Source organism: Virgibacillus proomii, assembly GCF_900162615.1.
Taxonomy (GTDB): domain Bacteria; phylum Bacillota; class Bacilli; order Bacillales; family Amphibacillaceae; genus Virgibacillus; species Virgibacillus proomii.
In genome coordinates this window covers 115,344-161,829 of sequence record NZ_FUFN01000007.1, presented here as the reverse complement: position 1 = coordinate 161,829, position 46,486 = coordinate 115,344, and the positions used below count along the sequence as shown (strand labels likewise).

Genomic DNA, 46,486 nt, shown 5'->3' with positions numbered 1-46,486 from the left:
GGTTCAAGGGCCTTTAGGTCATACCCTTGTGGTACTAACATTCCGTGTAAAAAGCATTCCACGGAATGAAGTTTCACTTTATCCCGCATGTAAGGTGCCGTAAGACTCCCACTTCAAAATCTTGAGTTGATACAAAAGGATTTAAGTGGGAGAAAACGGCACCTAAATGCCCGATTCGTTTAACTAACATTTATTGGGAAAAGCATTCCAAGAAATGAAGTTTCACTTTATCGTATAAGAAAAACGATCATTTTCGCCATAAAGACTTGGCGACAAGCTAATGTAATAGCAAGATAAACGGATGTGTAAAATCTAGATAGGTTTTACGTCAAGAGGTTTGTCGCTAGTTTGCTAAAGAAAATAATTAGGGAGTGAGATGGTGATTACATTTGATCATGTAACAAAAATTTATGAAGGGATACAGCAGCAAGTAACAGCATTAGATGATGTAAACTTGCATATTGACAAAGGAGAGATCTATGGCGTTATCGGATTTAGTGGTGCGGGGAAAAGCTCACTGATTCGCTGTGTTAATTTACTAGAACGACCGACATCCGGAAAGGTGGTAGTGGACGGCAAGAACATATTACATCTTTCTTCTAAGAAATTAAGAGAGGCAAAACGAAAAATTGGTATGATTTTTCAGCATTTTAATTTATTGAACTCCAAAAATGTTTATACAAATGTGGCAATGCCTTTATTATTAGCCAATGTTCCCAAGGAGGAAGTAAAAAAACGGGTTACCGAGCTGTTAGCATTTGTTGGCTTAGCGGATAAGGCAAAAACTTACCCAAATCAGTTATCGGGTGGCCAAAAGCAGCGTGTAGGGATTGCACGAGCATTAGCAACCAAACCAAAAATACTTTTATGTGATGAAGCAACCTCTGCATTGGATCCAGAAACGACACAGTCCATTTTAAAATTATTAAAAAAAGTCAATGAAGAGTATCATGTCACTATTTTGATGATTACTCATGAGATGGGCGTTATTCGTGAAATATGTGATAAGGTAGCGGTCTTGGATAAGGGAAGAGTGATTGAAACAGGCAGTGTATTTGACGTTTTTTCACAGCCAAAAACAGCTATTACACGTAATTTTGTCCGTTCTGTCATGCATGACAATATACCGGAGTCGATCTTTCAATTAATTAGACAACAAGGTGATGGCAGTCAACTATACCGAATCAGTTTTGTCGGAAAATCAGCAGGTGAACCACTATTATCACAAATTGCTAAACAATATACCGTCGATGTCAATGTTCTATTTGGCAGTATTACAGAGCTTCAGGGGATTCCTTTTGGCAACTTGATTGTTCAGTTTTCGGGAGAGGAAAAAGAAATAAATCGTGCCATCATGCATATTCATCAGCAGAAAGTGACGATAAAGGAAGTGTTAGTAGATGTTAGTTGACGAGCAAGAAATTATCCAAGCATTATGGGAAACAATTGTCATGGTAGGTGTATCTTTAATCTTTTCTTTTATTATCGGTCTCGTTTTAGGAATTTTATTAGTTGTGACACGAAAAGGGCATTTATGGGAGAATAAATTTATTTTTACGGCTTTAAACACAGTCATAAATATTTTCCGTTCCATACCATTTATTATTCTAATGGTAGCAGTCATCCCTCTTACAAGATTAATTGTAGGAACATCGATTGGAACAGCAGCTGCTATTGTACCAATGGTTTTATTTGCTGGACCATATATAGCCCGTTTAATCGAGAATTCATTATTAGAGGTGGACCCTGGAGTGATGGAAGCAGCACAAGCAATGGGAGCAACGCCATGGCAAATTATGATGCGTTTTTTAATTCCGGAAGCACTTAGTTCATTACTATTAGGGATAACTATTGCAACAATTGGTTTAGTTGGCGCTTCGGCAATGGCGGGTGCTGTTGGCGGTGGCGGACTTGGCGATTTAGCAATTACTTATGGATATCAACGCTTTGATACGGTTGTTATGGTAATTACAGTTGGTATTCTGATCATTATGGTACAAAGTTTGCAATCAATTGGCAATTTCATTGCTAAAAAAGTTAGAAGAAGATAAAAAGAGGAGCGAAACAACATGAAAAAAATCGTATTCATCTTTTCATTATTATTAGCTGCAGTTTTGATTACTGCTTGTTCTAAAAGTGAAGCAACTTCTACAGTCAAGGTGGGAATCAGTGGCTCAGATACGACGATTTGGGATTATGTAGCAAAAAAAGCGAAAAAGGAAGGAATTAATGTAGAAATCGTTCGTTTTTCAGATTATGTACAGCCAAATTTAGCATTAGCTGAAGGTGAAATTGATGCCAATTCGTTTCAAACGATATCTTACTTTGAAAATTTCATTAAAGAACACGATTTAGACTTAGCGCCAATTGCAACAACAGTTATTGCACCAATGGGGTTATATTCCGAAAAGCATGACAGTCCTGAGGATATTCCTGACGGCGGAACAATCGCCTTAGCGAAGGAAACGACGAATATGGGAAGAGGATTGTTACTTCTTGAGGATGCTGGGCTGATTAAATTGGAAAAAGGTTTTGATGGTAACGGCTCATTAGACAAAATTGCAGAAAACCCAAAAAATCTTACGTTTGAATTATTGGTAGCGGGGCAAACACCAAGAGTTCTTCCAGATGTCGATGCATCGATTATTAATAATGGGATAGCTGTTGATGCTGGCTTAAGTCCTTTAGAAGATTCAATTTATCATGAAGATGAGACGGCAACACCTTATGTAAACATCATAGCCGTTCAAGCTAAAGATAAAGATGATAAGTTGTTAAATAAACTGGTAAAAATTTATCAATCAGAGGATGTAGCTAATTTCATTAAAAAAGAACGTAAAGGAAATACAATTCCAACGTTTTTACCGTTAAGTGAGATTGGATATAAATAAAAATTAAATGAGGTGAAGCAGATGACTGTAGTGGTAAAAAAGATAGAGAAACTAAAACAGCAAATAGCAGAAGATATAGATGCTAATCAAGACAGATATATAGAAATAAGCCATACAATCCATGAAAATCCAGAGATCGGTAATCAGGAGGTATATGCAGCTAAAACATTAACGGATCTTTTGGTAGAGAAAGGCTTCGAAATTGAATTGGATATCGCCGGACATCCAACGGCATTTATTGCCAAGCGGAAAGGAAAAAAGGACGGGTTAAAACTTGCTTTTTTAGCAGAATATGATGCTCTTCCAGAAATTGGGCATGCCTGTGGACATAATTTAATTGGAACAATAAGTATTGCAGCAGCAATTTCTTTAAGTAAGGTAATCGATGAAATCGGTGGAGAAGTAGTCGTATTCGGTACCCCAGCTGAAGAAGGCGGACCAAATGGAAGTGCAAAAGGAAGCTTTGTAAAGGCTGGATTAGTTGATCGTATTGATGCAGCTATCATGGTTCATCCCGGAGCAGATACAACATTGACTGGCCCTTCTTTAGCAGTAGATCCACTTGATTTTGAGTTTTTTGGTAAAGCAGCGCATGCATCAGCTCATCCAGAACAAGGAATTAATGCGCTGGATGGTGTAATCCAGCTTTTTAACGGAATCAACGCATTACGTCAACATGTTCCGAAAGATGTGCGGATTCATGGTATTATTACCGATGGTGGCGATGCACCGAATGTTGTACCAGATTATGCGAAAGCGAGATTTTTTATTCGTGCTGCCACAAGAAGTACATTAAATCAAATCACAGAACGAATCAAAGCGATTGCCCAAGGTGCTGCTTTAGCAACGGGAGCGGAAGTGAAAATTACTGCATTTCAAAATGAAGTCGATAATTTTATTGTGAATCAAAACTTTGATGATCTCTTTAAACAGGAAGTAGAAACTTTGGGAGAGAAAGTACTTTCAGTAGAAAAAACAGCAATCGGATCAACAGATGCGGGGAACATTAGCCAAGTTGTTCCGACTATTCACCCTCATATAAAAATTGGTCCAAGTGATTTAATAGGTCATACGGTCGCCTTTCGTGAAGCAGCTAAGTCAAAACAAGCTGATCAGGCTTTACTCATAGCAGCAAAGGCCGCTGCTTTTACTGCATTAAAACTTATTACGGATGAGGAAGCGTATAAACGTGTTCGACGTGAGTTTCAGGAAAGGACAATTGCAAATTAGCGTATGCTAATAACTTGATAACTTACTAGAAATGTCACAATGATATATAGCTTTCTTTGTTATCAGTAATTTCTTAGAAACTCAATTTCTTGCCCTTGTATAACCTCTCCATGATGTAGTGTGGAGAGGTTGGTTATTTTATCATCCGAACTGAATCGAAGTGGAAAACAATTGAAACCACTTCTTTTGCTAATCGTATATAATGATAAGTAACCATTAAAGGGGGAATATTCGTGAAGCCGATAACAAAAAAGCGTACGAAGGCGTTGCTGCTTGATCTAACAATATCAAGTTTTGTAACACTTGGAGTTGAGCATTTTTTACGGAAAAAAGTCAAAAATGAAGCAGTTCATGTTTTCCTAACCCCAACAGTAGTCATGTGGGCTCTGGAATTTGTGCAATTACGGAAAAATGGTCAAACGATAGGTTATAAAAAAATGGGGCTCGTGCTTGAAAATGAAACTGGTTCAGCATTAACACCAGTTCAAATTTTAAAACGTATCGGATATAGAGATACATGGAGTACGATTGATTACTTAAAAAATCGAAAAGCATTTGAAAGTGAAGATGGGGCAATCCTCCCGCATGATCGATTTGCGAAAACAGTAGTAAAAGAACAGTAAAGTGAATATAAGTACGTGTTCAACAAGGAGGATAAAAAGGACAAAGGTCGGATAATTTCAAAACATCCTTGTTGAACGTCAACACTAGCATGTCCTAGCTAGTCGAAGTTGAGGACGACGTAGTTTCGGATAGCTTACTTGTACAGGAAGTGCTTACTTCTACGTTACCCACAGGACGTGGGCACTTTTAGTAGAGGAACTTTGATTAGATACATGAACGCGAGCATTGCTCCTTTGAGAATCATCTCTACTCACTTTTCCAATAGTACAGAAACAAGACAATAAAGAAAACGTGGCTAGTGGCAAGCAGAGTGTAGAGGATGGCCAAGTTGCACTTATACATAGTACTTTAAAATTTTTAACTATGTTGAATGAATTTTCGTTATAATTTTATATGTTCTAAAGTACAAAAGAATTCGAAGTGTCCTTATTGCTGGACTTTAATAAACAATCTTATAAGTTTTAAGTTTAGGCAATTTTATTGCATGTTATAGTTAGACAAGGAATATAATATAACCTGAGGACATAACATAATGAAATAAGTTTTCTCTCTTGCAACTGAATGGGGATATTTCAGTAAGAGAGAGCGAATATTTCAGCGATAATATGGTATTGTAAATAGTGGCGATTAGAAGGAAAAATAAAACTTTTTCTAAAAAATATTTACAATTGACAAGCATATTGAAACCATGGTATATTATATCTTGTCGTCACGGAGGTATACCCAAGTCTGGCTGAAGGGATCGGTCTTGAAAACCGACAGGGGTGTAACAGCCCGCGGGGGTTCGAATCCCTCTACCTCCTCCATTTTATATTAGCGCATAAAATTTTGGAGATGAAAAAATCGTTACATCGTAGCGATTTTTTTTACTCGTTAAGGGCTTAAAAATGCTGTTTTATGGATGGCAATATGTTGTTTATTGGGACAAAGATCATAGTCACTTGACATTTTAGCGATTTGCGCATATAGTACATAATTAATAAAAATATTAAAAGCAATGACTAGGCTAGTAATACCATGTACGAACGAAAGAGAGTGGGATTCATCGGCTGAAAGGTCCCAACCGTAACCGGCAGGTATGAACCTACCTATGAGCTGTTAGTAAAAACTGGCCGCAGGTAATTCTGTGTTATCAATAAAAGCTGGGTATAGTATAACTATGCCAATATAGGTGGTACCGCGGAAAACTCTTTTCGTCCTTATATTTAGGGATAGAAAGGGTTTTTTTATTTGTGGCAACTTATATATGCTTCTACATGGCGAGGGATATCCTTTTAGCTTTGGTCTAGCCTAACTTAAGCGATCAAGCTATCCGTCTAAATTGGGTTATGCCGTCCGCCGGATTTATCTCATATCAAAAATCAAAAGCAAATTTTTGATATAGGAAAAACGTCCTTAAAATCCCCAAATTCGTTTGGGTGACAGGACAGAGTATGCTTCGATAGCAATACACCGCGGTTTTTCAAGGACAAGAAAGTCTACGACAGCGATGCATCGCGATTTTTCAAGGAGAAAAGCACTTCTTGAATGAAGCTTCACTTTATCCTGTATGTAAGGTGCTGTAAGACTATCCTTTAAGATTATAGAGGAATACAGAGAAGTCTGAATTGGATAACGGCATCTAAATGCCCGATTGGTTCAAGGGCCTTTAGGTCATACCTTTAAGGTACTAACATTCCGTGTAAAAAGCGTTCCACGGAATGAAGTTTCTCTTTATCTTGTTAGAAGCTCGCCAGTTTGTCGTTGCTAACCAGCGTTTACGCTTTGTTCGTCTTATGAAGAAGTGTTGAAGGAGGAGTAAAATATGAATAAATATATTGCATTTATTGGTGCTGGATCGATTGCTGAGGCAATTATTGCCGGTTTAGTTCGATCCGGAATTATCGATAAAAGCCAACTAACGGTAACAAATCGCAATAATTATGAGAGACTCCAACAATTGAAGGAACGTTATCAGATAAACATTATATATGATAAGGAAGAATTAATTAAACATTCCGATATTATTTTTTTAGCTGTTAAACCGAATGATATGGAACAGGCAATCCAGCCTATCAAAAAATACTTGAGGAGCGAGCAATTAATTATTTCTGTGACAGCAGGTGTGTCAACGACTGCGATTCAAGAATTTGCCGGTTTAACTATCCCTATTATTCGAGCAATGCCAAACACGTCAGCTTCCATCGGCTATTCTGCAACAGCTTTATGCACAGGTACTTATGCAAAAGAAGAACATCTAAAAGTAGGTGAACAATTATTTAACACGATCGGGACGACGGTAGTAGTTGATGAAGCCGAAATGCATTTGGTTACGGGGCTTTCTGGCAGTGGTCCAGCATATATTTATTATGTAGTGGAAGCAATGGAAAAAGCTGCTGTAGAGGCTGGAATGGATGAAAAGACAGCGAAGCAATTAATTAACCAAACAGTACTCGGAGCTGGAGAGATGCTGAATCAATCGGAAGAAACAGCTGCGGAATTACGCAAAAAGATTACGAGCCCAGCCGGAACCACAGAGGCAGGAGTTCATATTTTAGAGCAAAATAATTTTCAAAACATGGTAGTAGATTGTATATATGCAGCTAGAGACCGATCCATAGAATTGGGAAAGTGATTTTTACCGCATAAGAAGTAATAAACAGCTGTGGTAAGGAAAAATGGCGGTTCCATAGAGATTTTTATCCTCCATCTAAGGTGCCTAGGGCTTCTACTTCAAGAATGCAAAGAGGTCTAAGTGTAGGTAACGGCACCTAAATGCCCGATTGGTTCGGGGTGATAGGATAAGAGAGACTGCTTAAGTAGGCATCGCACCTTGAAAAAGCATTCTTCTTTTTCAAGGACTAAAGAAAACTTCGAAGCTATACATGGAGGTTTTTCAGGGCACGTGTGTTTTAGCCTTTTTAATTAGTGAAAAATGAAAGAAAAGCTCTACTGCATGAAGATTCATTTTATAAGTATTTTGAAAGAATTCATATAGTTTTCTATAAGTTTTTAGAATGACAAAGAAGCTCCTTAAAAAATGGCGACGTTATTATCCGTTGCCGTTTTTTAAGGAGCAAATTTTATAACTGAGCAGGAACTAGTGTTATACAAGCGATTATGAAGCTGCTCTAGAATCCTACTAGATCATCAGTTGGAAACTGGGTAATTGTTTCGTTTTCTTTAAATAATCATATAGATATTTCCACTGTCCCTACCTCCATTATCGGATGTTGCGATAATGATTTGATTGAATCATAATTATACCCGTTCTTGCGCTTTCCATTTTCGTGACTGTTCGATAAAATGTCCAATTCGCTCGAGAATCGGCTCAATCGATTTTTCCTGATTTATAACATCATAGTCAGAAATATTTATTCTAAGGATGGGGCAAGCATTAAAGTTATTGATCCATTCTTCATAACGGTTATACAATTCTTTCCAATAAGAAATGGGTGTATTTTTCTCCATTTCACGACCGCGTTTATGAATACGTTCAATGATCTCATCAAATGAACCTTCTAAATATATAAGTAAATCCGGATGAGGGAAATATGGCGTCATAACCATAGCTTCAAATAGGTTTGTATATGTTTCATAATCTGTTTTGGACATCGTTCCATTATCATAATGCATTTTTGCAAAAATGCCTGTATCCTCGTATATGGAGCGGTCTTGAATAAACCCGCCACCGTATTCAAAAATTTTCTTTTGTTCTTTAAACCGTTCTGCTAAAAAATAAATTTGCAGATGAAAGCTCCAACGTTCAAAATCCGCATAAAACTTCTCCAAATAAGGATTTGTATCTACTTTTTCGAACGACGTTTTAAATTTAAGGGCATTTGCTAATGCATGTGTCATTGTCGATTTACCAACACCGACGGTACCAGCAATTGTAATAATGCTGTCATGTGGGATATTGTATTTTTCTCTTGCCTTCATCATGATGTCTTTCCCTCTCTTAACTATTTTCTTATGTTTGTTGAAATTTATAAGGCAGCTGTTTCGAAATTTGCTCTATGATCTGATCCAAATGTTCCTGATAATAAACAAAGTCAACCTTATCACCATCAATTCGGATCACTGGAATCGAAGGATATTCCTTCTCAAAATGATCCATAAACATTTCATAGTCCTGTATAAGCTGTGCTAAATAGGAAGCTTGAATGTTTTGTTCCAATTTCCTTCCGCGAAGCTCTATCCGTTTTAAAATAGTTTCCAGGCTCGCATGCAAATAAACGATTATATTTGGTGTAGGCATGTCCTTCGTTAAAATATTAAATATTTGTTCATATTTAAGAAATTTATCTTTAGGCAACGTCCGCTTTGCAAAAATCATATTTTTGAATATATGATAATCTGCAACGACTGGCTTGTATTTGCTTAAATAATCTCTTTCGATGTCTTCTAACTGCTTATAGCGATTGCATAAGAAAAACATCTCTGTTTGAAAGCTCCACTCCTCGATATTTTCATAAAACTTTCCTAAAAAAGGATTTTCCTCTACAATTTCCTTTAATAGATGAAACTGAAAATGTGCAGCTAATTTTTCAGCAAGGGAGGTTTTACCAATACCGATAGGCCCTTCAACTGCAATAAAAGGAATTTGTGACATTGCTTATTCCTCCAATCCATAACGAAACAGATGTATAATATTTTATCATACAAGCAAAGCGGAAACCATGTTAAATTTATCTAGTACTTTTCAAGTATGGCGGAATTTTGTATAATAGATAATGCTTGATAAATAGCTGAAATAGTTTTAAGGAAAAGATGAGAATTCCTATAACTAATCCTGATTAAATGCCCCCGTAGCTCAGGGGATAGAGCATCGGTTTCCTAAACCGTGTGTCGCAGGTTCGAATCCTGCCGGGGGCGTATTTTGGTTGTTTTAGGTTGTTGGCAAAGATTCGTGAAGAACTTAAAAACGTTGATATATCAAGGTTTATGAGGTTTTTGGAGACTAAGGTGTTTATCGCTAGAAAACGTCATTTTTTATTTTATTTTACACATTTTTTACACATACATTCTTTTGAAAGTTTCGGCGCTCATATTTTCATCTCGTTCTTCCATTTCTTTTATTACATGAGAATATGTGTTTAATGTTGTTTCTATATCTTTATGACCTAACCGTTTGGATACATAATAAAAAGATACTCCTTGGTAAAGTAAAACAGATGCATGGGTGTGTCTCATGCTGTGTATAGTAACTTGTTTTATTTTTAATTTGCCTAACATTTCTTTTAACTGTTTATTAACAGCACTATTACTAATAACATGATACTTGGATGACGGACTATAAAATACTAATTTCTTTATGTTTTCTGGTCTTTTTTCAAAAAGGTCTTTGAATAACTCCATTGTTTGTTTATCCATTTTTATAACACGCTGTTCTCCTGTTTTCGTTTCTCCCCATCCTTTATGCATTTTATTTGTATATCCCCAAGTTTTATTTATATTGATAGTGTTATTGGTAAAATCAAAGTCTTTTCGAGTTAAACCGACCATTTCTCCAAATCTCATGCCCGATGTAAGAGCTAGTATTATTAAGTAATCCGTTAAAGCTTTCTTTTTCTTTTCCGAAATAGCATTTAAAAGCTTCTGGCTCTCGTCATAATTTAAATACTTTTCATCATTGCTTTTACCCTGCTTTCCAGTAACTACTGCACCTCTTGTAAAATTAACATGTATAATACCCTCGTCAATCGCATTTAAAACGCAAGATCGTATATGTGTGTTTAGTTTTCTTGTGGTTTCTTTTGCGTGATTTTTTGCGTACTCGTTTAAAAAAGATTGGTAAGATTGCTTTGTTATATCCTGTATAGCGGTATCGTTAAAGTATTCGTTAATAGTGTGTAATGAGTTGTTATAACGCGCCAATGTGTTTTCTTTAATGTCTGTTTTATATGTTTTTATCCATGCTTCGAAGTATTCATTAAAAGGAACTTTCTGCGTTATTGGACTAAAACCCTTATTCATTTTCGACTCGATATCGGCGGCTGCCGCCTGCGCTTCTCTTTTAGTTTTAAAACCTCCTTTTCTTATCGGTTTAGACTTTCCGTTGACCATACGACTAATAGTGTACTGCCATGTCTTACCCCTTTTTGTAAAGCTAGCCATGTTATTATCACTCCTTATAAAAATAGGGCAGTAGCTAACTGCCCAATAATTAATTTCTTAGCGCTAAAAAATTAATCTAAATTAACTATATACAAAACCACCTTTCCGTGTATTTTTATATTGTGGTAACTGTCAAAAGGTACGTTGTTATCACTATAGCTAACATCGGTTGAATGTGGCTTGAATACCAGTCGGTCATCAAATTTATAAAATCGCTTTACGGAGTATTCATAGTGATTACTGTAAACAACTATGTCACCATTTTGTAAGTTGCTTATATCTATTTTTTTAACTGCTATTAACGAGTGGTTAGGTATTATCTTATTCATGCTTTCGCCGTTGACTCTCATTATATATATGTCATCACTACCTGCCCATTTACCCATTATTGCGTCTGGGATAGATATTGTTTCTATATTATCTTCAGTCACAGGATCGACCACCTCGGGAAGGCCTGCCGCAACACTTACTGGGAGGAAAGGGTATTTAGTTGTTGTGAATACAGGATTTTTCCCCTTTTCTTCTATTAAATCAGATTTTTTAACACCAAAATAATCAGCTATTTTTTGTATGTTTCCTATTCTAGGATATTTATATCCTTTCACCCAATTAGAAACAGATGTTTCGCTAGTGTTTAGGTAGTTAGCTAAGTCCTTCTGATCAACTTTTCTAGCCTCTAACAATTGTTGTAAATTTTTAGCAAATATCTCCTTTTGGCTACTCATGTTTTCACCCCCCTATGTTAAATGAATACACATTAAGTGTAAACTATTAGTTTATTTTTGTCTACACTTTTTAATAAAAAAATAAACTTTTAGTGTTGACAATCAACTTTAAGTTTAGTATATTATAGACAAGCCCACAGGGAAGGAGGTGGAAGCATGCAACTTTCTTTGAAAGCGTTAAGAGTAAATGCGGGCTTAACGCAACAAGATGTAGCAGACCGTTTGGGTGTTAGGCGTGAAACTATAATTAATTGGGAAAACGAAAAAACTAAACCTAAAGAATTAGTAATTTACGCTCTAGCTTATTTGTACGAAACTGATATTGATTATATCAAGATTCCGTCTTAATTTTTAACTTTTAATCAACTTTAAGTTTATTTTAGGGGTGTAATTATGCAACAACTTAATGTCTCTCTTAATATTCCGATACCGGCCGATAAAATTCTAATTGACAAGGTGGAGCTAGAACGATTGCAAGACGAATCATTAGAGGGTGTTTATTGGACTATGAAAGACCTAGAAAAGCGAATCAACCGAAAGCAACTGTGGATTAAGGATAATATTTTATATCCACCTAAATTCAAAAAACAACTAGAAGAATTTGTTTACTATCCAGAATCTCAAGGTCAAACGTGGTTGTTTCATGCTAGGAAGATGGCGAAATTCTTAGATCGTAACTTTAGCGAAATTGTGAAGGAGGAAGCGAATTGAATCTATCACTAGCAGTAAAAGAAATGTTTGAAGGAAATGAAGTTGAAGTGTACTGGAATGAAAACAACGAACCCATTATGACAATTGATGGTTTATCAAAAGCATTGGATTACTCCGACAGAAGTGGAATTCAAAAGATCGTAAATAGAAATCCTTACTTGAAAGATATTGAGTTTTCAACTGAGGACAAAATGTCCCTAGTTGAAGGTGGAAGAAAAGTAACAAGGGAGGTTCGTATTTTCAACGAAGATGGCATTTACGAAGTAACTCTATTATCCAAGAAACCTAAAGCAAGAAAATTTCGTGCATTTGTCCGTGAGTTGTTGAAGTCTCTACGTAAAGGAGAACTCCAACTAGCTAAGCCACAAACCGAACAGGACAAACTGCAAATACAGAAACAACGTGCAGAAGCAATGTTACTGAACGCAAAAACTCGTCAAGCAAAATTAATCCTAGAAATGCAAAAGGATAAAGTATTATCTCCAATCGCTGTTGAGTTACTCGGTATTAATGCTATAGAGCATATCACAGGAAAAGAAGCTAAGACAAAGCCGCAAATAGAAAAGACGTACACAGCTACTGAAATTGCAAAACAGTTAGGCATAACAGCTAATAAGGTTGGTAGGATTGCAAAAGCAAACGGGCTAAAGAGAGATGAATATGGTATTTGGGCATTGGATAAAGCAAAGCACAGTGATAAGCAAGTTCCATCATTCCGTTATTACGAAAATGCGATTCATAAAATTAAGGAGTTGTTGTAAATGGCAGTATTACAAAGTGCAGAAGCATTTAAAAAGAGTTATGCAAAGATGAGGGAAATAGTTCGGGAGACAGTGGGAGTTAGGTTTAACATCGAATATTATCATTTTGATGACGATTCAGAGCCTGTAATAAGTATTGATGCAGAAGCTGAAAGATTGGTATTGGATTACGTACCGGAACACGGTTTAGTGATATCGATTCTAACAAAAGAATCCATTATTAGTTTTTCGGAAAAGAACTATATCACTAACTTAAGTTCTGATAACAGCGTTGTATTTGCTTCGAAGCATAATGATGAAACGCATTGTATTATTCAATTTATCTAGTCTATTAATCTATTACTTACTAAGGAGGAAATAATGATGAAAAAAACTATAGAAATGCAAACTCCCCTACAAGTAGAAACAATACCAGTAATTTATGTTCTATCTCGTAGAGGAGACGGTACCAACGACAATCCCGTTAGACATGTACATCAATATTGGTCTGAAGAAGGTAATCTGTTAGCTGAAAAAGATGAAATAGAAAGATTTAAGTTAAACACAAATGTCAAGTGAGTAATTCGTTAGTTTCTTCGGCAACGTGTTCAGCAACAATAAGATGACATAAAGAGACAATAAATTTCTTAATATCTGAAACGTCATAATCAGGATGTTTTTTAGTAAAGTGTGTTTCATCGTTACCTAACCACGATGTGGCTTTAGCTAAGTTTTGAATCATTGGGTATTCAATTCTTTTAATAGATTTCCCTAGAAGTTCTTCTCTTATATTATCCTCTTCTTCAGGATAACGGTCTATTAAATATTGTTTGACAAGAAATTCTAGCGATTTCCTATAGGACATGCCTGTAATGTGGTTCAGATTATGAGACTCAGCTTCTAAAGCTTGTATGTAAATCTCATAAAAATCAGGATAAATATCCTTTATGTCTGCTGGTAAATTATTCGACGCTGCTTTATGAGGAAAAACTTCTATAATTTCAGTCTTTAAAGGTTTCCCGAAATGATCAAATTTTTGCCTATCAGTAACTATATTATATTTGGCAAAGAATGTTTCTTTACAAACCACACATTCTAAAATAATTGAAACCAATCGGTCATCGGAGTTAGAACTTGCTGCAACCAAGGAATGAGAACCTGATTGTTCGCAGTATGGGCATACATTAGGTGTATCTATTTCAAAAGAAGAATTAACATTATCTGATCTTCTGACAATAAATTCAGTTTTTTTCACAATAACACCTCCCTTCACAACCATTCTATCAGATGGGAGAAATAAAAGGAGGTTGAAAAATGTATGAAATCTTAATAGCTCTACTACTAGCTAACTTTATTTTATTGGTATATAGGACATTTATTAATAGGAGGGATTACTAAATGGACAACCAATCAAACCATAAAGCTCATGTCTTACAAAGCTTAACAGGCTCACTAGTAATTACATTAGTTATAGCATTAATTATTTATTTATAGGAGGTGAACAATTTGCTTAATAAAGGACTATTTTCAAGTGATACCGATTCATGGGAAACTCCTCTATGCTTTTATGAGCAATTAAATAAAGAGTTTAATTTTGAATTAGACGTTTGCGCCACAAAAGATAATACCAAGTGTGATAAATATTTTACACCGGAAATAGATGGACTTAAACAACAATGGCGTGGGGTGTGTTGGATGAACCCTCCATATGGCAGGCAGATAAACAAGTGGGTTAAGAAAGCTTACGAGTCTTCATTAAATGGAGCCACAGTTGTTTGTTTATTACCAGCTAGAACTGATACAAGGTGGTGGCATGATTACTGTATGAAAGGTGAGATAAGGCTTGTTAAAGGACGTTTAAAGTTTGGTGATTCTAAAAATTCCGCGCCTTTTCCTAGTGCTGTGGTTATATTCGGAGAAGGAGTAGAAAAGAACAAGGTAATTGCTATTTAAAAAATAGGAGGGGTAAGGATGGATTTCGAAAAGTATTTTCTTGCGGAAGATATTGCTGACGCAAAACAAGAATATGTAGCTCTAACCGAGATGCTCCATAGAGTTGATAACGGATTGTGGAGGGGTGATTTAAAATGGATGGAAGAAAATTTATGTGGCGCTTTAAAACGAGTCCGAAACATGATTGATCTAAGTAAAGAAAAACAAGGCAAAGAGCAGTTAATCAGATTAGCAGATGAGCTGTCAGAACTAGGTATAGATCCACTTAAAGTATTAGGTGATAAAAATGCAAATAGACAAAACTGATCTATTTTACCAGATATGTTTTATAGCAACTCTAGTATTTTTGCATATTGCATTAAGGATTAGTAGTTAGGAGGTTAGACCATGATCGAACACCCAGATATAACGCATATAAGGCGCACAGGCTACCCTAAATATAATGAGCGTACTGGATTATATGGCGTGGATACTCTAGGGAACGAAGTCTATACAGGTGACGAAATACTCGTATTAGACGATACTTATTTTCTCACTGATGAATTAGTGCCGCAAACAGAAGAAGTATTAAAGCTATTTGGTGCTACTTACCATATAGCAGAATAGGGAGGAATCAGAATGAATAGACAAGAGCAAGTTAATAAACTAGTAGATTATTTGGAAAATGTAAGAACCGTCCTTAATAGCTTTGAAAAATATAGCATTTTGTCAATCAGCGTAGATGAAGAAGAAGCGAAAGTTCACATTAGTTCAATGTCATTCTTTAGTTTTTGGAACGGGGAAGAATTAACTATTAGTGATATTAATTCGCAAAGTTCTGTTGATGATGACCCAATAACAAAAAACATTTCTTTTTATCGAGGTGAGGTTAAGTTTTCCGCCTTATTCTCAAAGTTCGAATTTCAAAAATGGCAAGAAAAAATGAACTCACCGCAATGAGTTCAAACAAATAAATAACCATAAAACGTGCTCTTATTATAGCTTAATTAGCTTATAAGAGCAAGGGGAGGATTAAAAATGGATGTACGTAGCTTGATTGAAGCACTGCTTCAATATGATTTAGATGACGATGTAGACGTGAGGATAAAAACTGATAACGGTTCAGATATGGCTTTTATTGAAGATGTAGGATATGTAGGATGCAAAGGCGGAACTGTGTATATAGAGATAGATTTGAAAGGATATGATTTGTGATGGCACTTAAACCATTTAATGAGTTATTTAATTTGGATTTATCACATGAGGTAACCAAACGCCCGGTAAAAAAAGGCTCTAACTTAATGTTGGATTATCTCGAATGGGCTAATTGTATTAAATTACTCTATGAAAATGGCGCTGAATCAGTGCGCTATGGAATGAAAAAGAATGAAAATAACTATCCATGCTTTTACAACCATAATGGCGAATCTCCTTTTGTGAGTGTATGGGTGGAAATAGATGGAGAAAAATACGAGGAAGATTATCCAGTAATAAACGGTATTTATGTAGTCCAAAACCCTAATCAATTAGATATTAATAAAGCAAAACAACGTGGGTTTGTTAAAGCAGTTGCAATTAATACGGGATTAGGATTAAGTCTTTGGATTAAAGAAGAAGAAGTTATCAATAACAATAAGGAAATCCAAAAAGAAATGCAAAAATCCGAAACAACATCGCTTAATGATCAGATAACCAAAAAGTTTGCTCTGGCTCTGCAAAAAGTTGGTGATAAAGACACTCTATACACCATTTTGCAGAGTAGCAGAGAAGAAATGCGCAAACTGTATAAATCAAACGATCACGCCAATAAAAAGATCATGATTGGTCAACTGGATGTGATTTTAAATGATAACAACAACCAATGACCGCAACCGATATATAGGCGGTTCAGAAGCTAATATGATCTATATGAATTATCAATCCGAATCATTTATAAAGTGGTGGTCTGAAAAGCTTACAGAACTGCCAAGCAAGTCTTTCACCAATAAGAGCATGGAAGTTGGTACGATCTTAGAGCATGATGTTGTCGATTTATACGAGCGTATACACAACGTTAAAGGTGAGAGAGATAAACAAAAGGTTAAGGGTATCGCTAGAGCGAATACGGATTACATTTTAGAGGATAAGGTATCAGACGTAAAAGTCACAAAGAAGGCATTTGAATGGTTTTTAACGGAAAAGGTACCAATACATTACAAAAGGCAATTAATCCATTACATGTACGTGTTTGGGCTGAATAGAGCGTCAATAATTGCCTATCAAACTGACGATAATCTACTAAATAATCCTTTTATTAAATTAGATAGATATAAGCTTTATGAAATACCAGTAAAGATTACTAAAAAAGAAATAGAGTTGCACAAGAAAAAAATTGAATACTTGGAATTTTGCAAAGAAATGAATGTGTTTCCCGAGGTGACGAACAATGGCTAACCCAGCACCTAAACCTAACCATAAACGTAGAGTACCAAAGCAAAAAAACCGCACTAGGATAACAAATAAGGTACGTAGAGAGGTTTTAAGGCGGTCTGAAGGTAAATGTGAACGCTGTGGTAGAACAAGCGCCTACGCCTTTGAAATGGCTCATTTACAACAGGCTAGCAAGGGTGGACTCGGAAACGACCCAGCTAATATAGTCCTTTTATGCGGTCCATCTGTAAACACCGGTACATGCCATAACTTTGCCGATTACACGGCAGAGGGAAGGGCATGGAGAATGAAGAAACGAGAAGAGTTGGAACGATATTATGGCAAATGAAGGTAGAAAAAATAGATTAAAACAAATATATGACGAAATAGACAAGCTCAATCCTGAGCATTTAGCCGACTTAAATAAAATGATACGCCTATACTCTCAAGCTCAAATGATTATCGGTTATTTAGATGCTGATGCTTTATACAAATACGGTGCTGTCTATGCCGAGCGAAAGAGATTGCAAGGCGAAATAAAGCAAGGCTATAAAGGCACTGGTGTTGAAAAAGAAGCACAGGCAGACATAGATACCTATGACCTGCGCATGAAAGAAGCACAGGCAAAGGCTGAATCACGTAAATGGCAGAATCTGTTTAAGTCTACAGATAACTTAATCATTGCTTTACGGCGTGATGAACGGACTGCCATTGAAGAATATAAAAAGGTCAATGACCTATACGAAAGGTGATTATAAATGGAAAAAGTTGATATAGAAAACGCCAGTATAAATGTATTAATAACATCGAATGACAAAGTACATCTAGCTGCTATAGATAAACAAGCATTTGAAACTATAGATTTTTTGATTAAACGGTCACTAGTCTACATTATTCCGACAGGTAAAACACAGGCGGAATTACTGGAGTTTGTGAACTACAAACATGTATAACACATCAAGAGTAATACTACCTAAATGGCTTTGGGATAACGCAAAAGATAATAATGAGTTTAAAGCCAATCTAGCATATTATATGCAGCGTTATCCCGGCTATAGGGTGGTTAAGGTAGGTAAGTATTATGCAAGATGTGAGATTAATAGATAAGAGGGTGACGGCTAATGGAAGGAATAAAAAGAAGTTATTACGCTATCATTCCCGCAACGATTAGATATGACAAAAATATAACTGCTAATGCTAAGTTGCTTTATGGAGAAATAACAGCACTGTGCAATGAAAAAGGCTTTTGCTGGGCTAGGGATTCATACTTTACTGAATTATATGGGGTTAGTAGAAGCACTATCCAAAGATGGTTCAATCAATTGGAAAAAAACGGTTATATAAGACGTGAAGTTAAATACCATGAGGGTACACGCAATATTGAGCATAGGTATACCTATTTATGCGACAACCCTATACCCAAAAATGAGACAACCCCTATACCCAAAAATGAGACAGATAATAATACAGTTAATAATAATACAGTTAATAATACAAAAGAATATATACGTGATCTATTCGATCACTATTTATCTAAAAATATTATTCAACATCAAAAAATAACTAGCTCAATGAGATCAGCAATAAATGCTCGATTAAAAGATTACACGTACGAACAACTGATTCAAGTCATAGACAACTATGCGGTAGTTTATTCAAGCGATAAATACTGGTTCACACAAAAGTACTCGTTAGCCGACCTTATGAGAGATAAAGACGTGAGGAAATTTATCGATGATGCAGAGCCATTAAAGAATTTTGCAAAAAGGGGTGTAAATAATGACGGCGGGTTTTACCAACATAGGGCAAGCAATACAAGAGGTAATGGCAAGAGCACAAGCTATGAGCAAGCAAAACAAGAACTTGCAGCAGCAGAACAAGCCTTTAGGGGTGGAATGTAAAGATTGTAATGATACAGGAATGCTTATTGAAAAAGTGGAGGAAGAAATAAAAGTCAAAGGTCAAGAACCAATTAAAGTGTTAAAGGATGTAGGCCGCCCTTGTCATTGCTTAAAACAAAAGAGCTTAAAGAATCGCTTTAAAAATGCATTGATACCGGAAGAATTTAAAAATGCTCGTTTTGATAATTACAAAACGGAAAATGAAACGCAACGCACTTTATTTAACGCCACTAAAGATTATTTAAAAGATTTTCCTAACATCATGGAGAATAAACCGAAACAAAATAGTTTAGGGTTTATAGCCACTTTTGGCGAAACCCGTATCAGGAATTTAAGTGGCGAAGAACGGTACAAAGTAAAGGCGGAACACAATAGCTTTGGTTTAGGAAAGACACACCTGCAAATGGCTGCTGCTAAATGGATATTAAACAATATACGCATTCATGATGAAATAGCTCCAGGACAGAAATCAAGGTTTGACAGAGGATGCAGAGTATTATGTGTTTCTGACATTAGATTTATGGGTGAGTTAATTAACGCCAAAATGAATAGTGATGGCGGGCAAACCTTAAATAAATTGCTAGAAAGCGCAATACAGGCTGATGTTCTTGTATGGGATGACATCGGAAAAGTGAAATATTCAGAAACGAAAGAAGGGCTTTACTATGAAATTATCAACGAAAGATACCGTCAACAAAAACCAATTATTTTTAGCTCCAATGAAGATATTGGCACGTTATCAGAAAAGATAGGTTATGCAGCATCTAGCAGGTTGGAAGAAATGTGTGGAGATAGATTATATCGAGTTGAAGGAAAAGATTACAGGTTAAGGAGAGAAGCCCAATGACTGAATACAAAGAATGCAAAACATGCGGCAGACAATTAAAAGATATCCGCAGTATTAAACGAGGATATGGTCCCGTCTGTTATGAAAAGCATTTAAAGGCTTTAGCTGATGAAGAATTTAGAAAGAATCAAATAAATATTTACGATGTCATGGAGGGTGAGCGATGAGCGATATTAAAATTAGATACATTATGAAACACAAACCTTCCGGGAATGTCCACGTTGTATATTATTCCCTTAGCCAAATAGAGCAAAGACCACTAAAAGATTTATCAATCGTCTTTTCGGACGAACATGAAATGTTATCTAGAGATATATACACAGGCTTAAAAGATAAAAACGGTAAGGAGATATATGAGGGGGATAAATACCATATGGGTGACCCTAACATCACTTATACGGTTGTGTGGCATGATGCGGGTTTCGTAGGCAAACAAAATGGCGCCAGTAGCTATGCAGGACTGACGCATTGGCAAGAACGAATAGAAGTAGTAGGAAACATTTATGAAGGTGATAACTAATGTGTAAAACATGTAAAGGTACTGGCGGGATAGTAATAGATCATGGTTATTACGTAGAGTATAGACCTTGTCGAGATATTCATTGCGATTTTAAACGTGATGACAGTGATTTAGAGAGGTTACGGGCATGGTTGGATAGCTTGGAGGGTAAAGCATCATGAAAACAATAAATAAGTCGCACGTGCCTTTAATCGAACCTACAGGCGACTATGTATTTATATTTGAAGATTTGGAATTGGCATTTAAAAAAGAACAATTAAAGCAAATAACATACCACTGGAACAACGGCAGAGAAGTTGAGGAAATAGCAAGACTAACGCAAAAGCATCCGCAGGAAGTTCTTCTAGCTTTAATAGATTTAGCAAGGAAACGACGGATTAAACGCCCATTTGCATTTAGGAGGTTGAAACATGGAAAAGCATGAGATACTGCAACGGCTAAACGAAATACAGGAGCAATATGAATCAGCAAATCAAAGAGACCGACATGAACTGGATAGAGAACGTAGAAAATTAGGAAAGAAATTATACGGAAATTCAGAAAGAAAAGCCGAACAAGAGGTTAAAAGAATGCTCAGTAAGAAAATGGATATGACATATTCGGATGTGGAGAGATTACAGCAGTTAGGTGTACCTAAAACCCATATAACGAGAGCGCTAAATATAAATACTCACGTAATGAGATTAGTTGATTTATCCAGCGCAGAAAGGTTTTATAAAACGCAATTTGAAGCTAGGTATTTGAAAAAGGGGTAAGTCATTATGGATATATTAAACACTGCAATAACCATAAGAGACAGTATAAGAGATATACCTAAGACATATAAAGCTAACGTCTCCCGCATTAAAGAGTTGGAAGACGAACAATTAGACTTATTACACCAAATAGAGTTAACCAAATTTAATGCTAGAGACGGTTATAAGATCGCTAAGCGCATCCAAGAGATACGCCAAGAAAGGCGCAGATTAAAGAACGAAAATAGCCAATTAAAGCATCTGGAATCCATTGTATCTAAATGGCAGGATAAGCTGCCTAAATTGGACGAATCAATCGGAAATATCAGAAAAGAAAAAGGAAATATAACTACTCGTAAATATCATTGCAGAGTTAGAAAAGACTTAGAGCCTAAGATAAATAAAATAAGGGGATAAAGTTATGACAGATAAAGAATGGTTGGAAGAGATAGTAGATGTAGCAGAAGCTTATCTCTTAAGAAATGGTAAAGAAATAATGGAATTAACTAATGAAAAAGCTGAATTACAGTATCAAAACCAACGCTATAAACAAGCAATAGAAAAAGCTATGAAAGCGTTAGATTGGGGAGACCCTTCTAATGCAATTGAAAAAGCTAAACTAATATTGGCAGTTGCGTCGAAAGGTGAATCAGATGCCACTAGAGCATTAGAGGTAAAGCAAGAAAATCCAGGGCAAGGGTGGTTTTGAGGTGATAGAAATGCAAAGAATACTAGACGCTTGTTGCGGTAGTAGAATGTTTTGGTTTGATAAGCAAAATAAAGATGTGCTTTACATGGACAACAGGGAATTAAGCGACACATTATGCGATGGTCGAAAATTGGAAGTTAGACCGGATTTAATTGCTGACTTTAGGAATATGCCATTTGAAGATGAAACATTTTATTTAGTGGTTTTCGACCCTCCGCATTTATTAAGAATAGGTGATAGCTCTTGGATGGCCAAGAAATACGGAAAACTTTCAGAAGATTGGCCAAACGATATAAAAAAAGGTTTTGATGAATGTATGAGAGTTTTAAAGCCTAACGGAACATTAATATTTAAGTGGAATGAAGATCAGATCAAGCTAGGTGAGATATTAAATGTAATTAAGGTCAAGCCGTTATTTGGAAACCGCAGGAGCAAAACACACTGGCTTGTATTTATGAAATAGGTGAGCATATGAAATCTATCGAATTATTCGCAGGTATTGGTGGAATCAGTCTTGCTGCTGAATGGGCAGGAATTGAAACAGTAGCCTTTTGTGAAAGAGAACCATTTTGCCAAAAGGTATTAAAAAAACATTGGCCTAATGTACCAATTTTTGAAGATGTACGGACTTTAAATAAACAAACATTACAAGATAGGGGGATTGATGTTGGAACAGTTGACGTTATTTCAGGAGGATTCCCTTGCCAACCTTACAGTATTGCCGGGAAGCGAAAAGGCACGGAAGATGACCGCGACCTCTGGCCAGAAATGTTTAGGATCATTGAAGAAATCAAGCCCTGTTGGGTTGTTGGTGAAAATGTTGCTAACTTCGCACGAATGGAACTCGACAGAACGCTTTCTGACTTGGAAAGCATCGGTTACGAAACACAAGCATTTATTATACCAGCTTGTGCCGTCGGTGCCATCCACAGGAGAGATAGGACGTTCATTGTTGCCAACGCCGATAGCAAGTTGCGGTCGTCATCTAAGATTCAAGCAATCGACAATCCAAAAAAGTAAAAGAGAAAAATTCGAGGAATGGAAACAATTTTTCTTTATCAATCGTGGAGCTAATAACGTTGAATTTCGGAAAGAGGACGAATCCAAGCTTTGTAGAAATGATGATGGGGTTCCCAGAGAATTGGACGCAAGTAGATTAAATGCTTTAGGTAACGCAGTAGTACCGCAACAAATATATCCAATATTTAAAGCCATTTTAGATATAGAGCAAGGAGTGATCACTTGAAACTCTATCTAAAACACACAGAACACATAAACAATGATGGTGAGATATTAATAACAGTACAAACATATTATAGCCAACCAAGTGGTTGTTATTGCTTGGTATGGGTGTAGGAAGTGTTAACGTTGAAACAACTAACTATATACGATTACGAGAAAAAATATCAACCTCGGTTTCAAGCATATTTAGGTTATGTTGGTAAAAATAACGCTAATGAAGTGAAAATGCTAGATTTTATAAACTGGATAAGCAAACACGTGCTGATATTCAAAAATCTAAAGGGAATGCATGATGACGAGCGACTAAACGATAAAACTCATAAAGAATTTACTGAATACTTGAAAGGTGTGGCTAAAAATGAATCTACAAAAAACATGCATTGCTTGTGACGATCCCTTTTATTGGGATGATGTAATCGTAATCGTTGGAGATGAATTATATCACAAAGATTGTGTACAACTTTATCCAACTGGCTATGTCGCTTTTTTAGATGGTGATTGCTTAGGGATAACAGAAAACGATGAAGGGCAGGACGCATACGAAGTTTTAGAAAAAAGCGAATACTTGGAGGGCTAAACAATGAATTTAAATGAACTAACAACAAATATTGAACAGTGGGCAGTAAACAAAGGATTGGACGAGGCACAACCGGAAAAGCAAATGTTAAAACTAGTAGAGGAAGTTGGGGAACTAGCAGAAGGATTAGCAAAAGGAAACTTAGATCAAGTAATCGATTCTGTAGGTGATGTATACGTTGTTTTAACTATCTTATCCATGCAAATGGACTTAGATATAAAAGATTGTATCGCTGCAGCTTATGCAGAAATAAGCGACCGTAAAGGCGAAATGGTTAACGGCATATTCATTAAAGAAGAAGACCTATAACAAGAAAATCTATTAATCAACGGATATTAACATATTAAATTACAACTATACCTATCATTTTACTTGGTAGGTATAGAGGGAGGGGATAAGAATGGCTGGAGCACCAATTACTACTGGCGAAATGATAGATCAATTAAAGGACGGGGAGGTTGCGGAAAGAATATTTGAAAAGATAGGAGTTTGTTCTGATAGATTCACAAAAGCAAAAAAAGATATAGACGGAGAACTAATGTTCTACAACGAACAGAGAGAACAATGGGAATTGGACCGACTTACAAGCTCGTTAATAAACTCTAAATGGCGCATATTACCTAACTATGTATCATTTAATGAAGCTATGAAGGCTTTGAAAGATGGGAATAGGGTAGCGTTCCATTCTGATGGTAAACGATACTATGTAGAACCAACCGAATCAGAAATTTTCAGAATATCATCTAGGAACATTGGAGTATTTTCTTTGTTAGATTTATATAACGGAAAGTGGACGATAGAAGATTTATATAACGGAAAGTGGACGATAGAAGATTTATATAACGGAAAGTGGACGATAGAAAATGATTAAACTAACCATACCAGGAGACATGCCGGACTTTAATAACATTATCAAAGTAAGTAAATCGCATCCCATGGCATATGCAAATCTAAAAAAGCAATATACAGACTTAACCGTGCTTTACGCTCGTAATCTACCATTTATCAATAAAGCAAACCTAAACTTTACATGGTACTGCAAAAACAAGCGTAAGGATAAAGACAATATTATGACTGGTCAAAAGTTTATTATAGATGGACTTATTAAGGCGGGAGTATTAAAAAACGATGGCTGGGCGCAAATAGGAGATTTAAATCATAGTTTTGAGGTAGATAAATACAATCCTCGTATCGAGGTTGTATTGGAGGAAATAGCATGAATAACACTCAGATAGGCTTTAGTTACCGTTATAGTTTAGTTTTTTGTAAAAAAGAAGATCTGCCAAAAACCATAAAAGAAACAGAAGATGGAGCGAGAGAAGAAGCTAAGAAACATTATATAAACCCAAGCATTGAGTTTGTTTCTGTTCAAAGGATAAGCAAGGAAAGTTATTTCGTTGTATTCAAAATGATAGGACGATTGTTTTAAAAAAAGGAGGAAATAGCATGAACAATCCAAACATTTTTAAAAACCCTTGTCCTATATGCAAAAAGAAAGAAGCTACAAGACTGTGTGACTTTGTAGTTAACTATATTGTTACGTCTGCTGATTTTAAAGCAACACATTTAACATGTGACTTACCTTTATGCGAGGATTGTGCAAGTCGATACGGGCAGTTTGATTTTTGTCCGTATCATGAAAAGTTATTCAAACAATTAGCTTTACCAAAAGAATTACAAAGGTACGCAAATAAAGCTAAGTCACAAATGATATGGGGTGACAATGCATGACTTATATAAAACAGTACCTAAGGATATTTACAAGTATTATTATAGCTTTCTTAGCCATAGGGCATGTAATAGATTTGTGGGCTAAATACATTAACATAGATGTTTGGCAATTAGCTGTAATAGTATGTTTGGTATTAGTTATTGGATTATATGTTATTAAGTGCATTGAAGACTATTAAAGGCGATACATTTATAGATTAAGGAGTTGGCAAATATGAAAGTATATAATTTTGACGATACTATGTGGATTGCTGCTAAAGACGAAAACGAAGCGAAAATATTTGCAAAAGAGGAATTCGGTTGGAACGAATTAGAAACAGAGGAAGCCTTTCAAGGTGAGGCTAGCTTAGATAAAACTATGCTTATACACCCTGTTGACTTACCTGAGGAAGAACTTAGAATGGCGCAAGAGATGGAACTGATAAGCGAAAGCTTCTATGCAAGAAGGTCTTTTAAATGGGTGATAGAAAACAACGACATTAAAGAACCGTGCGTTATTGCTAGCACAGAATGGTAGAAGGAGTTATGACTATATGACAAAGGTAGCAAAACCAAAGGAAACTACTTTTAAACACGCTGAGGCAGAATGGTTTAATTATCATAACACTCTGCAAGAGATTGCGAGATTAAGGGAATCAATCATGAATCCTTTTGATGATGATCCAGAAGATCCAACGATTGTTAAAGGTGCCAACTCGGTTAGAATGGTTGGTGATCCAACCCAAAGAATGGCTACAAGGTTAGCTACACATAAAAGGCTGGAACATTTATCGGAAGTAACAAAAGCTATTGAACAGGTGTATAATGCCTTGCCAGATAATTACAAAGAATTAGCCAGATTGAGATATTGGAACAAGAACAATAAATTAACATGGGAAGGTATAGCTATGAGATTAAGCATCAGCGAGAGACATGCGAGAAGACAGAGGAACGAAATTATACAAGCTACTTTGGATGTGTTGGGATGGAGGTAAATGTCCGTTTTATGTCCGTTTTGGCATAAAAAAACATGTTATTATGCTAATGTGGGATAAATACCACATATACTTTATAAGGTGATAATACAGTAAAGCGCTCAATGTTATGCATTGGGTGCTTTTTCTATGCTCATTTACCAGTTTTTATATTGCATAACTTTTCCAACTCTATCATAATAAAGCTATACATATTGATGGAGGGGAAAGAGAATGAAAAGAACATTACTATTGTTATTAATTGGTTTGTTAACCTTCGCTTTAGTTGCTTGTTCGGGAGACGATGAGGAAAAAGAATCTAAGGCTAACGACGAACCTGCACAAGAAGAAAAAGCTAAGGAAGAACCTGCAGAAAAAGAGGAAGTTGAAGAACCCGAACAGAAGGAAGAGCCACAAGAGGAAGAAAATGAAATCGATACATCCATGTATAATGCTGAGAACGTAGATGTTACCGATGCTTTAGAGGCTAATAAACATATTACAATTATGATTGATGTCAATGCAGAGTTAGCACCAGGTATGGCTTTCCAAAACATTTTAAATGAAACATATGATTTTCTTGCACAAGATATCGTCAAGGAAGCTGACACAGTAGGAATTAACATAATACAAGATGGCGCGAAGATAGCGATGTTTACGGCAAAACCTAAGGAATTCAAGGCTGATGATAATATACCTATGGCGGAATTAGTTTTAAAAGTATCCGAAGTTGAAATGACATCGCCCGAAGTCGAAGAGTACGCAAATACTATGGGATTACCATTAGAATAAAAGATAAAGACACTCGATTACTGGGTGTCTTTTTTATATACATAAATTTATTACATTGGAGGTAGGTGAATATGTGATGAGGAAGAAGATGACGCCAAGACAACAAAAGTTTGCTGATGAATATATAATTACGGGCAATGCCACAGAATCGGCTGTTAAAGCTGGTTACAGTAAGAAATACGCTAACACAAACGCTAACAAGCTACTACAAAATACTACAATTAGAAAATACATCGACGAAAGGCTAAAGGAATTAAAAAGCCAAGCCATCGCCGATCAGCAAGAAGTGTTAGAATATCTAACTGCCGTATTACGAGGTAAAGCAAAAGGAACAGAATTAGTGGGGACGGGCGGTGGTGAACAAGAGGTTAAAATGATATCGCCGAGCATAGAAGCCAAAACGAAAGCCGCTGAATTACTTGGGAAGCGTTATGCTCTTTGGACGGAAAAACAGCAAATTGAAGATATAACACCAGTGTTTATTGAGGATGTGCCAGAAAATGACTAACTTGTCCGTTTCTCAAATTATTGGCGGTGGATACAACGAATTTTGGCACAACAAAGACTTTTATCGAGTTGTCAAAGGTTCACGCGGTAGTAAAAAATCAAAAACTACCGCACTTAATTTAGTGTACAGGATAATGAAATACAAATGGGCTAATATCCTTGTGGTAAGGCGTTATTCTTATACAAATAAACAATCAACATATACAGATATGAAATGGGCTATCAATCGTTTAGGGGTTGGCGACCTTTTTAAATTTAACGAATCGTTACCAGAAATAACGTATATGCCAACAGGTCAAAAGATTTTATTTAGAGGTTTAGATAACCCTCTAAAAATCACATCAATAACAGTAGATGTTGGCATCCTCTCGTGGGTTTGGTTTGAAGAAGCTTACGAATTAGAAGATGTCAATGCTATGGACACAGTTATCGAGTCTATTCGTGGTAGTTATGACAGTCCAGACTTTTTCAAACAAATAACAATCACATTTAACCCATGGCATGAAGGTCATTTCCTCAAAAGAGAGTTTTTCGACGAAAAAACAAAGCGAAATAATACATTTTCTACAACCACAACTTTTAGAGTAAATGAATGGCTGGACGAAACAGACCGAAAGCGTATGGAAGATTTATATAGGACTAATCCTAAACGAGCGAGGATTGTTTGTGATGGTGATTGGGGAGTTTCAGAAGGTTTAGTATTTGAAAATTACAAGGTAAAAGATTTTGACGTAATCGAAAAAGTTAAAGAAATCAAAGAAACAACTCACGGTATGGACTTTGGATTCACTCACGATCCAACCACGTTAATTAGTAGCGTTGTTGATTTAGATAATAAAAACTTATGGCTATACCAAGAACATTATGCAACAGCCATGAAAACAGACGACATTTTCAATATGTTGCGAGATAAAAGCTTATTAAATGCCCAATTAACAGGAGATAGCGCAGAACCTAGGCTTATATCGGAGTTGAGGGCAAAAGGTGTCAAAAGGTTGCATGGATCGAGAAAAGGAAAAGATTCCATCTTGCATGGTATCCAATTCCTGCAAGGTTTTAATATATATATTCATCCGTCGCTTAAAAATACGATAGAAGAATTTAACACTTACACATGGAAACAAGATAAAAACGGTAAGTGGTTAAATGAACCGATAGATGAAAATAACCACATTATAGATGCGTTGCGCTATAGCGTGGAGAAGTATCATTTAGGTAAAAGAAAAGACGTTAACAAAACCATAGAAGCAATTAAACACCTTGGATTGTAAAGGAGGAGCAGGATGAACGGATTTGAAACAGACACAAACAGAACAACAACTACAACAAGGTTTCCTGATAATGCAAACAAACACTTAACATATGAAAATCTTGAAAAGCTGTTAGAAAACCTTAGTGACTTGCAAGAATTAATAGCAACGCACGAGGGTTCACAAGTGCCTAGATTAAAGACGTTAGAAAACTATTACCTTGGCAAAAACGAAAAAGTGCTTAATCGTACTAGAAAAGAAGAACATTTATCTAATCACAAGGCAGCACATGCTTTTGCTAGAGATACAAGTCAATTTATACAAGGATATATGGTTGGTGTGCCTATCAAGGTGGAAGCTCCAGAAGAAAGCGCAGGGGAATTAATCACTGAAATAAATCGTGATAATGATGCGGATGCGCATAATAGCGAATTAACGTTAGATTTATCTATTTACGGTAGAGCGTATGAGTTGCTGTTTAGGAGCAAACAAGACGTTACTAGATTTGTTTTAGTTGATCCTAAGCATACATTTGTGATTTACGACGAAACGGTCGAACAAAACCCAATTGCTGGCGTTTATTATTTTCGTGATGACAACGGTAATTTTAAGGTCAATTTGCACACAGAAAAGAACGTTATAGAGATAGAAGAAGTTGATGGGAAGTTATCAATAATCGATCAAAAGGCACATGGATTTGAAGGGATAACTATTATCGAGTATGCAAATAATCGTTTTAGACAAGGGGATTTCGAACCGGTCTTAACGCTAATAGATTTATATGATTCAGCGCAATCTGACACAGCTAACTATATGACCGATTTAAATGATGCCATGTTAAAAATAATAGGTAATCTAGATATAGACGTAGATAGAGCCAAGTCAATGCGTGACGCTAATATACTTTTTCTAAAAACCGAAAACGGGGTAGAGGGCGGTTCGAGCAACGCAGATGCGGACTATATCTATAAAAAATACGATGTAGCAGGCGTTGAAAAATACAAAGATCGTATACAAAACGATATACACAAATACACAAACACACCTAATCTAAACGACGAGAGCTTCGCAGGCGTCCAATCTGGCGAAGCGATGAAATATAAGTTATTTGGATTAGAGCAAGTGAGAGCAACAAAAGAGCGCTTTTTTAAACGCTCTATGCGCCAAAGGTATAGACTGATTAGCAATATATCTAAAACGTTGCGTGATGGTGATTTTGACGCAAACGACTTAACAATAACTTTTACACCTAACTTACCTAAGTCTATTAAAGATGAGGTGGATATTTTTAATGCTTTAGGTGGACAGTTATCCGATGAAACAATGTTGAGTTTGTTGTCATTTGTGGATAGCCCGCAAGAAGAATTAGAAAGAATAGAAAAGGAATCACCACAACGGAGCGCGTCCGCTTATGGTAATTTTGGCGTTGAACAATTCGGCAACGCCGAACAGTCGCAAGAAGTGATGGAAAATGAATAATTACTGGCGTAAAAGAGAAGAAAAACACATACGAGAAAATCAAATGAATGACGCTCGTATAGCAAAGCGATTAGCTGAAAAACACGAGGAAGCTATGCAGGAAATGCAAAAGGAAATAGAAGCTTTCTACGGTCGTTATGCAGATCGTGAAGGCATAAGTATGAATATAGCTAGAAAATGCGTTAACAAGCTTGATATTGACGAATACGCAAAGAAAGCCAAGAGGTATGTGAAAGAAAAAAACTTTACTCCAAAAGCTAACGAAGAAATGCGTTTGTATAACGTCACTATGAAAATTAATCGCCTGCAATTGTTAAAAGCTTATGTAAGACTTGAATTGATTGGAATGACGAGTCAAAACCAACGCATAATGGAAGAGGAAATGATTAATAATGTTTTAAAAGAGTATGAAAGACAAGCTAGCATATTAGGTAAATCGCTCATGTATAACGAAAAGAAAGCAAAAGTAATAGTCAATGAATCTTTTTTAAGTGCTACGTGGTCTGATAGATTATGGGGAGATCAAGAAGCGTTAAGAGAAGAATTAGACATACTACTCAATAAAGGCGTTAGACAAGGGAAACACCCTACTGTTTTAGCGAAAGATTTAAGAAAAAGGTTTGATGTAAGCCGATTTAACGCCGAAAGATTATTGGTCACTGAATTAGCTAGAGTTGATACATCTGTACAGAAAGACAGCTTTAAACAAGGCGGATACGATCAATACGAATATGTAGCTAAAATAGACGACCGCACCACTAAAAAGTGCAGGGGATTAGACGGTAAAATATTTAACGTAAAGGATATGCAACCGGGGGAAAACGCACCTCCCATGCATCCGTTTTGCAGATCGTCTATTGCTGCATATGTATCGAGGAAAGAGTTTGAAGTCGATTTAGCGAGGAGAAGATTGTGATTAAATGAAACCAATCGACTTTGAAGAAGCTAAAGCGAAGAAAGAAGGAAACTACACCCCGAAAAGATTGGCAGGAGATTTATTAAAAGCCATTGAGGATGGAAAGATTGAAAAACTTTGCTATGTAATAAAAAGCAAAGAAGGAGTTTTGGAAGTCGGCTGGAGCGAAATGTGGACAACAGAAGCAATCGGTTATTTAGAAGTAGGTAAGCAATATATTATGGATGATATGTGAAAATAACCAAAAAAGGAGTTGTTTTTTTGACTATCCATGAAGCTTACGTGATGGGAAATGATTATTATAACCCCGTGCAAGACGTCGGCATATATAATGATTTTGAATTTGCGAAGAAACAAGCAGAACTACAAGCTAGTTATTATGACCATGAACCCTATGTTGCGGTTTACGAATTAAAGGGAAAAGAATTTATCCAGAAAGAAGTATGGTGCAAAGAGCTAGGAATAGAAGCATGGACTTTGATGCGGGGTGATTACGATACTTGTCTTTAGCCAATAGACGTTATAAACAGGGCTATTCATTATGCAATTAATCAATCGTGCATGGGTATTTGTAACTTAATAGAGTAAATGCATTAAACTGTCGTACATGGTCTTGTATAGCGTGTGTGGGGCTTTTTAATACTTTGAAATATTAAGGGAATAATGCGTATGTGGGATAGGAGGAAAAACGAAAATGAAAAAACCTATAAAACTATTAAAAATGAATTTGCAGACTTTCGCTGATCCGAATGAACCGCCTGCAGATCCACCGAAAGAACCAACAGACCCGAGAGGCGGAGAATCTACTAAAGTAGAGCTAACGGGAGAAGAACTACAAAAGAAAATTGAATCTGAATCTGATCGCAAGTTGCAAAGTGCTTTACAAAAGAAAGAACAAGAGTGGGAAACAAAAACACAGAAAGCTATCGAAAAGGCTTTAGAAGAAGAAAAGCGCTTGTCTAAGCTATCTGAAAAAGAGCAAGAAGAAGAACGCATGACCAAGCGTGAAAAAGAATTACAAGATCGTGAAAACGAACTAAAACGCAAGGAGTTAAAGGCGGAAGCAATTACGGACTTGAGTAATAAAGAACTACCGACTGAATTTGCTGACTTTTTACTTGCGGAAGATGCTGAAAAAACACTAGAAAACATCAACTCATTTAAAAAGGCGTTTGATACAGCTGTAAATAAAGCTGTTAAAGAAAAATTGCGCCAAGACTCACCTAACAGCGGAGCGGGAACAAGTAATAAAAACATTAAAAACATTGCTGAATTAGCAAAAGAAAATAGAATTATTTAGGAGGAATATTAACATGCCAACTTTTAACCCAGATGATGTAATGCTACAAAATGCAAAAACAGGTAAAATTCCACAAGAACAAGGAACTTTAATGCTAAGAGATGTTATGTCTAACTCAGTTATGATGCGTTTAGCGCAGTATGAGGAAATGACTAAGCAAGAAAAAGAATTCCAATACCTAGCTGAGGGCGTAGGCGCTTATTGGGTAGGTGAAGGTGAAGTGATCCGTACATCAAAACCACAATGGCTTACTGCTAAAATGGTTGCTAAAAAGTTAGGTGTTATCGTACCAGTATCCCGTGAGTTTTTACAATATACTCTATCGGGATTTTTTAATGAGGTTCGCCCTTTGATTGCAGAAGCTTTTTATAAGAAATTTGATGAAGCTACGATTTTAGGTGTGGACAATCCATTCCCGCAATCATTAGCACAGTCTATTACAACAGAAGGGCAATTAGTAGAGGGCGAAATAAACAGCGAAAACTTTTTTACTCTAACAGATTTTGTTAACGATGCAGGCTTTGACATAAACGCGTTTGTATCTAAAAAGCAAAACAGATCATTGCTACGTAATATTGTTGATGGCTACAAGCAAGAAGATGGAACAATTACAGACCCGCAACGTTTATACGACCGCACAAATAACACGTTAGATGGCTCACCAGTTGTAGACCTTGAATCAAACGAAATGAAAAAAGGTGAGTTGTTTGCAGGAAACTTTAACTATGTACGTTACGGCATCCCTTACAATCTTAATTATTCTATTTCAGAAGATGCCCAACTATCTTCTATTGTTGATGAAAATGGCGACCCTATCAATTTGTTTGAACGTGAATTGATTGCTATTCGTGCGAGTATGGACGTTGGTTTCATGGTTCTTAAAGATGATGCTTTTGCTAAAATTCAACCTGCAACTACTCCCTAATAGGCCCGTAAATCTATCGGTTAATTCCAAGACGGATACAACAGCAAGCCTTTCTTGGGGTTGACCATAGACAGGGCTTTTTCAACGGAAAGAATTTGAAAGGAGGATAACATGGTAACTTATAACGTTTATCGCGATGGCAGCAAAGTGGCTAGTGGATTAAAGGAAAAGACTTACACAGATGAGGGATTAACGCCTAATACTCAATACCAATACCAAGTTAGTGCTGAAAATTTGGTAGGAGAAAGTGAATTATCCGATCTCGTAACTTTAACCACAAATTATAGCGAACCGCAATCAATCGATGTCAGTCCGAAAACCAATAATTTGAATGTTGGTGGCTTAAAAAATTTAACCGCCAAAGTTTCACCAGATACAGCAAAACAAACTGTAACTTGGTCAAGTACTGACGATAAGATCGCGACTATTGATACCAATGGTAAAGTTTCCGCAGTTTCTAAAGGACAAGTGACAATTACTGCAACTTCCACAGATAAAGGAGATGTTAAGGGCACCGCAACGGTTAACGTTAAGCAACCAGTTACTGGTGTGACCATATCGCCAAAAAGTGCAGAAATCGAGGTCGGGTCTACTCAACAATTAACCGCAACTATTGCACCCGATAATGCAGACAATAAAAAAGTAACGTATTCAACCAGTGATGATACGATTGCTGTTGTAAATAGTAGCGGACTAGTAACATCGAAAAAAGAAGGTCAAGCTACTATTACCGTCACCACAGAAGATGGAATTAAAACAGATACCGCAGCTATAACTGTAGTCCCTAAACCAGAAGAAGGTGCTTAAAATGGTTGATGTTAAAGCAAACATTAAAACAGTATTGGACATCAAGGACAATTTGCAGGACCCTGTCCTTGATGTCCTTATTAATAATGTGAGTAGTCATTTAAAAGCTTTGCTAGGTAAAGAGGAAATACCATCACCCCTTAATTTTATCGTTGAAGAAATAACTATACGACGGTACAACCGCATTGGTAGTGAGGGTATGAAATCAGAATCTGTTGAAGGTCACTCAATAAGTTTTTATGATTTAAAAGAGGAATTTACACCGTACAAAAGTATTATTGCAGCACATAAAGAACCACCAGAGAAACCTGGTAGGGGGAAGGTGTTGTTTATATGAGATTTGACGATCGCATAACTCTTGTTAATCAAACCGATTCGTACTATGACCCTATAAAAGGCGAGTACGTGGACGGAAAAATAATTGAAACTACCAAACCATGTAATGTATCAACTTTAGGTATAGAGCGTACAAATGAATTGTTTGGAGAGATTGATAAAAAGGTTGTTGTTGCTAGGTTACAACGCCCTTATGTTGGAAAAGTAGATTACGCTTATATAAACGACGATAAAAAAACCAAATATAAACCGCAACGCCAATCCGATTACAGGAAAGGCGTTTTTTATTTGGAGGGCGTCTCTCAATGATTAAATTAAAAGGTATAGATGCACTTGAAAGGGGTTTGAGAGAGAGGGCGGAAGCTAAAGACGTACAAAAAGCAATACAAATCAATGCGTCCGAAATGCAAAGCAAAGCCCAAAATTATGCGCCTGTCAAAAGCGGTAATTTAAAACGCAAAATACAGATAGATGTACGCGGTTTAACTGGTCGAGTAGCTTCGACTGCAGATTATGCGCCATACATCGAATGGGGTACTAGGTTTATGGATGCCCAACCTCACTTAAGACCTGCATACTACGAACAAATAGAACAATTTAAAAAAGATTTAGATAGATTGGTGAGGTGATTTATTTTGGAGGAAAGGAAATCACCGCAACAACAGTTATTCGATGAGGTATTTAAACGGTCTCTTTCACTCGGATATAATACGGTTGATTATTTGCCTGCCAATGATTATGGATTACCTTTTGTCCATATAGGTGAGCAATTTAGTCAAGACTTAAGGACAAAGGATTTGCTTTACGGCAATGTACAACAAACGATTAATGTTTACCATAACTATCGCAAAAGGCGAGAATTAACAACTATGGTAAACAACCTTAAGGAAGCTTTTAGAAAAATAAAGCATACCGAAAACTTTTATGTAACGGTCAAAAACGTTTCTGATAGATCTGTTCAAGGAAAAACAGGCACAGAAAGATATTGGCGAGGAATTATAGAAGTAGAATTCAGATTTCATTAGGAGGTAATAGTATGGCAGAAATGCAACAAGGTAAGAATAAGATATTGATGTTCCGTTTGTTGAAAGATCAGTCAAAAGAAGCTGCAAAACTAGTATTCCAGACTGAACATACGTTCTCTTATTCGAGAGAATTAGATAAAATAATTACTAAAGATGGTGCTGTTGTAAAGGTTGGAGAATTAGAAACAGAGGTATCCATTGACGCCATCCAAGCTAAAGATGATCCTGTTAGCGATATGTTACAAACATCTGTACTTAAAGGTGAAAAGCTTGAATTATGGGAAGTAACGGTAGATGAGGAACTAAAAGATCAAGAGGGTAAGTACCCCGCTGTATATTGCCAAGGCTATTTGGATAGCTGGGAGCCAACAGCATCGGCAGAGGATGAATCTGCTGTGTCATCTAACTTCATCGTTGAATTGGAACCGCAATTCGGTATGGCGACTTTAACGGAAGAACAGCAAGAAGCTGTTCAATATGCATTTAAAGACACAGTGGCAGAAGCGACACCCTAACAAGCCCGTAAACGTAAACGTTGAAGCGGTAACAGATAATAGCGTTTCGTTGTATTGGAGTTAATTTAGCGTTACGACAGGGCTTTTTATAATAGACGGAGCAGGAAATGCCTGCTCTATTTTATTTTTAGGAGGAATAAACATGAATCTAACTATTGGCGGAAAAGAATACGAATTGCGATTCGGCATGGACTTTATTAATACATTAGACAACATTTATACGCAGAACATTGAAGGTATGCAATTTGGAATGGGGGTTGAATCACTCGTTATGTACTTAAGTATGAAAAACCCAAGGGCGCTATACAACGCCATCAAATCCGGGACTTCTTATCTCAATTCCAAACCTAGTAATCAAGATATCGAGATGTTTATCACGGAAAAAGCAGGCAAAGATGAATTAGATCAATTATTTGAAGCTTTTCAGAAAGCGTTAGAAGAAGCACCTTTATTGAAGCCGAAAATGAAACAGTTCAAAGCGAATCAACAGGCTTAAAGAAGAGATCTTCTAACGCGACATATGAAGATATAATACTAAATTGTTTCAGGTATTTGGGTATTAAGAGTTTACAAGAAATTAAGATTATGGAATTCCCGGAATACCTACTAAAGATGAAGGCATATCGACTAAAAAGAATTGATAAAGAACACGATATGCATTTACAAGCATGGTTAAACCATCAAGTTACATCAACAAAAGAGCAAGGTAAAAAACAAGTTCCTGTATTCAAGAGTTTTAAAGATTTCTTTGATTACGAAAAACGTATTGCGGAAGAAACAAAACCAAAACAATCCATATCTAAAAAAGCGAGAAATATGGCTCGCATCGCTTCTGTTGCTAATAGGAAGGGGGTAGAAAATGACTGAGAGTTATTCCGTTGAGGCTTTTCTTAAAGCTAATACGACAGGGTTTAATAAAGGTTTTAATGATGCTATTTCTGGATTGAAAAATTTCAAGAAAAATATTAGTAGCATAGACACCACGCCGATAAGAACAGCGGGAACCGCCCTGCAAAATGCTGGAAACAAAATGAAAGGCGTAGGAAATAGCATGAAATCAGCTGGGCGAAGCGCATCTATGTATCTAACCGCCCCCTTACTAGCCGCGGGAGGAGCGGCAATAGCAACAGGAGTTAGTTTTGATGATTCTATGGCTAGAGTGCAAGCTATTTCTGGTGCCACTGGCGATCAATTAGAGCAATTAAGAGATAAAGCAAAAGAAATGGGGGCTACAACTAAATTTAGCGCGAGTCAATCGGCAGAAGCATTAAACTATATGGCGTTGGCTGGTTGGTCAACAGAAGACATGCTTAACGGAATCGAAGGAGTCATGAGTTTAGCGGCGGCATCTGGCGAAGATTTGGCGTCTGTGAGTGATATTGTAACCGACTCTTTAACCGCATTTGGATTAGAAGCCAAAGATAGTAGCAGATTTGCTGACGTTTTAGCAGCAACTTCTTCAAACGCTAACACAAACGTTGCTGGATTGGGCATGGCTATGCAATATGCTGCTCCAGTTGCCGGTGCATTGGGATATAGTGTTGAAGATACTGCGACAGCTATTGGTTTAATGTCTAATGCTGGTATCAAAGGAGAAAAAGCAGGAACGGCATTAAGGTCAATGTTCACCAACTTGGCATCACCAACCAAAGCTATGAAAACCGCCATGGATGAACTGGGTATATCTATTAAAAACAGTGATGGCAGTATGAAGACGCTTGATGAAATAATGGGAGACCTCAGAACCTCGTTTAGCGGCCTAACAGATGATCAAAAAGCTTCTTATGCAGCTACTATTTTTGGTAAAGAAGCCATGTCCGGTGCACTAGCTGTGATAAACGCATCAGAGAAAGATTACAACAAATTATCTGACGCTATAAATAATTCTAGTGGGTCTGCCGAAAAAATGGCAGGCATAATGGAAGGTACATTAGGGGGGAAATGGAGAGAAATAAAATCTGGTATTGAAGGCTTTGCAATTAGTATATATGAAGTGATGCGACCTGCCTTAATGCAAGGTGCTGAAATGTTGCAAAATTTTATCACTTGGTTAAATAACTTATCTCCACAAGTTAAAATGGCTGCTGTTGTAATAGCTGGCTTAGTTGCTATCATTGGACCATTAGCAATAGTTCTTGGTACTGTAATCACTTTCGCTGGTATGTTTGTTGGTAGTTTAGGGACACTGATCGCAAGATTCGCCCCACTAATAGCGCAAACAACGGTTTTAAGAAATGTTTTGCTGGGTGTTATGCGAGTGTTTGCATTTATTAGCAATCCAATTACAGCTTTAGTTGCCATAATAACCACTATATTAATACCTGTTTTTATTAAGTTGTATCAAGAAAACCAAAAATTCAGAGAAATAGTTATGTTGGTTTGGAACCAAATTAAAACAGTTATTACCACAGTTGTGCAGACTGTGGTTGCTTTCGTTATGCAAATTTGGTCTACCTTAACAACCTTTTGGAATGAACATGGACAAATGATTTTGCAAGCAGCTATGAACGTTTGGAATGTTATAAAAACTGTGATAACAACCGTTATGACTGTGATTTGGACTATTATGCAAACTTTGTGGCCAGTAATAAAATCATTAATAGTTTCAACGTGGAATGCTATTAAAGGTGTTATACAAGGTGCTATCGATGTAATTTTAGGCGTAATACAGTTTTTTAGCGCTTTATTTACTGGTAATTGGTCAGAAATGTGGGAAGCTGTGAAGCGCATTGTTGCTGGTGCTGTAAAACTAGTGTGGAATCTAGTCCAATTATGGTTTGTCGGCAAGATTTTAAAACTAGGAAAAACCTTATTCAAAAGCCTAACAGGTATTGTTAAAAACCTTTGGAGTAAGGTATCTGGATTTTTTAAAGGCGGAGTAACTAAAGCGAAAGACGTTGTATCAACCGGGTTCAACTTTATTAAAAGTAAAATTTCAAGTGTGATGAATGCCATAAAGTCTATTATTTCGAGCATCTGGAATAGCATTAAAGGCGTAATAGCTAGGGTTGTTAATAGCATAAAATCAAAAGTATCTAATGTTTTTAACTCACTCAAGGGGGTTACAAGCAAAGCTTTTAACGCCGTTAAAAATGCAGTTAAATCCGGTATGGATAAAGCTTTAAACGTCGTGACCAACATAAAAGATAAGTTTTTAGACGCTGGTAAAAATATTGTTAAGTCTATTGCTAAAGGTATAACAGATTCGATCGGTAAAGTAAAAGATGCTATAGGCAAGGTAACAAGTAAAATACGCGACTTTCTTCCATTTTCTCCTGCAAAAGAGGGAGCCTTGCGTGACATCATGAAAATACAAATACCGCAATCTATAGCCAAATCTATTGATCGTGGCAGGGGTGTTGCGGTTAGGTCTATGGCAGGATTGACCGAAGCGATGAACAAAGAAATACAACCTAGTAATATAGCGTCACAAGTTGATAGAGTTAACAGGAGGTCGCACAACTCATTGCGATACGACTACACCAACGAATTGACCGTATCGAAACAACCAGCCTATATAAACGTAGCTATAGGCGGTCAAGAATTTAACACATTTGTTGAGGATATAACGCAAGTTCAAGACAGAAAAACAAGAGTAAGGAGATCATTTCAATAGGAGGTGCTTTTATGTACGGATTCGTAGATACTATAGCAGGAAGTGGTACAGGAAGCACTTCCTTATCACTGCAAACGGTATTTAACGGTAATAATTTAGATCAATTACTCACGGATGATAATGGCAGTTTTATCACTCTCACTGTCACAGGGAGAAGTAATTTAACACAAAGAGTACAAACAACCGAAGTCCCAGGAATGGATGGGTTATTAGAACAAACAGACCCTACCGTTAGTGAAAGGGAAATAACCATTAAATATAAGATAGAGGACAAAACAAACGAAGGGTTTAGAAGAAGGTACGACAGGCTTTTATCTTATTTAGGAGGATCTAAGAAAGTCTTGTCTTTCACCGACGAAGATGCTCTATTTTATGCGACATTATTAACAAACGAAACACCAGAAGAAGAAACTAATAATTTAATAGGAACGATAACCTTTCTTTGTTCCGATCCATTTAAATACGGCAAAGAACAAACCAAAACCTTTACATCTGATGTACTTAATTTAACCTATGACGGAACTGCCGAAGCATCGCCTATATTTGAATTAGAGGTATTAAAACCTGTTACTTTTGCTATGGTGCAGAATCAATTTGAAGAATATCAATTGATTGGAACCCCTTTAGAAGCTGATATGGAAACAGTAGATACTAGGAAATTACTCATCGAAGAACGAGGGGAAACATTAGATACATGGAGCAATACCCCTACTAAAGTAGATGGTGGCGTAGTAGCTGGTAGACTAAGCACAGATAATGATGGTATTACTGTGCCAAGTTATGGGCCAGATACAAATAATTGGCACGGTCCGGCGCTAATTAAAGAAATATCCCCATCACAAGACTTTGAAATTGAAATGATGGTTGAAGGAGAAACTGGTAAGCCAGATCAAACTTATCGAATTGAATTTTATGCTTATGATGAAAACATGAACGTACTTGGAAAAATGGCTCTACTAGATAAAAGTTTAGGTATAAACAATAAAATTGCTGAGGGGCGTATCGGAGGATATGAAGGAAGGCAAAAAAATTATTTAATAAGCTCACAAAATTATAGTTATGGCTGGCCTTTTTTCTTCGGCATGTTACGTTTGCGTAGGATTGGTAACCAATTCGAATTTTATGTAACACGAGTGGCCAATAATACAAAGCACGTTTTTAGTTTGAAAAAGTTATTTACCGATAACAACAATGAGTACATGGGTAAATTACGATATGTACAAATACACATCGGTAAATGGGCGGATTCGGCTAGAGCTTACGCACCTAAAATCTTGCATATAAAAGTGTTTAAACTAGCGCAAGAAACGGTCGATCAAACGCCATATATCGCTAATCCGGGCGATAAAATAACACTTGATAACTTTAACAAGGAAATATTATTAAACGGCGAAGACTCGAAGAACCTAAAAGATTTCGGAGGTTCTTTTTTTAATTTACACAAAGGCGATAACCAACTAGTAGTACATCCATCTAACAGTTTTAAAGCAACAGCTAAATGGCGTAATAGATATAGGTAGGTGATAAAGTGATACACATTATAGATAAGCAATCAGATGAGATAGTGGGCATTATTCCAAATGATGAGTTTTGGGATGATAATTATCACAGATCATTAGAAACAACCGCAGAAACGTTTGAATTTACAACATTTGCTGATCGGGATTATTCAGAATATCTAACAGGGCGTAACAAAGTCATCATTCCCGATGAGGACAACGGATATAGAGAGTTAACAATATGGCAAGCGGAAAAAGTGCATGAACACAGCAAACATATCGTTGTATTTGCTAAAGCCAGTTACAATGACTTACGTAAAGCACAAGTAATTAAACCCCAAACTTTAAAAAGCCAATCAGCAAGTACTGCGGCAGCTACTATTTTAAGGGGGACGGAATGGAGTGTCGGACTTGTAGAAAGCAAAGGAACACGAACTTTCCACATTGATAAACATACCGACCCTTATTCGATGTTAAAGAGAATCTCCACGGAATTTGACCTTGAATTAAATTTCCGTGTTGAAACAAGAGGCAACAAAATAACTGGTCGTTACGTTGACTTAGTTCAACGAATTGGACAGTGGAGAGGGCGGGAGATTGAGTTTGGGAAAGACTTGTTAAGTATTAGACGTATTGAGGATACGGATAATATTTATACTGCTCTTATCGGCTTAGGTCCGGAAAAGGACGGAACAAGACTAGAGGTATTAGTCGAAGATCATGACGCACTACAGCGCTGGGGCAGACGTGACCCTGTTACCGGAGAGTTGCGTCATATAATTGGAACGTACGAACCGCAGACTGAAAAAGACGAATTGTCTTATGACAGATTACGAGAATTGACTAAAAACGAGTTGGAGAAATGTATAGATGCCGCCGTTAAATATGAAGCAACTTTCGCTGACTTAGAACATGTCCCTGGAATGGAAAATGAAAAGGTACGTCTAGGCGACACGAATAAAATAAAAGATACTGCATTTAATCCTCCTCTCTATCTTGAAGCCAGGATTTTCGAAGTGAATGGGCCAATAAGTGACAAGAGTAAAAAAGAAGCTAAGTTGGGAGACTTTGTCGAATACACCGAGGAAGAAGTCAAAGCAATTTGGCAATCACTGCAGGAAGAAATCAAAAAGCGAATCAGCTATGACGAAATGGTTGATTACACGTATAACAAGTTAACCATCGATAACAAGGACGAAACGGTATTCGAAAAAGGGAAAACATTTGCGGAAGCAACCGGAATAAAAGCAGAGGAAAACGCAAAAGATTTTGCGGTTGAACAAGATAGCAAAATAAAATTAGACGTTGAACAATATGCTGATAATGTCGCAAAACAGGAAGCCCAATCCGCACTAGATCAAGCAAAAATGTACGCAGTTGCTAAAACTGTTTACGACAACAAAATGCAACAGATTGCGAGTGATATAACTGATAGAGCACCTCTCGAATATGTTGACGGTAAAATAGCTATTGTCGATGGTAGGCTCGATGATTTTAACATAAAAGTAGATGAAAAAGCGGATAAAACAACAGTCTACACGATAGAACAAATTGATAATCGTATCAATAACCTTGTCACTAAAACGCAATACACAACAGATATGAACGGGGTGGTACATCAGTTAGACAGCCACGGCACAAGAATCGGTCAAAATGAGGAAGCTATCGGTTTGAAAGCTGATGATACAAAAGTTGATAATATTAACAACTCGTTAACGCAAAAAATAGCAAACGTCGAGGTTAAAGCCGATAGCGTTACTACTAAGGTAGAAAAAGTTGAAGCCGAAGTCGAAGGACTTGAGGTTGGCGGAAGGAATTTATTAAAAGATAGCAATAACTTTAAAATATACAATACGTACCAAAGTTCAAAAGCAGAAGTAATAGAGAACGTCTCTGTCCCTGAGTGGGGAGCTACAGATGCAAGTAGGATTAAAACAAGTGGCGGAGATAGTCACGTAAAGCTTGTTGTAGATTCTGAGTACCTAAACGTGGAACAACCCCCAAAAGAAGGAGAAAAATTTGTAGTATCAGTATGGGTTAAAAACCTAGGAGATAATCCTCTTGTTGTTTCACCTAACGCAAGAGGAAAAAGAGTAACTGTGTTTAAAGGGGAAAATAAGAGAGTCGTGATACAAGCAGAGGGCACTGGAAGAGCATGGTTACAAATACAGTTTACTACTCCACAAGATGCATCTGATAAACCACTAGATTTTATTGCTTGGAGAGCACAAATAGAAAAAGGAAATAAGGCAACAGACTGGACTCCTGCACCAGAAGATACCGAAGCTGATATTAGTAATTTACAAGGTCGGGTAAATACGGCAGAAGGCGAAATTAAAACGCTGGCTGGCGAAGTAACCGCTAAAGCCAGTCAATCAATCGTAGACACGCTAAATCGTCGTGTTTCGACAGCAGAGTCGGAGCTTAAATTACTGCCGGGCGAAATAAACGCTAAAGTAAGCGAAGACGGGGTAATCGGCGCAATTAATGCGACACCCGAAAGACTGTTAATCGATTTCGACCGCGTTAAGATGACAGGGGAGTTAGAAGCACGACACATTAAATCATTAGCAGGGTTAAACGTTAATGATCAATTTAAGGTAGACAGTCAAGGTAAAGTAACAATCGGTAATGATAAAGTTATAATTGACGATAAAAGTATACGTATAATGAGACCGGACGGCGCTGTCGCTATGCAAGATGGTCTAATGGATACAGCTTTTATAGTTAGTGGAAATGACCCTCATTATATGACGGCGGGTAGGGTTAAAGGATCTGGTGTTACAATAGATGCATTTCGACCTGGCGGTAATTACTACCAAAATGCTGCACACATCTATGGGGGTACAAAGGGTAATTTAGACGGACGAGGTTTAGACGGTACTAATGAGGCTTATGAGGATGTAAGGGATAACTTAGGTGCTGTCGCGTTCCAAAAGTACGAGTTCAAACACTCTGCTAGATATCTAGTATTTAGATTTAGGAAATACGCAGGTGCAAAATTTAGTGTGCATGTTGTTAAAGGGACAAGCGATAAGACATCTGACCGTATATACTTTGAAATCCTCGAAAAAGATTTTGCAGGTATAAAGACATTTGTATGTGATTTAGGTAAACCTCAATTTAACACCAGAGAGGTTACTTTTAAGATAGGTTGGACACACAGCTGGGGTAGTAGGCAGGAAAATATAAGATTCATCATGGAGAGTGTATATCTAACAGATTTTGTTTAAAAAACAAAATAAGAGGTGTTAAAAAAATGGAAATAGAAACTTACAGTAATAATGATAAAGGTGATCTGGTTAAAGTATTCTTCTCTGTTGATAGCAATAATAATGTAGAAAGTATAACTGTAGGTAATCAAGTAGTCCCTGTTGGCAAAGGGTTTCAATTCTACGTTAAGAACTATGTAGCTGAACAAATTGACAAAACAGAGCTAATTATCTCAGATATTTTCCCGAAATTAAAGGTAAGAGAAGGGGAAGAGATAGAAGTACCTACCGAGGAACAGCAAAAGCAAAAAGAGATTGAGGAATTGGAAAGAAAATTAAAGGAATTGAGAGGGGAGGAAGATGTCCCAAATGAATAATTACTTGAAAGGTTTTAATGACGGATATAAAAAGGCGATGGAACAAATGCAGGAAAAAGGTAAAGTCGGTATTTGCTTTGATGGCAAAAAGATTGCAGAACAAATAGAACCAGATATAACTTTATTGCAAAAGAAAAAAGAACGTACTGAAAGATCATTTCGCGCCTAAAGGCGTTATTTTTATGTACAGGGGGTTAATCATGAGTGAAAAAGAACAATGGTATGACAACAAGGAATTACACGCACAAATAACATCATTATCAGGGCAAATTAGAGATTTAGGGCATGAGATGCGAGAAACTCGTACAATGATCAAACAATATAATGGTTTGCGTGAAAAAATAGAAGTTGTCGAGGATAAAGTAGAAAAAATCGAAGCATTAACAGAAGGTAAAAAAACATTTGCTGAAGCTATTCGCCTATGGGGTGGATGGCTTTTTGCTTTGATTACGTTGGTTATATTGCTGATTGATAAATTTTAAGGAGTGTTTTTATGGTTAATATATCGTCAAATAAAGGTTCGTTGGTAGTTAAAGATAACGGTGATATAGTGATTAAAGCTTGTGTGGAGGATAGATTAAAAGCGCTAGAAAATAGAGTAGACATGTTAGAAGCGGAAAACAAACAATTAAGAAATGACTTGATGCAGTACGTTGACGTGAAAACGACTATGGCTGAAAAGAAAGCAGAAAGCTATTTAAACAGCTAGTCCAATCGGGCAAGCCGTTTTTTAAAAAAAGGAGGAATTAACATGAAACAGGCAATTGTAAGGTTAGTTGTGTTAGCTATTCTGCTGATTAACCAAACTCTAATTATATTTGGCTGGAATCCGTTGCCATTCAGCGAAGATCAAATATACGAAGCTGTATCAACAGTTGCAACAGTAGCTATGGCAATTTATGCATGGTGGAAGGACAACAACGTTACTAAAAAAGCACAACACAACGATAAATTTCTGCGTGATCGGGGGTTGAAATAATGCCTAAAATCACTAAAGATTTTATACCGGTATCACAAAAGAAACAACGCCCAGGATTTCGCATGAATCCAAAATACATTACAGTACACAACACTGCCAACTCTAATAAAGGCGCTGACGCAGAAATGCATAGCCGCTACTTGCATAATGGTGCAGGTGGTCGTACAGTAGGATGGCATTTTACAGTTGATGACAAAGAAATTTATCAGCATTTACCTACAAATGAAAATGGCTGGCATGCTGGTGATGGTAATGGAAACGGGAATATGAAGTCTATCGGCATAGAGATATGCGAAAACAGTGACGGTGACTTTGATAAGGCTGTTAAAAATGCCCAATGGTTAATTAAAAAATTAATGAAAAAGCATAATATCAG

The 46,486-nt window shown here is 36.7% G+C and carries 70 protein-coding genes, 2 tRNA genes and 1 pseudogene (1 of these 73 running past the window's edge); 68 read left to right on the top strand and 5 right to left on the bottom strand.

Annotated elements, in window-relative coordinates:
• The first annotated feature begins 379 nt into the window (after window positions 1–379).
• The 7 genes from BN1066_RS00980 to proC all read left to right on the top strand — a co-directional run bounded on the left by BN1066_RS00980 (window position 380) and on the right by proC (window position 7,359).
• The gene (locus BN1066_RS00980) at window positions 380–1,411 is read left to right on the top strand and encodes a methionine ABC transporter ATP-binding protein (RefSeq protein WP_077317635.1); all 1,032 of its coding nucleotides are present in this window, start codon (window positions 380–382) and stop codon (window positions 1,409–1,411) included.
• Window positions 1,401–2,051 carry a methionine ABC transporter permease gene (locus tag BN1066_RS00975; protein ID WP_077317634.1) on the top strand — a complete coding sequence of 217 codons (651 nt, stop codon included), beginning with the start codon at window positions 1,401–1,403 and terminating at the stop codon, window positions 2,049–2,051. Before BN1066_RS00980 ends, BN1066_RS00975 begins: the two co-directional genes overlap by 11 nt.
• A gap of 18 nt (window positions 2,052–2,069) precedes the next feature.
• Window positions 2,070–2,891 (top strand): MetQ/NlpA family ABC transporter substrate-binding protein, encoded by an 822-nt coding sequence (locus tag BN1066_RS00970; protein ID WP_077317633.1) that lies wholly within the window; start codon window positions 2,070–2,072, stop codon window positions 2,889–2,891.
• 21 nt (window positions 2,892–2,912) lie between these two features.
• Window positions 2,913–4,121 (top strand): M20 family metallopeptidase, encoded by a 1,209-nt coding sequence (locus BN1066_RS00965; RefSeq protein WP_077317631.1) that lies wholly within the window; start codon window positions 2,913–2,915, stop codon window positions 4,119–4,121.
• Window positions 4,122–4,354: 233 nt separating this feature from the next.
• The gene (locus tag BN1066_RS00960) at window positions 4,355–4,744 is read left to right on the top strand and encodes an RDD family protein (protein ID WP_077317629.1); all 390 of its coding nucleotides are present in this window, start codon (window positions 4,355–4,357) and stop codon (window positions 4,742–4,744) included.
• Window positions 4,745–5,458: 714 nt separating this feature from the next.
• Window positions 5,459–5,551: transfer RNA gene (locus BN1066_RS00955), tRNA-Ser, on the top strand.
• Between the two features lie 998 nt (window positions 5,552–6,549).
• Window positions 6,550–7,359 carry a pyrroline-5-carboxylate reductase gene (gene proC, locus BN1066_RS00950; RefSeq protein ID WP_077317627.1) on the top strand — a complete coding sequence of 270 codons (810 nt, stop codon included), beginning with the start codon at window positions 6,550–6,552 and terminating at the stop codon, window positions 7,357–7,359.
• A gap of 626 nt (window positions 7,360–7,985) precedes the next feature.
• On the opposite strand, the gene BN1066_RS00945 is transcribed toward proC, so the two are convergent.
• Together BN1066_RS00945 and BN1066_RS00940 are read right to left on the bottom strand one after the other, a co-directional pair.
• A complete protein-coding gene (locus BN1066_RS00945) occupies window positions 7,986–8,666 on the bottom strand; it encodes a deoxynucleoside kinase (RefSeq protein WP_077317650.1) in 681 nt (226 codons plus the stop codon).
• Window positions 8,667–8,697: 31 nt separating this feature from the next.
• On the bottom strand, window positions 8,698–9,339 hold the full coding sequence (locus tag BN1066_RS00940) for a deoxynucleoside kinase (RefSeq protein ID WP_077317625.1): 642 nt from the start codon (window positions 9,337–9,339) through the stop codon (window positions 8,698–8,700).
• A gap of 190 nt (window positions 9,340–9,529) precedes the next feature.
• Here BN1066_RS00940 and BN1066_RS00935 point away from each other — a divergent pair.
• Window positions 9,530–9,602 (top strand) — tRNA-Arg (locus tag BN1066_RS00935).
• A gap of 138 nt (window positions 9,603–9,740) precedes the next feature.
• Here BN1066_RS00935 and BN1066_RS00930 read toward each other — a convergent pair.
• Together BN1066_RS00930 and BN1066_RS00925 are read right to left on the bottom strand one after the other, a co-directional pair.
• Window positions 9,741–10,844, bottom strand: coding sequence for a site-specific integrase (locus BN1066_RS00930; protein WP_077317624.1), 1,104 nt, complete (start codon window positions 10,842–10,844; stop codon window positions 9,741–9,743).
• A gap of 71 nt (window positions 10,845–10,915) precedes the next feature.
• Complete coding sequence (locus BN1066_RS00925) at window positions 10,916–11,569, bottom strand: LexA family protein (RefSeq protein WP_077317622.1); 654 nt, start codon at window positions 11,567–11,569, stop codon at window positions 10,916–10,918.
• A 156-nt stretch (window positions 11,570–11,725) separates the two neighbouring features.
• On the opposite strand from BN1066_RS00925, the gene BN1066_RS00920 reads away from it, so the two are divergent.
• The 5 genes from BN1066_RS00920 to BN1066_RS00900 are packed head-to-tail and all read left to right on the top strand — an operon-like array spanning window position 11,726 to window position 13,599.
• Window positions 11,726–11,917 (top strand): helix-turn-helix transcriptional regulator, encoded by a 192-nt coding sequence (locus BN1066_RS00920; protein WP_077317620.1) that lies wholly within the window; start codon window positions 11,726–11,728, stop codon window positions 11,915–11,917.
• Window positions 11,918–11,962: 45 nt separating this feature from the next.
• A complete protein-coding gene (locus BN1066_RS00915) occupies window positions 11,963–12,280 on the top strand; it encodes a DUF771 domain-containing protein (RefSeq protein ID WP_077317619.1) in 318 nt (105 codons plus the stop codon).
• The gene (locus BN1066_RS00910) at window positions 12,277–13,041 is read left to right on the top strand and encodes a BRO-N domain-containing protein (protein WP_077317618.1); all 765 of its coding nucleotides are present in this window, start codon (window positions 12,277–12,279) and stop codon (window positions 13,039–13,041) included. Before BN1066_RS00915 ends, BN1066_RS00910 begins: the two co-directional genes overlap by 4 nt.
• Entirely contained in the window at window positions 13,042–13,368 is a 327-nt protein-coding gene (locus BN1066_RS00905) for a hypothetical protein (protein ID WP_077317617.1), read from the top strand.
• Window positions 13,369–13,404: 36 nt separating this feature from the next.
• Complete coding sequence (locus BN1066_RS00900) at window positions 13,405–13,599, top strand: hypothetical protein (protein ID WP_050349924.1); 195 nt, start codon at window positions 13,405–13,407, stop codon at window positions 13,597–13,599.
• Here the strand turns inward: BN1066_RS00900 and BN1066_RS00895 are convergent.
• Complete coding sequence (locus tag BN1066_RS00895) at window positions 13,592–14,275, bottom strand: hypothetical protein (RefSeq protein WP_077317616.1); 684 nt, start codon at window positions 14,273–14,275, stop codon at window positions 13,592–13,594. The genes BN1066_RS00900 and BN1066_RS00895 overlap by 8 nt on opposite strands.
• A gap of 242 nt (window positions 14,276–14,517) precedes the next feature.
• Between BN1066_RS00895 and BN1066_RS00890 the strand changes: the two genes are divergently transcribed.
• The 55 genes and pseudogenes from BN1066_RS00890 to BN1066_RS20965 all read left to right on the top strand — a co-directional run.
• On the top strand, window positions 14,518–14,973 hold the full coding sequence (locus tag BN1066_RS00890) for a DNA N-6-adenine-methyltransferase (protein ID WP_050351576.1): 456 nt from the start codon (window positions 14,518–14,520) through the stop codon (window positions 14,971–14,973).
• Window positions 14,974–14,991: 18 nt separating this feature from the next.
• The gene (locus BN1066_RS00885; protein WP_050351575.1) at window positions 14,992–15,279 is read left to right on the top strand and encodes a hypothetical protein; all 288 of its coding nucleotides are present in this window, start codon (window positions 14,992–14,994) and stop codon (window positions 15,277–15,279) included.
• A gap of 81 nt (window positions 15,280–15,360) precedes the next feature.
• Entirely contained in the window at window positions 15,361–15,579 is a 219-nt protein-coding gene (locus BN1066_RS00880; RefSeq protein ID WP_077317613.1) for a hypothetical protein, read from the top strand.
• Between the two features lie 12 nt (window positions 15,580–15,591).
• On the top strand, window positions 15,592–15,912 hold the full coding sequence (locus BN1066_RS00875; RefSeq protein WP_077317612.1) for a hypothetical protein: 321 nt from the start codon (window positions 15,592–15,594) through the stop codon (window positions 15,910–15,912).
• Between the two features lie 78 nt (window positions 15,913–15,990).
• On the top strand, window positions 15,991–16,167 hold the full coding sequence (locus BN1066_RS20060; RefSeq protein WP_179104256.1) for a hypothetical protein: 177 nt from the start codon (window positions 15,991–15,993) through the stop codon (window positions 16,165–16,167).
• Window positions 16,167–16,817, top strand: coding sequence for a Sak single strand annealing protein (locus BN1066_RS00870; RefSeq protein WP_077317610.1), 651 nt, complete (start codon window positions 16,167–16,169; stop codon window positions 16,815–16,817). Before BN1066_RS20060 ends, BN1066_RS00870 begins: the two co-directional genes overlap by 1 nt.
• Window positions 16,798–17,385, top strand: a complete 588-nt coding sequence (locus BN1066_RS00865) for a YqaJ viral recombinase family protein (RefSeq protein ID WP_077317608.1) — start codon at window positions 16,798–16,800, stop codon at window positions 17,383–17,385. The genes BN1066_RS00870 and BN1066_RS00865 overlap by 20 nt, the downstream gene beginning before the upstream one ends.
• On the top strand, window positions 17,378–17,710 hold the full coding sequence (locus BN1066_RS00860) for an HNH endonuclease (RefSeq protein WP_077317607.1): 333 nt from the start codon (window positions 17,378–17,380) through the stop codon (window positions 17,708–17,710). The genes BN1066_RS00865 and BN1066_RS00860 overlap by 8 nt, the downstream gene beginning before the upstream one ends.
• A complete protein-coding gene (locus BN1066_RS00855) occupies window positions 17,700–18,113 on the top strand; it encodes a hypothetical protein (protein WP_077317606.1) in 414 nt (137 codons plus the stop codon). Before BN1066_RS00860 ends, BN1066_RS00855 begins: the two co-directional genes overlap by 11 nt.
• Window positions 18,114–18,119: 6 nt before the next feature.
• Window positions 18,120–18,314, top strand: coding sequence for a hypothetical protein (locus BN1066_RS00850; RefSeq protein ID WP_077317605.1), 195 nt, complete (start codon window positions 18,120–18,122; stop codon window positions 18,312–18,314).
• A 168-nt stretch (window positions 18,315–18,482) separates the two neighbouring features.
• Complete coding sequence (locus tag BN1066_RS00845; protein WP_077317604.1) at window positions 18,483–19,262, top strand: helix-turn-helix domain-containing protein; 780 nt, start codon at window positions 18,483–18,485, stop codon at window positions 19,260–19,262.
• A gap of 19 nt (window positions 19,263–19,281) precedes the next feature.
• Entirely contained in the window at window positions 19,282–20,109 is an 828-nt protein-coding gene (locus BN1066_RS00840) for a DnaA ATPase domain-containing protein (RefSeq protein WP_245799660.1), read from the top strand.
• On the top strand, window positions 20,106–20,276 hold the full coding sequence (locus tag BN1066_RS20055; protein ID WP_179104255.1) for a DUF6011 domain-containing protein: 171 nt from the start codon (window positions 20,106–20,108) through the stop codon (window positions 20,274–20,276). The genes BN1066_RS00840 and BN1066_RS20055 overlap by 4 nt, the downstream gene beginning before the upstream one ends.
• Window positions 20,273–20,629, top strand: a complete 357-nt coding sequence (locus BN1066_RS00835) for a YopX family protein (protein WP_077317602.1) — start codon at window positions 20,273–20,275, stop codon at window positions 20,627–20,629. The genes BN1066_RS20055 and BN1066_RS00835 overlap by 4 nt, the downstream gene beginning before the upstream one ends.
• Window positions 20,629–20,790, top strand: a complete 162-nt coding sequence (locus BN1066_RS20050; RefSeq protein WP_179104254.1) for a hypothetical protein — start codon at window positions 20,629–20,631, stop codon at window positions 20,788–20,790. The genes BN1066_RS00835 and BN1066_RS20050 overlap by 1 nt, the downstream gene beginning before the upstream one ends.
• A complete protein-coding gene (locus tag BN1066_RS00830) occupies window positions 20,787–21,053 on the top strand; it encodes a hypothetical protein (RefSeq protein ID WP_077317601.1) in 267 nt (88 codons plus the stop codon). Before BN1066_RS20050 ends, BN1066_RS00830 begins: the two co-directional genes overlap by 4 nt.
• The gene (locus BN1066_RS00825) at window positions 21,040–21,384 is read left to right on the top strand and encodes a hypothetical protein (RefSeq protein ID WP_077317600.1); all 345 of its coding nucleotides are present in this window, start codon (window positions 21,040–21,042) and stop codon (window positions 21,382–21,384) included. The genes BN1066_RS00830 and BN1066_RS00825 overlap by 14 nt, the downstream gene beginning before the upstream one ends.
• Before the next feature lie 6 nt (window positions 21,385–21,390).
• Window positions 21,391–21,780, top strand: coding sequence for a hypothetical protein (locus tag BN1066_RS00820; protein WP_077317599.1), 390 nt, complete (start codon window positions 21,391–21,393; stop codon window positions 21,778–21,780).
• Window positions 21,781–21,784: 4 nt separating this feature from the next.
• Window positions 21,785–22,072, top strand: a complete 288-nt coding sequence (locus BN1066_RS00815) for a hypothetical protein (protein ID WP_077317598.1) — start codon at window positions 21,785–21,787, stop codon at window positions 22,070–22,072.
• A 10-nt stretch (window positions 22,073–22,082) separates the two neighbouring features.
• On the top strand, window positions 22,083–22,535 hold the full coding sequence (locus BN1066_RS00810; protein ID WP_077317649.1) for a class I SAM-dependent methyltransferase: 453 nt from the start codon (window positions 22,083–22,085) through the stop codon (window positions 22,533–22,535).
• An 8-nt stretch (window positions 22,536–22,543) separates the two neighbouring features.
• Window positions 22,544–23,318 (top strand): annotated as a pseudogene (locus tag BN1066_RS00805) (DNA cytosine methyltransferase).
• A 354-nt stretch (window positions 23,319–23,672) separates the two neighbouring features.
• Complete coding sequence (locus BN1066_RS00795; protein WP_077317595.1) at window positions 23,673–23,891, top strand: hypothetical protein; 219 nt, start codon at window positions 23,673–23,675, stop codon at window positions 23,889–23,891.
• Between the two features lie 3 nt (window positions 23,892–23,894).
• The gene (locus tag BN1066_RS00790) at window positions 23,895–24,200 is read left to right on the top strand and encodes a MazG-like family protein (RefSeq protein ID WP_077317594.1); all 306 of its coding nucleotides are present in this window, start codon (window positions 23,895–23,897) and stop codon (window positions 24,198–24,200) included.
• A gap of 91 nt (window positions 24,201–24,291) precedes the next feature.
• A complete protein-coding gene (locus BN1066_RS00785; protein WP_077317593.1) occupies window positions 24,292–24,762 on the top strand; it encodes a hypothetical protein in 471 nt (156 codons plus the stop codon).
• On the top strand, window positions 24,755–25,111 hold the full coding sequence (locus BN1066_RS00780) for a RusA family crossover junction endodeoxyribonuclease (RefSeq protein WP_245799659.1): 357 nt from the start codon (window positions 24,755–24,757) through the stop codon (window positions 25,109–25,111). Before BN1066_RS00785 ends, BN1066_RS00780 begins: the two co-directional genes overlap by 8 nt.
• Window positions 25,108–25,320, top strand: a complete 213-nt coding sequence (locus BN1066_RS00775) for a hypothetical protein (RefSeq protein WP_077317592.1) — start codon at window positions 25,108–25,110, stop codon at window positions 25,318–25,320. Before BN1066_RS00780 ends, BN1066_RS00775 begins: the two co-directional genes overlap by 4 nt.
• Window positions 25,321–25,337: 17 nt before the next feature.
• Window positions 25,338–25,622 (top strand): hypothetical protein, encoded by a 285-nt coding sequence (locus tag BN1066_RS00770; RefSeq protein WP_077317591.1) that lies wholly within the window; start codon window positions 25,338–25,340, stop codon window positions 25,620–25,622.
• Between the two features lie 214 nt (window positions 25,623–25,836).
• A complete protein-coding gene (locus tag BN1066_RS00760) occupies window positions 25,837–26,139 on the top strand; it encodes a hypothetical protein (protein ID WP_077317589.1) in 303 nt (100 codons plus the stop codon).
• Window positions 26,140–26,155: 16 nt separating this feature from the next.
• Window positions 26,156–26,596 carry a transcriptional regulator gene (locus BN1066_RS00755; RefSeq protein WP_077317588.1) on the top strand — a complete coding sequence of 147 codons (441 nt, stop codon included), beginning with the start codon at window positions 26,156–26,158 and terminating at the stop codon, window positions 26,594–26,596.
• A 213-nt stretch (window positions 26,597–26,809) separates the two neighbouring features.
• The gene (locus tag BN1066_RS00750; protein ID WP_050349941.1) at window positions 26,810–27,367 is read left to right on the top strand and encodes a hypothetical protein; all 558 of its coding nucleotides are present in this window, start codon (window positions 26,810–26,812) and stop codon (window positions 27,365–27,367) included.
• Between the two features lie 76 nt (window positions 27,368–27,443).
• The gene (locus BN1066_RS00745; RefSeq protein WP_077317587.1) at window positions 27,444–27,875 is read left to right on the top strand and encodes a terminase small subunit; all 432 of its coding nucleotides are present in this window, start codon (window positions 27,444–27,446) and stop codon (window positions 27,873–27,875) included.
• Window positions 27,868–29,145 (top strand): PBSX family phage terminase large subunit, encoded by a 1,278-nt coding sequence (locus tag BN1066_RS00740; protein ID WP_077317586.1) that lies wholly within the window; start codon window positions 27,868–27,870, stop codon window positions 29,143–29,145. The genes BN1066_RS00745 and BN1066_RS00740 overlap by 8 nt, the downstream gene beginning before the upstream one ends.
• A gap of 12 nt (window positions 29,146–29,157) precedes the next feature.
• Window positions 29,158–30,603: a phage portal protein gene (locus BN1066_RS00735; RefSeq protein ID WP_077317585.1), complete on the top strand. Its 1,446-nt coding sequence runs from the start codon at window positions 29,158–29,160 to the stop codon at window positions 30,601–30,603.
• Entirely contained in the window at window positions 30,596–31,519 is a 924-nt protein-coding gene (locus tag BN1066_RS00730; protein ID WP_077317584.1) for a minor capsid protein, read from the top strand. Before BN1066_RS00735 ends, BN1066_RS00730 begins: the two co-directional genes overlap by 8 nt.
• A 4-nt stretch (window positions 31,520–31,523) precedes the next feature.
• Entirely contained in the window at window positions 31,524–31,754 is a 231-nt protein-coding gene (locus tag BN1066_RS00725) for a hypothetical protein (protein WP_077317583.1), read from the top strand.
• 26 nt (window positions 31,755–31,780) lie between these two features.
• Entirely contained in the window at window positions 31,781–32,029 is a 249-nt protein-coding gene (locus BN1066_RS00720) for a hypothetical protein (RefSeq protein WP_077317582.1), read from the top strand.
• 184 nt (window positions 32,030–32,213) lie between these two features.
• The gene (locus BN1066_RS00715; protein WP_077317581.1) at window positions 32,214–32,819 is read left to right on the top strand and encodes a DUF4355 domain-containing protein; all 606 of its coding nucleotides are present in this window, start codon (window positions 32,214–32,216) and stop codon (window positions 32,817–32,819) included.
• A gap of 13 nt (window positions 32,820–32,832) precedes the next feature.
• Window positions 32,833–33,744, top strand: coding sequence for a phage major capsid protein (locus BN1066_RS00710; protein ID WP_077317580.1), 912 nt, complete (start codon window positions 32,833–32,835; stop codon window positions 33,742–33,744).
• A gap of 111 nt (window positions 33,745–33,855) precedes the next feature.
• On the top strand, window positions 33,856–34,551 hold the full coding sequence (locus BN1066_RS00705) for an Ig-like domain-containing protein (RefSeq protein ID WP_077317579.1): 696 nt from the start codon (window positions 33,856–33,858) through the stop codon (window positions 34,549–34,551).
• A gap of 1 nt (window position 34,552) precedes the next feature.
• The gene (locus BN1066_RS00700) at window positions 34,553–34,888 is read left to right on the top strand and encodes a phage head-tail connector protein (RefSeq protein WP_077317578.1); all 336 of its coding nucleotides are present in this window, start codon (window positions 34,553–34,555) and stop codon (window positions 34,886–34,888) included.
• Window positions 34,885–35,196, top strand: a complete 312-nt coding sequence (locus BN1066_RS00695) for a hypothetical protein (RefSeq protein WP_077317577.1) — start codon at window positions 34,885–34,887, stop codon at window positions 35,194–35,196. The genes BN1066_RS00700 and BN1066_RS00695 overlap by 4 nt, the downstream gene beginning before the upstream one ends.
• Window positions 35,193–35,516: an HK97-gp10 family putative phage morphogenesis protein gene (locus BN1066_RS00690; protein ID WP_077317576.1), complete on the top strand. Its 324-nt coding sequence runs from the start codon at window positions 35,193–35,195 to the stop codon at window positions 35,514–35,516. The genes BN1066_RS00695 and BN1066_RS00690 overlap by 4 nt, the downstream gene beginning before the upstream one ends.
• A 6-nt stretch (window positions 35,517–35,522) precedes the next feature.
• The gene (locus BN1066_RS00685; protein ID WP_077317575.1) at window positions 35,523–35,912 is read left to right on the top strand and encodes a hypothetical protein; all 390 of its coding nucleotides are present in this window, start codon (window positions 35,523–35,525) and stop codon (window positions 35,910–35,912) included.
• Between the two features lie 11 nt (window positions 35,913–35,923).
• Window positions 35,924–36,427 carry a phage major tail protein, TP901-1 family gene (locus BN1066_RS00680; protein ID WP_077317574.1) on the top strand — a complete coding sequence of 168 codons (504 nt, stop codon included), beginning with the start codon at window positions 35,924–35,926 and terminating at the stop codon, window positions 36,425–36,427.
• Window positions 36,428–36,569: 142 nt separating this feature from the next.
• The gene (locus BN1066_RS00675; RefSeq protein ID WP_077317573.1) at window positions 36,570–36,923 is read left to right on the top strand and encodes a tail assembly chaperone; all 354 of its coding nucleotides are present in this window, start codon (window positions 36,570–36,572) and stop codon (window positions 36,921–36,923) included.
• 89 nt (window positions 36,924–37,012) lie between these two features.
• The gene (locus tag BN1066_RS00670) at window positions 37,013–37,294 is read left to right on the top strand and encodes a hypothetical protein (protein WP_077317572.1); all 282 of its coding nucleotides are present in this window, start codon (window positions 37,013–37,015) and stop codon (window positions 37,292–37,294) included.
• Window positions 37,287–40,043 carry a phage tail tape measure protein gene (locus BN1066_RS00665; protein ID WP_077317571.1) on the top strand — a complete coding sequence of 919 codons (2,757 nt, stop codon included), beginning with the start codon at window positions 37,287–37,289 and terminating at the stop codon, window positions 40,041–40,043. Before BN1066_RS00670 ends, BN1066_RS00665 begins: the two co-directional genes overlap by 8 nt.
• 11 nt (window positions 40,044–40,054) lie before the next feature.
• Window positions 40,055–41,563, top strand: coding sequence for a distal tail protein Dit (locus BN1066_RS00660; protein WP_077317570.1), 1,509 nt, complete (start codon window positions 40,055–40,057; stop codon window positions 41,561–41,563).
• Window positions 41,564–41,571: 8 nt separating this feature from the next.
• Window positions 41,572–44,775, top strand: coding sequence for a phage tail spike protein (locus BN1066_RS00655; protein ID WP_077317569.1), 3,204 nt, complete (start codon window positions 41,572–41,574; stop codon window positions 44,773–44,775).
• Window positions 44,776–44,801: 26 nt separating this feature from the next.
• The gene (locus BN1066_RS00650) at window positions 44,802–45,131 is read left to right on the top strand and encodes a hypothetical protein (RefSeq protein WP_077317568.1); all 330 of its coding nucleotides are present in this window, start codon (window positions 44,802–44,804) and stop codon (window positions 45,129–45,131) included.
• A complete protein-coding gene (locus BN1066_RS20045) occupies window positions 45,124–45,300 on the top strand; it encodes a hypothetical protein (RefSeq protein ID WP_179104253.1) in 177 nt (58 codons plus the stop codon). The genes BN1066_RS00650 and BN1066_RS20045 overlap by 8 nt, the downstream gene beginning before the upstream one ends.
• A 31-nt stretch (window positions 45,301–45,331) precedes the next feature.
• Window positions 45,332–45,613 (top strand): hypothetical protein, encoded by a 282-nt coding sequence (locus BN1066_RS00645; RefSeq protein WP_077317567.1) that lies wholly within the window; start codon window positions 45,332–45,334, stop codon window positions 45,611–45,613.
• An 11-nt stretch (window positions 45,614–45,624) separates the two neighbouring features.
• Window positions 45,625–45,840 carry a hypothetical protein gene (locus tag BN1066_RS00640; RefSeq protein WP_077317566.1) on the top strand — a complete coding sequence of 72 codons (216 nt, stop codon included), beginning with the start codon at window positions 45,625–45,627 and terminating at the stop codon, window positions 45,838–45,840.
• Window positions 45,841–45,882: 42 nt separating this feature from the next.
• On the top strand, window positions 45,883–46,110 hold the full coding sequence (locus tag BN1066_RS00635; protein WP_077317565.1) for a phage holin: 228 nt from the start codon (window positions 45,883–45,885) through the stop codon (window positions 46,108–46,110).
• Window positions 46,110–46,486, top strand: partial view of an N-acetylmuramoyl-L-alanine amidase gene (locus BN1066_RS20965; protein ID WP_077317564.1) — the 5' portion only. The gene runs 490 nt beyond the window's last position; only the first 377 of its 867 coding nucleotides appear in the window; its start codon is at window positions 46,110–46,112; the stop codon falls past the right edge of the window. Before BN1066_RS00635 ends, BN1066_RS20965 begins: the two co-directional genes overlap by 1 nt.

What these genes read in the sequence shown, in the direction of transcription:
- BN1066_RS00975 (WP_077317634.1), top strand. Translation starts at nt 1,401, where the DNA reads ATGTTAGTTGACGAGCAAGAAATTATCCAAGCATTATGGGAAACAATT.
- BN1066_RS00970 (WP_077317633.1), top strand. Translation starts at nt 2,070, where the DNA reads ATGAAAAAAATCGTATTCATCTTTTCATTATTATTAGCTGCAGTTTTG.
- BN1066_RS00965 (WP_077317631.1), top strand. Translation starts at nt 2,913, where the DNA reads ATGACTGTAGTGGTAAAAAAGATAGAGAAACTAAAACAGCAAATAGCA.
- proC (WP_077317627.1), top strand. Translation starts at nt 6,550, where the DNA reads ATGAATAAATATATTGCATTTATTGGTGCTGGATCGATTGCTGAGGCA.
- BN1066_RS00945 (WP_077317650.1), bottom strand. Translation starts at nt 8,666, where the DNA reads ATGAAGGCAAGAGAAAAATACAATATCCCACATGACAGCATTATTACA.
- BN1066_RS00940 (WP_077317625.1), bottom strand. Translation starts at nt 9,339, where the DNA reads ATGTCACAAATTCCTTTTATTGCAGTTGAAGGGCCTATCGGTATTGGT.
- BN1066_RS00930 (WP_077317624.1), bottom strand. Translation starts at nt 10,844, where the DNA reads ATGGCTAGCTTTACAAAAAGGGGTAAGACATGGCAGTACACTATTAGT.
- BN1066_RS00925 (WP_077317622.1), bottom strand. Translation starts at nt 11,569, where the DNA reads ATGAGTAGCCAAAAGGAGATATTTGCTAAAAATTTACAACAATTGTTA.
- BN1066_RS00920 (WP_077317620.1), top strand. Translation starts at nt 11,726, where the DNA reads ATGCAACTTTCTTTGAAAGCGTTAAGAGTAAATGCGGGCTTAACGCAA.
- BN1066_RS00915 (WP_077317619.1), top strand. Translation starts at nt 11,963, where the DNA reads ATGCAACAACTTAATGTCTCTCTTAATATTCCGATACCGGCCGATAAA.
- BN1066_RS00905 (WP_077317617.1), top strand. Translation starts at nt 13,042, where the DNA reads ATGGCAGTATTACAAAGTGCAGAAGCATTTAAAAAGAGTTATGCAAAG.
- BN1066_RS00900 (WP_050349924.1), top strand. Translation starts at nt 13,405, where the DNA reads ATGAAAAAAACTATAGAAATGCAAACTCCCCTACAAGTAGAAACAATA.
- BN1066_RS00885 (WP_050351575.1), top strand. Translation starts at nt 14,992, where the DNA reads ATGGATTTCGAAAAGTATTTTCTTGCGGAAGATATTGCTGACGCAAAA.
- BN1066_RS00880 (WP_077317613.1), top strand. Translation starts at nt 15,361, where the DNA reads ATGATCGAACACCCAGATATAACGCATATAAGGCGCACAGGCTACCCT.
- BN1066_RS00875 (WP_077317612.1), top strand. Translation starts at nt 15,592, where the DNA reads ATGAATAGACAAGAGCAAGTTAATAAACTAGTAGATTATTTGGAAAAT.
- BN1066_RS20060 (WP_179104256.1), top strand. Translation starts at nt 15,991, where the DNA reads ATGGATGTACGTAGCTTGATTGAAGCACTGCTTCAATATGATTTAGAT.
- BN1066_RS00870 (WP_077317610.1), top strand. Translation starts at nt 16,167, where the DNA reads ATGGCACTTAAACCATTTAATGAGTTATTTAATTTGGATTTATCACAT.
- BN1066_RS00865 (WP_077317608.1), top strand. Translation starts at nt 16,798, where the DNA reads ATGATAACAACAACCAATGACCGCAACCGATATATAGGCGGTTCAGAA.
- BN1066_RS00860 (WP_077317607.1), top strand. Translation starts at nt 17,378, where the DNA reads ATGGCTAACCCAGCACCTAAACCTAACCATAAACGTAGAGTACCAAAG.
- BN1066_RS00855 (WP_077317606.1), top strand. Translation starts at nt 17,700, where the DNA reads ATGGCAAATGAAGGTAGAAAAAATAGATTAAAACAAATATATGACGAA.
- BN1066_RS00850 (WP_077317605.1), top strand. Translation starts at nt 18,120, where the DNA reads ATGGAAAAAGTTGATATAGAAAACGCCAGTATAAATGTATTAATAACA.
- BN1066_RS00845 (WP_077317604.1), top strand. Translation starts at nt 18,483, where the DNA reads ATGGAAGGAATAAAAAGAAGTTATTACGCTATCATTCCCGCAACGATT.
- BN1066_RS00840 (WP_245799660.1), top strand. Translation starts at nt 19,282, where the DNA reads ATGCTTATTGAAAAAGTGGAGGAAGAAATAAAAGTCAAAGGTCAAGAA.
- BN1066_RS20055 (WP_179104255.1), top strand. Translation starts at nt 20,106, where the DNA reads ATGACTGAATACAAAGAATGCAAAACATGCGGCAGACAATTAAAAGAT.
- BN1066_RS00835 (WP_077317602.1), top strand. Translation starts at nt 20,273, where the DNA reads ATGAGCGATATTAAAATTAGATACATTATGAAACACAAACCTTCCGGG.
- BN1066_RS20050 (WP_179104254.1), top strand. Translation starts at nt 20,629, where the DNA reads ATGTGTAAAACATGTAAAGGTACTGGCGGGATAGTAATAGATCATGGT.
- BN1066_RS00830 (WP_077317601.1), top strand. Translation starts at nt 20,787, where the DNA reads ATGAAAACAATAAATAAGTCGCACGTGCCTTTAATCGAACCTACAGGC.
- BN1066_RS00825 (WP_077317600.1), top strand. Translation starts at nt 21,040, where the DNA reads ATGGAAAAGCATGAGATACTGCAACGGCTAAACGAAATACAGGAGCAA.
- BN1066_RS00820 (WP_077317599.1), top strand. Translation starts at nt 21,391, where the DNA reads ATGGATATATTAAACACTGCAATAACCATAAGAGACAGTATAAGAGAT.
- BN1066_RS00815 (WP_077317598.1), top strand. Translation starts at nt 21,785, where the DNA reads ATGACAGATAAAGAATGGTTGGAAGAGATAGTAGATGTAGCAGAAGCT.
- BN1066_RS00810 (WP_077317649.1), top strand. Translation starts at nt 22,083, where the DNA reads ATGCAAAGAATACTAGACGCTTGTTGCGGTAGTAGAATGTTTTGGTTT.
- BN1066_RS00795 (WP_077317595.1), top strand. Translation starts at nt 23,673, where the DNA reads ATGAATCTACAAAAAACATGCATTGCTTGTGACGATCCCTTTTATTGG.
- BN1066_RS00790 (WP_077317594.1), top strand. Translation starts at nt 23,895, where the DNA reads ATGAATTTAAATGAACTAACAACAAATATTGAACAGTGGGCAGTAAAC.
- BN1066_RS00785 (WP_077317593.1), top strand. Translation starts at nt 24,292, where the DNA reads ATGGCTGGAGCACCAATTACTACTGGCGAAATGATAGATCAATTAAAG.
- BN1066_RS00780 (WP_245799659.1), top strand. Translation starts at nt 24,755, where the DNA reads ATGATTAAACTAACCATACCAGGAGACATGCCGGACTTTAATAACATT.
- BN1066_RS00775 (WP_077317592.1), top strand. Translation starts at nt 25,108, where the DNA reads ATGAATAACACTCAGATAGGCTTTAGTTACCGTTATAGTTTAGTTTTT.
- BN1066_RS00770 (WP_077317591.1), top strand. Translation starts at nt 25,338, where the DNA reads ATGAACAATCCAAACATTTTTAAAAACCCTTGTCCTATATGCAAAAAG.
- BN1066_RS00760 (WP_077317589.1), top strand. Translation starts at nt 25,837, where the DNA reads ATGAAAGTATATAATTTTGACGATACTATGTGGATTGCTGCTAAAGAC.
- BN1066_RS00755 (WP_077317588.1), top strand. Translation starts at nt 26,156, where the DNA reads ATGACAAAGGTAGCAAAACCAAAGGAAACTACTTTTAAACACGCTGAG.
- BN1066_RS00750 (WP_050349941.1), top strand. Translation starts at nt 26,810, where the DNA reads ATGAAAAGAACATTACTATTGTTATTAATTGGTTTGTTAACCTTCGCT.
- BN1066_RS00745 (WP_077317587.1), top strand. Translation starts at nt 27,444, where the DNA reads ATGAGGAAGAAGATGACGCCAAGACAACAAAAGTTTGCTGATGAATAT.
- BN1066_RS00740 (WP_077317586.1), top strand. Translation starts at nt 27,868, where the DNA reads ATGACTAACTTGTCCGTTTCTCAAATTATTGGCGGTGGATACAACGAA.
- BN1066_RS00735 (WP_077317585.1), top strand. Translation starts at nt 29,158, where the DNA reads ATGAACGGATTTGAAACAGACACAAACAGAACAACAACTACAACAAGG.
- BN1066_RS00730 (WP_077317584.1), top strand. Translation starts at nt 30,596, where the DNA reads ATGAATAATTACTGGCGTAAAAGAGAAGAAAAACACATACGAGAAAAT.
- BN1066_RS00725 (WP_077317583.1), top strand. Translation starts at nt 31,524, where the DNA reads ATGAAACCAATCGACTTTGAAGAAGCTAAAGCGAAGAAAGAAGGAAAC.
- BN1066_RS00715 (WP_077317581.1), top strand. Translation starts at nt 32,214, where the DNA reads ATGAAAAAACCTATAAAACTATTAAAAATGAATTTGCAGACTTTCGCT.
- BN1066_RS00710 (WP_077317580.1), top strand. Translation starts at nt 32,833, where the DNA reads ATGCCAACTTTTAACCCAGATGATGTAATGCTACAAAATGCAAAAACA.
- BN1066_RS00705 (WP_077317579.1), top strand. Translation starts at nt 33,856, where the DNA reads ATGGTAACTTATAACGTTTATCGCGATGGCAGCAAAGTGGCTAGTGGA.
- BN1066_RS00700 (WP_077317578.1), top strand. Translation starts at nt 34,553, where the DNA reads ATGGTTGATGTTAAAGCAAACATTAAAACAGTATTGGACATCAAGGAC.
- BN1066_RS00695 (WP_077317577.1), top strand. Translation starts at nt 34,885, where the DNA reads ATGAGATTTGACGATCGCATAACTCTTGTTAATCAAACCGATTCGTAC.
- BN1066_RS00690 (WP_077317576.1), top strand. Translation starts at nt 35,193, where the DNA reads ATGATTAAATTAAAAGGTATAGATGCACTTGAAAGGGGTTTGAGAGAG.
- BN1066_RS00680 (WP_077317574.1), top strand. Translation starts at nt 35,924, where the DNA reads ATGGCAGAAATGCAACAAGGTAAGAATAAGATATTGATGTTCCGTTTG.
- BN1066_RS00675 (WP_077317573.1), top strand. Translation starts at nt 36,570, where the DNA reads ATGAATCTAACTATTGGCGGAAAAGAATACGAATTGCGATTCGGCATG.
- BN1066_RS00670 (WP_077317572.1), top strand. Translation starts at nt 37,013, where the DNA reads ATGGAATTCCCGGAATACCTACTAAAGATGAAGGCATATCGACTAAAA.
- BN1066_RS00665 (WP_077317571.1), top strand. Translation starts at nt 37,287, where the DNA reads ATGACTGAGAGTTATTCCGTTGAGGCTTTTCTTAAAGCTAATACGACA.
- BN1066_RS00660 (WP_077317570.1), top strand. Translation starts at nt 40,055, where the DNA reads ATGTACGGATTCGTAGATACTATAGCAGGAAGTGGTACAGGAAGCACT.
- BN1066_RS00650 (WP_077317568.1), top strand. Translation starts at nt 44,802, where the DNA reads ATGGAAATAGAAACTTACAGTAATAATGATAAAGGTGATCTGGTTAAA.
- BN1066_RS20045 (WP_179104253.1), top strand. Translation starts at nt 45,124, where the DNA reads ATGAATAATTACTTGAAAGGTTTTAATGACGGATATAAAAAGGCGATG.
- BN1066_RS00645 (WP_077317567.1), top strand. Translation starts at nt 45,332, where the DNA reads ATGAGTGAAAAAGAACAATGGTATGACAACAAGGAATTACACGCACAA.
- BN1066_RS00640 (WP_077317566.1), top strand. Translation starts at nt 45,625, where the DNA reads ATGGTTAATATATCGTCAAATAAAGGTTCGTTGGTAGTTAAAGATAAC.
- BN1066_RS00635 (WP_077317565.1), top strand. Translation starts at nt 45,883, where the DNA reads ATGAAACAGGCAATTGTAAGGTTAGTTGTGTTAGCTATTCTGCTGATT.